53 protein-coding genes (2 of these 53 only partly in view) are annotated in these 56,027 nt (G+C 65.2%); 24 read left to right on the top strand and 29 right to left on the bottom strand.

Annotation, left to right across the window (positions count from 1 at the left end):
- Both lhgO (FHG09_RS09650) and FHG09_RS09645 read right to left on the bottom strand, forming a co-directional pair.
- On the bottom strand, positions 1-143 hold the 5' end (the start) of the coding sequence (lhgO, locus tag FHG09_RS09650) for an L-2-hydroxyglutarate oxidase (protein ID WP_227492672.1). Its footprint begins 1,153 nt before the window's first position; 143 of the gene's 1,296 nt are visible here — the first part of the coding sequence; the start codon lies at positions 141-143; its stop codon lies off the left edge, out of view.
- Positions 144-321: 178 nt separating this feature from the next.
- The gene (locus FHG09_RS09645; protein ID WP_152347436.1) at positions 322-1,032 is read right to left on the bottom strand and encodes a GntR family transcriptional regulator; all 711 of its coding nucleotides are present in this window, start codon (positions 1,030-1,032) and stop codon (positions 322-324) included.
- Between the two features lie 213 nt (positions 1,033-1,245).
- On the opposite strand from FHG09_RS09645, the gene FHG09_RS09640 reads away from it, so the two are divergent.
- Both FHG09_RS09640 and FHG09_RS09635 read left to right on the top strand, forming a co-directional pair.
- Positions 1,246-2,286 (top strand): Vms1/Ankzf1 family peptidyl-tRNA hydrolase, encoded by a 1,041-nt coding sequence (locus FHG09_RS09640; protein ID WP_152347435.1) that lies wholly within the window; start codon positions 1,246-1,248, stop codon positions 2,284-2,286.
- Positions 2,287-2,384: 98 nt separating this feature from the next.
- A complete protein-coding gene (locus FHG09_RS09635) occupies positions 2,385-3,935 on the top strand; it encodes an SDR family oxidoreductase (protein ID WP_152347434.1) in 1,551 nt (516 codons plus the stop codon).
- A gap of 23 nt (positions 3,936-3,958) precedes the next feature.
- Here FHG09_RS09635 and FHG09_RS09630 read toward each other — a convergent pair whose 3' ends face one another.
- The 5 genes from FHG09_RS09630 to FHG09_RS09610 form a co-directional block, all read right to left on the bottom strand.
- A complete protein-coding gene (locus tag FHG09_RS09630) occupies positions 3,959-4,825 on the bottom strand; it encodes an NAD-dependent dehydratase (RefSeq protein WP_152347433.1) in 867 nt (288 codons plus the stop codon).
- Complete coding sequence (locus FHG09_RS09625; protein ID WP_193627341.1) at positions 4,822-6,279, bottom strand: cryptochrome/photolyase family protein; 1,458 nt, start codon at positions 6,277-6,279, stop codon at positions 4,822-4,824. The genes FHG09_RS09630 and FHG09_RS09625 overlap by 4 nt, the downstream gene beginning before the upstream one ends.
- Before the next feature lie 13 nt (positions 6,280-6,292).
- Positions 6,293-6,871 carry a MarR family winged helix-turn-helix transcriptional regulator gene (locus FHG09_RS09620; protein WP_152347432.1) on the bottom strand — a complete coding sequence of 193 codons (579 nt, stop codon included), beginning with the start codon at positions 6,869-6,871 and terminating at the stop codon, positions 6,293-6,295.
- Positions 6,872-6,976: 105 nt separating this feature from the next.
- Positions 6,977-8,668 carry a DEAD/DEAH box helicase gene (locus FHG09_RS09615; protein WP_152347431.1) on the bottom strand — a complete coding sequence of 564 codons (1,692 nt, stop codon included), beginning with the start codon at positions 8,666-8,668 and terminating at the stop codon, positions 6,977-6,979.
- 162 nt (positions 8,669-8,830) lie between these two features.
- Positions 8,831-9,976: a phosphatase PAP2 family protein gene (locus tag FHG09_RS09610; RefSeq protein WP_227492671.1), complete on the bottom strand. Its 1,146-nt coding sequence runs from the start codon at positions 9,974-9,976 to the stop codon at positions 8,831-8,833.
- Between the two features lie 122 nt (positions 9,977-10,098).
- Between FHG09_RS09610 and FHG09_RS09605 the strand changes: the two genes are divergently transcribed.
- Entirely contained in the window at positions 10,099-11,184 is a 1,086-nt protein-coding gene (locus FHG09_RS09605; protein WP_152347430.1) for an AI-2E family transporter, read from the top strand.
- The gene (locus tag FHG09_RS09600) at positions 11,181-12,161 is read left to right on the top strand and encodes a YihY/virulence factor BrkB family protein (protein ID WP_152347429.1); all 981 of its coding nucleotides are present in this window, start codon (positions 11,181-11,183) and stop codon (positions 12,159-12,161) included. The genes FHG09_RS09605 and FHG09_RS09600 overlap by 4 nt, the downstream gene beginning before the upstream one ends.
- A gap of 12 nt (positions 12,162-12,173) precedes the next feature.
- Here the strand turns inward: FHG09_RS09600 and FHG09_RS09595 are convergent, their stop codons facing one another.
- Positions 12,174-13,247 carry an alpha/beta hydrolase fold domain-containing protein gene (locus FHG09_RS09595; RefSeq protein WP_227492670.1) on the bottom strand — a complete coding sequence of 358 codons (1,074 nt, stop codon included), beginning with the start codon at positions 13,245-13,247 and terminating at the stop codon, positions 12,174-12,176.
- Between the two features lie 47 nt (positions 13,248-13,294).
- Here FHG09_RS09595 and FHG09_RS20370 point away from each other — a divergent pair, with 47 nt between their 5' ends.
- The 4 genes from FHG09_RS20370 (at position 13,295) to FHG09_RS09575 (ending at position 17,473) form a co-directional block, all read left to right on the top strand.
- Positions 13,295-13,582, top strand: a complete 288-nt coding sequence (locus tag FHG09_RS20370; RefSeq protein WP_152347428.1) for a heme-binding protein — start codon at positions 13,295-13,297, stop codon at positions 13,580-13,582.
- Positions 13,579-14,721: a glutathione-independent formaldehyde dehydrogenase gene (locus tag FHG09_RS09585; protein ID WP_152347427.1), complete on the top strand. Its 1,143-nt coding sequence runs from the start codon at positions 13,579-13,581 to the stop codon at positions 14,719-14,721. The genes FHG09_RS20370 and FHG09_RS09585 overlap by 4 nt, the downstream gene beginning before the upstream one ends.
- 42 nt (positions 14,722-14,763) lie before the next feature.
- Positions 14,764-15,453, top strand: a complete 690-nt coding sequence (locus tag FHG09_RS09580) for a peptidyl-tRNA hydrolase (RefSeq protein WP_152347426.1) — start codon at positions 14,764-14,766, stop codon at positions 15,451-15,453.
- A gap of 217 nt (positions 15,454-15,670) precedes the next feature.
- Positions 15,671-17,473, top strand: coding sequence for a thiamine pyrophosphate-requiring protein (locus tag FHG09_RS09575; protein ID WP_152347425.1), 1,803 nt, complete (start codon positions 15,671-15,673; stop codon positions 17,471-17,473).
- 118 nt (positions 17,474-17,591) lie between these two features.
- On the opposite strand, the gene FHG09_RS09570 is transcribed toward FHG09_RS09575, so the two are convergent.
- Both FHG09_RS09570 and FHG09_RS09565 read right to left on the bottom strand, forming a co-directional pair.
- Positions 17,592-17,810 (bottom strand): hypothetical protein, encoded by a 219-nt coding sequence (locus FHG09_RS09570; RefSeq protein WP_227492668.1) that lies wholly within the window; start codon positions 17,808-17,810, stop codon positions 17,592-17,594.
- A gap of 64 nt (positions 17,811-17,874) precedes the next feature.
- The gene (locus FHG09_RS09565) at positions 17,875-18,417 is read right to left on the bottom strand and encodes an STM3941 family protein (protein ID WP_152347424.1); all 543 of its coding nucleotides are present in this window, start codon (positions 18,415-18,417) and stop codon (positions 17,875-17,877) included.
- Between the two features lie 118 nt (positions 18,418-18,535).
- Between FHG09_RS09565 and FHG09_RS09560 the strand changes: the two genes are divergently transcribed.
- On the top strand, positions 18,536-20,065 hold the full coding sequence (locus FHG09_RS09560; protein WP_152347423.1) for a deoxyguanosinetriphosphate triphosphohydrolase family protein: 1,530 nt from the start codon (positions 18,536-18,538) through the stop codon (positions 20,063-20,065).
- A 159-nt stretch (positions 20,066-20,224) separates the two neighbouring features.
- Here FHG09_RS09560 and FHG09_RS09555 read toward each other — a convergent pair whose 3' ends face one another.
- The gene (locus tag FHG09_RS09555) at positions 20,225-23,926 is read right to left on the bottom strand and encodes a choice-of-anchor G family protein (RefSeq protein WP_193627340.1); all 3,702 of its coding nucleotides are present in this window, start codon (positions 23,924-23,926) and stop codon (positions 20,225-20,227) included.
- Positions 23,927-24,449: 523 nt separating this feature from the next.
- Here FHG09_RS09555 and lhgO (FHG09_RS09550) point away from each other — a divergent pair.
- Positions 24,450-25,667 (top strand): L-2-hydroxyglutarate oxidase, encoded by a 1,218-nt coding sequence (gene lhgO / locus FHG09_RS09550; RefSeq protein ID WP_152347421.1) that lies wholly within the window; start codon positions 24,450-24,452, stop codon positions 25,665-25,667.
- A gap of 93 nt (positions 25,668-25,760) precedes the next feature.
- On the opposite strand, the gene FHG09_RS09545 is transcribed toward lhgO (FHG09_RS09550), so the two are convergent.
- Both FHG09_RS09545 and FHG09_RS09540 read right to left on the bottom strand, forming a co-directional pair.
- Positions 25,761-26,285, bottom strand: coding sequence for a Dps family protein (locus tag FHG09_RS09545; RefSeq protein ID WP_152347420.1), 525 nt, complete (start codon positions 26,283-26,285; stop codon positions 25,761-25,763).
- 85 nt (positions 26,286-26,370) lie between these two features.
- Positions 26,371-27,492: a hypothetical protein gene (locus FHG09_RS09540; protein ID WP_227492667.1), complete on the bottom strand. Its 1,122-nt coding sequence runs from the start codon at positions 27,490-27,492 to the stop codon at positions 26,371-26,373.
- A gap of 128 nt (positions 27,493-27,620) precedes the next feature.
- Here FHG09_RS09540 and galE point away from each other — a divergent pair, with 128 nt between their 5' ends.
- Together galE and FHG09_RS09530 are read left to right on the top strand one after the other, a co-directional pair.
- Complete coding sequence (gene galE, locus FHG09_RS09535) at positions 27,621-28,613, top strand: UDP-glucose 4-epimerase GalE (protein ID WP_152347419.1); 993 nt, start codon at positions 27,621-27,623, stop codon at positions 28,611-28,613.
- A gap of 86 nt (positions 28,614-28,699) precedes the next feature.
- Entirely contained in the window at positions 28,700-29,500 is an 801-nt protein-coding gene (locus FHG09_RS09530; RefSeq protein ID WP_264674067.1) for a DUF3626 domain-containing protein, read from the top strand.
- Between the two features lie 9 nt (positions 29,501-29,509).
- Here FHG09_RS09530 and FHG09_RS09525 read toward each other — a convergent pair whose 3' ends face one another.
- Positions 29,510-30,148 (bottom strand): YdhK family protein, encoded by a 639-nt coding sequence (locus tag FHG09_RS09525; RefSeq protein WP_227492666.1) that lies wholly within the window; start codon positions 30,146-30,148, stop codon positions 29,510-29,512.
- A gap of 176 nt (positions 30,149-30,324) precedes the next feature.
- Here FHG09_RS09525 and FHG09_RS09520 point away from each other — a divergent pair, with 176 nt between their 5' ends.
- Entirely contained in the window at positions 30,325-30,927 is a 603-nt protein-coding gene (locus FHG09_RS09520; protein ID WP_152347417.1) for a CueP family metal-binding protein, read from the top strand.
- Positions 30,928-30,979: 52 nt separating this feature from the next.
- Positions 30,980-32,125 (top strand): FAD-dependent oxidoreductase, encoded by a 1,146-nt coding sequence (locus tag FHG09_RS09515; protein ID WP_152347416.1) that lies wholly within the window; start codon positions 30,980-30,982, stop codon positions 32,123-32,125.
- A 64-nt stretch (positions 32,126-32,189) separates the two neighbouring features.
- Here FHG09_RS09515 and FHG09_RS09510 read toward each other — a convergent pair whose 3' ends face one another.
- Positions 32,190-32,942 carry a class I SAM-dependent methyltransferase gene (locus FHG09_RS09510; RefSeq protein ID WP_152347415.1) on the bottom strand — a complete coding sequence of 251 codons (753 nt, stop codon included), beginning with the start codon at positions 32,940-32,942 and terminating at the stop codon, positions 32,190-32,192.
- Between the two features lie 25 nt (positions 32,943-32,967).
- Positions 32,968-33,930: an alpha/beta fold hydrolase gene (locus FHG09_RS09505; RefSeq protein ID WP_152347414.1), complete on the bottom strand. Its 963-nt coding sequence runs from the start codon at positions 33,928-33,930 to the stop codon at positions 32,968-32,970.
- A 54-nt stretch (positions 33,931-33,984) separates the two neighbouring features.
- Here FHG09_RS09505 and FHG09_RS09500 point away from each other — a divergent pair, with 54 nt between their 5' ends.
- Both FHG09_RS09500 and FHG09_RS09495 read left to right on the top strand, forming a co-directional pair.
- A complete protein-coding gene (locus FHG09_RS09500; protein ID WP_152347413.1) occupies positions 33,985-34,347 on the top strand; it encodes a MerR family transcriptional regulator in 363 nt (120 codons plus the stop codon).
- Positions 34,348-34,496: 149 nt separating this feature from the next.
- Positions 34,497-36,299 (top strand): formate--tetrahydrofolate ligase, encoded by a 1,803-nt coding sequence (locus tag FHG09_RS09495; protein WP_152347412.1) that lies wholly within the window; start codon positions 34,497-34,499, stop codon positions 36,297-36,299.
- A 75-nt stretch (positions 36,300-36,374) separates the two neighbouring features.
- On the opposite strand, the gene FHG09_RS09490 is transcribed toward FHG09_RS09495, so the two are convergent.
- The gene (locus tag FHG09_RS09490) at positions 36,375-37,151 is read right to left on the bottom strand and encodes an NAD(P)-binding domain-containing protein (RefSeq protein ID WP_152347411.1); all 777 of its coding nucleotides are present in this window, start codon (positions 37,149-37,151) and stop codon (positions 36,375-36,377) included.
- 133 nt (positions 37,152-37,284) lie between these two features.
- Positions 37,285-37,800: a MarR family winged helix-turn-helix transcriptional regulator gene (locus FHG09_RS09485; RefSeq protein WP_152347410.1), complete on the bottom strand. Its 516-nt coding sequence runs from the start codon at positions 37,798-37,800 to the stop codon at positions 37,285-37,287.
- Between the two features lie 104 nt (positions 37,801-37,904).
- Between FHG09_RS09485 and FHG09_RS09480 the strand changes: the two genes are divergently transcribed.
- Complete coding sequence (locus FHG09_RS09480; RefSeq protein WP_152347409.1) at positions 37,905-38,690, top strand: SDR family NAD(P)-dependent oxidoreductase; 786 nt, start codon at positions 37,905-37,907, stop codon at positions 38,688-38,690.
- Between the two features lie 21 nt (positions 38,691-38,711).
- Here the strand turns inward: FHG09_RS09480 and FHG09_RS09475 are convergent, their stop codons facing one another.
- From FHG09_RS09475 to FHG09_RS09460, 4 genes are all read right to left on the bottom strand, one after another.
- Positions 38,712-39,344 carry a DNA-binding response regulator gene (locus FHG09_RS09475; protein ID WP_152347408.1) on the bottom strand — a complete coding sequence of 211 codons (633 nt, stop codon included), beginning with the start codon at positions 39,342-39,344 and terminating at the stop codon, positions 38,712-38,714.
- On the bottom strand, positions 39,341-40,468 hold the full coding sequence (locus FHG09_RS09470) for a sensor histidine kinase (protein ID WP_193627339.1): 1,128 nt from the start codon (positions 40,466-40,468) through the stop codon (positions 39,341-39,343). Before FHG09_RS09470 ends, FHG09_RS09475 begins: the two co-directional genes overlap by 4 nt.
- 20 nt (positions 40,469-40,488) lie before the next feature.
- Entirely contained in the window at positions 40,489-41,028 is a 540-nt protein-coding gene (locus FHG09_RS09465; protein ID WP_152347406.1) for a DUF6069 family protein, read from the bottom strand.
- Positions 41,029-41,242: 214 nt separating this feature from the next.
- Positions 41,243-41,839 (bottom strand): TetR/AcrR family transcriptional regulator, encoded by a 597-nt coding sequence (locus FHG09_RS09460; RefSeq protein ID WP_152347405.1) that lies wholly within the window; start codon positions 41,837-41,839, stop codon positions 41,243-41,245.
- A gap of 174 nt (positions 41,840-42,013) precedes the next feature.
- Between FHG09_RS09460 and FHG09_RS19810 the strand changes: the two genes are divergently transcribed.
- On the top strand, positions 42,014-42,184 hold the full coding sequence (locus FHG09_RS19810; RefSeq protein ID WP_193627338.1) for a hypothetical protein: 171 nt from the start codon (positions 42,014-42,016) through the stop codon (positions 42,182-42,184).
- A 16-nt stretch (positions 42,185-42,200) separates the two neighbouring features.
- Entirely contained in the window at positions 42,201-44,165 is a 1,965-nt protein-coding gene (locus FHG09_RS09455) for a BCCT family transporter (protein WP_227492665.1), read from the top strand.
- Between the two features lie 21 nt (positions 44,166-44,186).
- Here the strand turns inward: FHG09_RS09455 and FHG09_RS09450 are convergent, their stop codons facing one another.
- Positions 44,187-45,134, bottom strand: a complete 948-nt coding sequence (locus FHG09_RS09450; protein ID WP_152347403.1) for a GlxA family transcriptional regulator — start codon at positions 45,132-45,134, stop codon at positions 44,187-44,189.
- 233 nt (positions 45,135-45,367) lie between these two features.
- Here FHG09_RS09450 and FHG09_RS09445 point away from each other — a divergent pair, with 233 nt between their 5' ends.
- Entirely contained in the window at positions 45,368-46,015 is a 648-nt protein-coding gene (locus FHG09_RS09445; RefSeq protein ID WP_152347402.1) for an isochorismatase family protein, read from the top strand.
- A 158-nt stretch (positions 46,016-46,173) separates the two neighbouring features.
- Here FHG09_RS09445 and FHG09_RS09440 read toward each other — a convergent pair whose 3' ends face one another.
- On the bottom strand, positions 46,174-47,244 hold the full coding sequence (locus FHG09_RS09440) for an LLM class flavin-dependent oxidoreductase (protein WP_152347401.1): 1,071 nt from the start codon (positions 47,242-47,244) through the stop codon (positions 46,174-46,176).
- A 95-nt stretch (positions 47,245-47,339) separates the two neighbouring features.
- Here FHG09_RS09440 and FHG09_RS09435 point away from each other — a divergent pair, with 95 nt between their 5' ends.
- Complete coding sequence (locus tag FHG09_RS09435) at positions 47,340-47,924, top strand: CGNR zinc finger domain-containing protein (RefSeq protein WP_152347400.1); 585 nt, start codon at positions 47,340-47,342, stop codon at positions 47,922-47,924.
- A 94-nt stretch (positions 47,925-48,018) separates the two neighbouring features.
- Here FHG09_RS09435 and FHG09_RS09430 read toward each other — a convergent pair whose 3' ends face one another.
- From FHG09_RS09430 to FHG09_RS09420, 3 genes are all read right to left on the bottom strand, one after another.
- Positions 48,019-48,855 (bottom strand): MetQ/NlpA family ABC transporter substrate-binding protein, encoded by an 837-nt coding sequence (locus FHG09_RS09430; protein ID WP_152347399.1) that lies wholly within the window; start codon positions 48,853-48,855, stop codon positions 48,019-48,021.
- Between the two features lie 179 nt (positions 48,856-49,034).
- Positions 49,035-49,709: a methionine ABC transporter permease gene (locus FHG09_RS09425; protein WP_152347398.1), complete on the bottom strand. Its 675-nt coding sequence runs from the start codon at positions 49,707-49,709 to the stop codon at positions 49,035-49,037.
- Positions 49,706-50,677 (bottom strand): methionine ABC transporter ATP-binding protein, encoded by a 972-nt coding sequence (locus tag FHG09_RS09420; protein WP_152347397.1) that lies wholly within the window; start codon positions 50,675-50,677, stop codon positions 49,706-49,708. The genes FHG09_RS09425 and FHG09_RS09420 overlap by 4 nt, the downstream gene beginning before the upstream one ends.
- 384 nt (positions 50,678-51,061) lie before the next feature.
- Between FHG09_RS09420 and FHG09_RS09415 the strand changes: the two genes are divergently transcribed.
- The 3 genes from FHG09_RS09415 to FHG09_RS09405 are packed head-to-tail and all read left to right on the top strand — an operon-like array spanning position 51,062 to position 54,100.
- Complete coding sequence (locus FHG09_RS09415) at positions 51,062-52,138, top strand: glycosyltransferase (protein ID WP_152347396.1); 1,077 nt, start codon at positions 51,062-51,064, stop codon at positions 52,136-52,138.
- Complete coding sequence (locus tag FHG09_RS09410) at positions 52,135-53,574, top strand: hypothetical protein (RefSeq protein WP_152347395.1); 1,440 nt, start codon at positions 52,135-52,137, stop codon at positions 53,572-53,574. The genes FHG09_RS09415 and FHG09_RS09410 overlap by 4 nt, the downstream gene beginning before the upstream one ends.
- Positions 53,575-53,587: 13 nt before the next feature.
- The gene (locus FHG09_RS09405) at positions 53,588-54,100 is read left to right on the top strand and encodes a GtrA family protein (protein WP_152347394.1); all 513 of its coding nucleotides are present in this window, start codon (positions 53,588-53,590) and stop codon (positions 54,098-54,100) included.
- A 114-nt stretch (positions 54,101-54,214) separates the two neighbouring features.
- Here the strand turns inward: FHG09_RS09405 and FHG09_RS09400 are convergent, their stop codons facing one another.
- Both FHG09_RS09400 and FHG09_RS09395 read right to left on the bottom strand, forming a co-directional pair.
- Positions 54,215-55,498 (bottom strand): DUF6716 putative glycosyltransferase, encoded by a 1,284-nt coding sequence (locus FHG09_RS09400; protein ID WP_227492664.1) that lies wholly within the window; start codon positions 55,496-55,498, stop codon positions 54,215-54,217.
- A protein-coding gene (locus FHG09_RS09395; RefSeq protein WP_152347392.1) for a hypothetical protein crosses the window boundary here: on the bottom strand, positions 55,485-56,027 show its 3' portion. Its footprint extends 459 nt past the window's final position; 543 of the gene's 1,002 nt are visible here — the last part of the coding sequence; its start codon lies off the right edge, out of view; its stop codon occupies positions 55,485-55,487. Before FHG09_RS09395 ends, FHG09_RS09400 begins: the two co-directional genes overlap by 14 nt.

Raw genomic sequence — 56,027 nt, 5'->3', positions numbered from 1 at the left:
ACATGATCGGCCTTCTCGAAGACGGTCACCGAGGCGTCGGGAAAGCGCTGGGTGATCTCGCGAGCGACCGCGGCCCCGTTGATTCCGGCGCCGATTACGGCGAATGACCGTCCTGTGCGCTGATTGTGTTCTGTCATCTTCATTCCGTTCCTTTCGGAGCGGCGCAGTGAGAGCCGCACCACATGATCATCCTGTGTAGCTTAACAGCTTGCATGTAGCATGCAACTAGCATTTCAAGGATCCGAACTGTGCCCATTGCGGGAGAGCGTAGAGCGGACGTCCGGTCAGATCATAGGAGCGCCTGTACGGGTGGCGACATCTTCAAGCGGTGATCCAGGCGAGCCGAGTGTGCAGATCGCGTGCGCCGAACTCCGGCCGTCGTCGAGTCTCCTGGCTGATGAGGATCTCGGCGGTGTTGAAGATGTGACGACGCATCGCCGCTGCGGCCGCATCAGGCTCGCGCGCCATGATCGCTTCGAATATGTCGACATGATCGGAGAAGCACTCCTGGCACGAGCGCGAGGTCGGGACTGTGCCCACCCCGGTCTGGAGGACAATGTTGCGCTGTTCGTGCAGTACCTCCGCGGCACGGGCGTTGCCCGCCATCTCGAGCACCGCGGAATGGAAGTCGCGATCGGCTCGGAGCGTCGCCTCGGGGTCATCGGTTTCCGCCGCGATCCTGAACTGTGCGAAATGGTCGTCGAGGTTCTTCCGCGCCTCCGCGGCGTCGCTCAGCGCGGCCTTGCGGGCGAGGGGTACTTCGATGATCATCCGCAGTTCGAACCCGTCGATGAGCGAGTCGATGTCGGTTTCGAGGATGCGGATGCCGCGGTTCGGCTCGATGCTCACGAGTCCGAGGCGGGCGAGTTCAGCCGTGGCTTCTCGCACCGGGGTGCGGGAAACGCCGAGCCATTCTCCGAGTGCGGTGGCTGAGTGGAGGCTTCCGGAGGGCAGCTCGCCGTCGACGATGGCCTGACGCAGCCGTTCTGTGGTCTGTTGGGTCAGTGTCGGCCCACGGTTGACGATCGACATGCTTCGATTCTGCCACGTCAGTGCGGCGGTGCCGATCGGCGGGCGGCGGAGTCGGGTTTCACGGGAGCCCGGACAGCTAAAGGGACCGGCGAGGATTGTCAAGACTGTTTACAGAGGTCTCCGCACAATGCCAGGCTAAGAAGACCGCGCACAGCGCGGCGGGTCCCCGCGGGGTCCGGACAGACGAACACAGATGCTGAGGAGGAACAAGGGATGAACCACAGTCACTTGCGCACGGTCTACGAGAGCGGCGGTCCATATGCCACGGTCTACCTTGAGGGTCGTACTCCTTCAGCCGATGCCGAGACGCAGCTGCGCCTGCGCTGGTCGGAGCTGCGAGACCAGCTGTCCGAAAGCGGGGCAGGGGAGTCTCTCCTCGAGTCCATCGATGCGATCATCCTCGTCGATGAACCCACCGAGGTGCACACGGACGGTCGGACCATCGTTGCGAACTCACAAGGAGTTCTGCTGGACGAACACTGGGACGCGGCGCTGGGAGATGGCGACGCGGCGCACTACGGAGACGTCCCCGAGCTCGGAGCCTACCTCCGCCAGGAGTGCAGACAGTTCGACGTCGTTCTCGTCATCGCCGGGCAGGATGGTGCGGCCGTCCGTGAGCTGAGCGTGACTCCGGATCGCGAACGCACCGAGAACGAGTCGGTCCACGTGACCGGCGACAACGACGAAGACATCAACAAGCCGCGGCGAGGAGCGTACTCGCACAACCAGATCCGGCGCCGCGTCGACGAGATCATCAAAGCGAACGCCCGCAGCGTGTCCGACTTCGTCGATCGGCTCATCACGGAGAACGCGCCTGATGCGGTCGTGCTGGCAGGAGAAGTGCAGGGCAGAACTGTCGTCAAGGCCGAACTGTCCGTGAGGGCCGAAGAGCTGCTTCACGAGATCTCAGAAGGCGGCAACGACGATGACGGTGCCGAAGAGGCGATCGATGTGGCGGTGCGAACACTCGTGACCAGACTCGCCGGCGAGCGCGAGGCCGAGAACTCCGAACGGCTGGCCGAGAGCAAGGCCCACGACCGTGCGGTCGAAGGCCACGCCGAAGTCGCGAAGGCAGTCGAGCGCGGTGCGGTGGCGACCCTGCTGCTCGACGACGCCGAGGCAGCAGAAGGCGAAGCAGGCATCATCGCCCAAGCTGTGCTGTCCTCAGCAGAGATCGGGCTCAGTCATGAGCCGATGCCCGAAGGCATCGCTGCGATCCTCCGCTACGACGTCGGCGCTGCGCTGGCGGACTGAGACGCAACTATCTGCTGGTAGATAGTAACCAAAGAGTTAATAAACTGTGTAGGGTTGGTCCATGACAGCCGATCTCGGCAGGCCGGAAGGACCCTCTGATGAATCGCCCGACGAAACGCTCGACCCCGCACAACTCGAAGTCGCCCGGCGACGAAGTCATCCGACAGACCCGGACCCCGCGCCGCGTCCTCGTGCTCGGGGCGACCGGCTACATCGGCGGTCGCCTTGTGCCTCGCCTGCTGCAGGCCGGTCACGAGGTGCGGGCGGGGGTGCGGCGACCGGAGAAGCTCAAGCAGGTCCCATGGGCGGCTGACGTCGACGTGAGAACCGTCGACCTCGACACCGGTCGCGGTCTCGATGACAGCCTCGACGGCATCGATACGGCCTATTACCTGGTGCATTCCATGGGCTCCGGTGGGGACTTCGAGGCGGCCGAGGCCGAAGCGGCCAGGCGCTTCGCCAGCGCGGCCGCCTCTGCCGGCGTGCGCCGCATCGTCTACCTCGGAGGGCTTCATCCGGAGGGACGTGAGCTGTCGAAGCATATGCGCTCACGGGCGAACGTCGGCCGCATTCTGCTCGACTCCGAGGTCGACGCGATCGTCTTCAACGCCGGCATCATCATCGGCTCCGGCTCTGCTTCGTTCGAGATGGTTCGCCATCTCGCTCTGACCTTCAGGTGGATGCCGGCACCGGACTGGGTGGCCAACCGTGTCGAGCCGCTGTCGGTGCGTGACGCGCTCTACTATCTTCTCTCCGCCGCCGATGTGGAGGGGGCGGTCAACCGCTCCTTCGATATCGGTTCGCGCCAGATCCTCACCTATGCCGACGTGATGCGGGCCTTTGCCGCCGTCGCGGGGCTCAAGCCCCGTCATGTCATCGCACTGCCGCTTCCCGCGCCGACCCTGTCAGGCATCTGGGTCGGACTGGTCACTCCGCTGCCGTTCGCTCTCACACTGCCGCTCGTCCAGTCTCTGCAGGAGGATGCGGTGGCCTCGTCGCACGAGGTCGATGAGGTCATCCGGCCGCCCGAATCCGGTCTCATCGAATTCGGCGACGCCGTCCGGCTCGCATTGCGTCGTGAAGTCGAAGGCGCGGTGGATACGAACTGGGACGCCGACGCCGGTGGGCTCGACGAGGCGGCCCAGCCGCTGCCCAATGATCCGCAGTGGTCGGGCCGGCGCATCTTCACCGATGAACGGTCGACGACGATCGCAGGTCTCTCGACCGCCGAGGTGTGGCCCGTGGTCGAAGGCGTCGGCGGATCCAACGGATGGTACTCCTGGCCGCTGGCCTGGAGGGTTCGCGGGATCTGGGACAAAGCAGTCGGAGGCGCCGGCCTCAACCGGGGTCGACGGCTGCCGGACACCCTGCGCATCGGCGATCCCGTCGACTGGTGGAGAGTCGAACAGCTGGAGCGGAACTCTCGTCTGCTGCTGCGGGCCGAGATGAAGGTCTCCGGCCACGCCTGGCTCGAATTCACTCTGACAGACTCAGCCGGAGGCTGTGAGTATCACCAGACAGCGACGTTCATCCCCACCGGAGTGCGCGGTCGCATCTACTGGGCCCTCGTCGCCCCGTTTCATCGGTTCATCTTTCCCGCGATGGCGAAGAACATCGCCGCCGAGGCACGGCGTCGTATGCGACGGTGAATGATCCCCGGATCAGCGGGTGATCAGGGGCTTTCTGTCAGCATCGATGCGAAGCCGTCCCGATAGGTGGGGAAGCTGAGTTCGCCCACGAGCGAGCGGAAGCCACACCCGTCGATTCGTCTGCCGCCCGGCCTCTCGTTCTCGACATGGCCGGGAACGGAAACCCCGAGACGGTCGGCGATGAAGGCGGCGACATCCCCCAGCTGAGCAGGCAGGGAGTCGACAGCGTGGACCAGCCCCGGCGGTTCCGGGGTGAGGGCCAAGCACTCGAGGCCCCGAACGAGGTCGTCTCGGTGAACGCGGTTCGTCCACCGCTGATGATTGAGTTGCCGCCCGTGCCTGACGGTGTCGATCAGGCGGGTGCGGCCCGGACCGTAGATGCCTGCTGGACGCAGGATCGTGAGGGCGTCGAAGAGTTCCGCCGCCTCGGCTTCGACTGCGGCGATGACTTCACCGGGCCCGGGCGCTGGGGCGATCGGAGCGTCTTCGGTGATCACCTGCGTCGGATCCTCGGCGAGGACGCGCGTGGAGGAGACGAGCACGACTCGGCCCGGCTGTGACTCGAGCACGCGGGCAAGTCCCCTCAGCCCGTAGAGGTACGAGTGTTCGTATCCGGCCCGGGTCGGCTCGTCCGGGGTGAGAGTGATGACAACCGCGTCAAGATCGACCAAACGCGAATCGCTGCGGACAGGGACTTCTGCATCACTGCGGCCCGGAGCTCCGAGACGGGAGAGGTCCATGCTGATGGTCTCGAATACATCGGGAAGATCGGCGACACGGCGGCGCAGCCCGATCACGTCGTGCCCCTGGTCGACCAGCCGCAGGCCCAGCCGCGTGCCCAGGTCTCCGCATCCGGCCAGAAGAATCCTCCGGGGTGTCGACGTGCTCATTCCGCCTCGCTCTTCATGCGGTCATAGGCAGCTAACGCCGCCTGACGCGACGTTCTGAGATCGACGATCGGCTCGTGGTCTCGCTCTGCCGGAGCGAGGCCGCCCGGGCCGTGTCCCAGCCACCGGTTGACGTACTCTCCATCTGGGTCGAAGCGCTCGCGCTGGCGTTCGGGATTGAAGATCCGGAAATACGGTGCCGCATCGGCTCCGCAGCCGGCCACCCATTGCCACGACACCGGGTTGTTGGCTTCATCGGCGTCGACGAGCGTGTCCCAGAACCACTGTTCGCCGTGCCACCAGTGGACGAGCAGATTCTTCGTCAGGAAGCTCGCCGTGGCCATCCGCACCCGATTGTGCATCCACCCGGTCTGCCACAGCTGAGCCATGCCGGCATCGACGAGTGGGATCCCGGTCGTGCCATCTTGCCAATGCTCGAGCGCCTCGGGGTCGTCCTCGTAGGGGAAGCGTGCGAATTCCGGTCGCATCGGCTCGGTCTCGATGTTCGGCAGGTGGTAGGTCAGGTGCCAGGAGAACTCTCGCCAGTAGAGCTGTCGGATCCATGCGTGCCGATCGTCTTCGCTCACCTCCGGTACGTCCAGTGCAGTGGCCAGCAGCTGCCGCGGGGAGAGTTCGCCGAAGCGCAGTCGCGGCGACAGGCCCGACGTGCTGTCGGGGTCGGCCGGGACATCGTGCGACTCGGCGTAGTCGTCGATGGCCTCGCTCAGTTCCTGCAGTCTCCGGAGAGCCTCCCGGCATCCGGGGTTCCAGTGCTCGGCCACGGTCGTGCGCCACCATTGCGGAGTCCGAGCCGAAGCGAAATCGCCGGAGCCCGTATCGGTCCCGTCGAGCAGACCGAGACCGTCGAGGCTGCGCACCCAGTGGTGCCCGTCCAGGGATTTCCGTCGAGCTTCGGACAGAGGCTTCTGTTCGGCAGGCGGCGGGAGGACGTCGCCGACCGTGCGATCGCGGACGGCTTTGAAGAACGGAGTGAAGACCTTGTAGAAGTCTCCGCCCTGCGGGCTGATCGTCCAGGGTTCGACGAGAAGCGCACCGCAATGGGAGTGCGCCGGACACCCGGCATCGGTCAGCCGCGTCTTGATCAGCGCGTCGAGGTCACGGGAGGCCGGTGCGTAGCGGCGCGACCAGCGGACGGCATTGACCTTCAGGTCCGCGGCGGCTCGGGGGACGATGTCCGCGGCAGAGCCGGCGGCGAAGATCAGCGGGATCCCGAGCTCCGCGAGTTCTGACTCCAGGGCGAGCAGAGACTCGTGTGCCCACCAGCGGGCGGCTCCGCCCAGCGGTCGGGGGCCCAGTCCGTCGTCGTCGCGGCACTCTCTGATCCAGAGGCCGATGACCTGACCGTCGGCGCGGGCGGCCGTCAGTGCCTCGTGGTCGTCGACGCGCAGGTCGTCGCGGAACCAGACGAGGGTCAGGTGCTCACGGTCGTGGCTCACCGGCAAGCTCCGTTCACAGCTGCTTCGCCCAGTCGGCGTTGCTCAGCGACAGCTCCTCGGCCATGCCGTCGAGGAAGCGGATGACGGCATCGCGTTCGCGGCTGGTGAGGTGGGCGGCGGCATGGATTCGTCTGGCCTGGGCGCGTCCCACGGTCTCTCGCGCCGAGCGCGCGGTCTCCGCGGTGACGTCGATGGCGTATGCCCGACGATCGCTGGGGTGCAGCTTCCTGATGACATGTCCCTCCCGCTCCAGGCGATTGATCAGCTTCGTCACCGAGGCCGCCGACATGACCATGTGGGCAGACAGCATCTTCGGGGTCACAACCGCGTTCTGCCGCTTCGCTGCGATGAGATAGTGCAGCGCACGCATGTCCTGTTCGCTGAGCTTCATGAATCTGCGCGAAGCCTCGGAGAGGGTGCGCTCGGCCTCGCGCAGTCGGGCAAGCGCGTTCATGAGCTGAGCGATCTGCTCGCGGTCGGCGTTCGACAGGTCGGAGGAGTCGATGAGGTCGCCGGGAAAGCTGTTCTGCGATCCGGTGTACATGTTCTCTGTGATCGGGTCGTGAGCGCCCGCGGCCTCCGATGGCTCCATGCCGCAATCCTACTGATTCCCGCCCCTCGAGCGTAGAAGAATAACTCTCCGCATATAGTACACCAAAGTGTAGTATATGCGGAGAGTTATTACATCGTGAGGATGTCAGCTGCTGGTCGAGTAGACCTGCTGCGAACCTCCGGTGCGGACGCGATTGCGGCGACGGGTCTCAGGGCTCGTGCCACGGGAGTCTGCGGTGCGGCGGCCGGCCGACTGGCCGGTGCGCGCACCTGAGGTCTGATTGCCCGAGCGGCCTCCCCGGCCGGTCTCGCGGCGGCGACTGCCTTCGCCGCTGCGGCTGTTCCGACCAGTGCGACCGGACTCGCTGTTGCGCGAATTCGTGCGAGTGCTCTCCCCGGCGCCGTCGCGGCCAGCGCTTCCACCGCGGCCGCCGCGACCGCCTCGGCGACGGCGTGAGGAACGACCACCGGACTTCGCCGGTTCGGTCTTCTTCCGCGGCTGGATGGGTTCCTTCGGCTGCGGTGCGACGTACTCGGCGATCTTACCGACGAGTACGGTCACCTCGGGGGAGTCGGCGGTGACCTTCTTCGGGGTCGCCTTGATGGCGGCCTTGCGCAGCAGGACCTGGGTGTCCTTGCGCTCATCGGGCGTCATCACGGTGACGACATCGCCGGCGCTGCCGGCCCGCGCGGTGCGACCGGAACGGTGCAGGTAGGCCTTGTGTTCGGTCGGGGGATCGACATGGACGACGAGCTCGACGGAATCGACGTGGACGCCGCGGGCGGCGATGTCCGTGGCCACGAGCACCTTCGCATCACCATCGGTGAACGCGGCGAGGTTGCGGTCGCGCGCCCCCTGGGACAGGTTGCCGTGCAGATCGACGGCGGGGATGCCGGCGGCGGTGAGCTGTCGGGCGAAGCGCTTGGCCCGGTGCTTCGTGCGGGTGAAGAGAATGCGGCGACCCGTGCCGGAGGCGAGTTTGTGAACCAGCGCGTTCTTCTCGTCGACCGAGACCTCGAACACGTGGTGGGTCATGGCCGAGACGTGGGAGGTCGCCTCGTCGACGGAGTGGAGGACCTCGTTATGGAGGAAGCGACGGACGAGCTTGTCGACGTCGTTGTCCAAGGTGGCGGAGAAGAACATCCGCTGTCCCTCGGTCGGGGTCTGCTTGAGGATGCGGGTGACTCCGGGAAGGAAGCCGAGGTCGGCCATGTGGTCGGCCTCGTCGAGGATGGTGACCTCGATGTGCTCGAGCGTGAGGATGTCCTGCTGCAGCAGGTCCTCGAGGCGGCCGGGGCAGGCCACGACGATGTCGACGCCGGCGTTGAGCGCGGTCTCCTGTCGGCGCTGCTTGACGCCGCCGAAGATCGTCGTCGTCCTCAAGCCCACGGCCTTTGCCAGCGGGTCGATGACCTCGGTGATCTGGGTGGCGAGCTCACGAGTGGGAGCGAGGACGAGTCCGCGCGGATGGCGACGCTTCTGTGAACCCTTGCCGGACTCAGCCAGACGAGCCACGAGGGGAATGGAGAAAGCCAGGGTCTTGCCGGACCCGGTCTTGCCGCGACCGAGCACATCACGACCGGCCAAGGTGTCGGGCAGAGTGTCCTGCTGGATCGGGAAAGCAGAGGTCTTGCCTTCACGATCAAGGGAGTCGACGAGTTTCGCCGGAACACCGAGGTCGGCGAACGACGTCGGTGCGGGGGTGGCCTTCTTGGCGCGGTTGTCGGTGCTGCGGGTGTTGGTGTGTGTCTGTGACGTGGTGATGGGATGGCCCTTCGACGTGCCGGAGGGCGTGCCTGTGCCGTGAATAGGTGGCTGGCAGCCGCTTCCGGTCATGGAATGAGCGCTGTCGGCGCTCTCGATCGCCGAGAGAAAACGGCTTCGGAAACATGCGCGGGTATCTCACCCAGCTGCAGTGACGAGGCGTCCTGACGACGCAGGGAACCCGAGAACGGGTTCGCAAGTGGTTCCAGTATACATCGGAGGCGCCCCTCGGTTCTAAGCCGGTCGTTCGAGGTGAACGGCGGCCGGCTCTTGTGAGGGGCGAGCGTCGGGGTCGGTCACGGGGGCGGGGCCCGTCAGAGGGCCGGGGTTGACGGTGGGGTCGGCGGCACCGAGGTCGGGGTCGACGGCGAGTCCCGCCGGACGCTGCCGTGCCCGGTATTGCCCCGTGGCCCATGCCCCCAGCGCCACCGAGGCCCAGCCGATGCCGAGGCCCGCGATGTCGTCGAGGATGTAATGCCACCCGAAGTAGAGGGTGGCCAGGATGGTGATGGCGAAGAAGATCCAGGCGATCGCTCGGACGGCCGGCCTCTGATTCGTCCGCGTCATGAACAGGGCTGCGGCGAAGGTCACAGAGACGTGGAGTGATGCGAACGCCGCCACACCCTGAATGGAGTCGCTGCCCAGGGGATTGCTGAGATAGTCGAGACGGGTCGTCATCAGAGAGTCCTGGAGTTGACTGACTCCGGTGTCGGGCAGTGCCTGGTAGGCCTCGGGGTTGCTGAACGCCGGTCCGACCGAGGGCAGGAGGTAGTAGCTGACGGTCCCGAGAACCCAGTTGAGAGACAGGGTCGTCGCATACCAGGCGCCGATGGCATGGTTGCGGCTGAGGACGAGGAACGCACCGAGGCTGATCGGAATGAGCGGAAGATAGGCGAGGTAGGCAATCGAGAGCACATTCGCCATGATGTGGGTGCCGAGCAGTTCGTGGAGCACCACCGCTGGGTTATGGCCCCCGACGAGCCAGGAGTCGAGGTGGAGCAGCTGCCGGTCATAGAGAGTGCCTTCACGATAGACCGGCAGCACACTCTTGAGATTGCGGTAGGCGACGTAGCAGACGTAGAAGCTGAGCAGCCCGGTGCCGATGCACAGCAGACGGTGCGTGTTCCACTCCTTCTTGACGGTGTCGATGACAGCGGCGGGCAGGTTCCGCCACCCGCTGCGTCTCACCGCCTCCACGATCAGCCCGACGCCGATGAACCCGAGAGCCAGCAGGGGCAGACGGATGTATGAGGGTCCGAGGAAACCGTCGGGGTCCCGCAGCGGGAGATCGAGATAGAGGGACGAGACCACGGCGGCCGCTCCGACGAGCAGGGAGAGCGCCATGGCAAACGTGTAGGGCCAACGTCGCATTCTGGTCATCGGAACACCGTACTGATCCAGCTTTAGTGCTTCTTCGGATTTCCCTCGGAGCCGGCTGACCGCAAACGGGCCAGAACAGAACGGTCCACCCACTGTGTGCCTCGCGGCATTAGTGTTGGGCCATGACAGAAGGTCCATTGAACCCGACTCCGAATCGCGATGACCCGATTCCCGAGGGACTCAAACTCGGTGCCCGCTTCACCGGATATCTGCTGGTGATCATCGCGGGGATCACAGTTGCGATCTTCGTCGCTCTGCAGGTCGCCCAGATAGTCATCCCGTTCCTGGCCGGACTCGTCCTCTCTGCCCTCCTGGTCCCCATGTCGACGTTCCTGCAACGGCATCGGTGGCCCAAATGGCTGGCGGTGGTCACCGTCTGGGTGGTCGTCCTCGGCCTGCTGGCCGGACTCGTCCTCCTCATCACCTTCCAAATCAGAAGTGAGATACCTGAGATCCAAAAGCAGGTGGCGACGACCCTGGACGCGGCGAAGCAGTTCTTGGCCATGCAGCCGTTCGGAATCACCGAAGCCAAACTCAATGGTCTCGTCGACTCCTCGGGGAAGTGGCTGCAGGACAACGCAGAAGGTCTCGGCTCCGGGGCCGCCGAAGTGGGCACGACGGCGGCTCATATCGTCGAAGGCGTCCTCATCATCCTGTTCGTCACCCTCTTCGCGCTCATCGACGGACGGGGTATCTGGACCTGGGTCGTCAACATCTGGCCGAAGAAGGCGCATGCGCGGATCTCCGCGGCCGGCGAGGCCGGGTGGAAGACGCTGACGGACTTCATTCGGATCCAGCTTGTCGTCGCGGCCAGCGATGCGATCGGGATCGGAGTGGGCGCACTGATCCTCGGGGTCCCATTGGCGGTGCCGATCGCGATAGTGGTCTTCCTCGGGGCCTTCGTGCCGTTCGTCGGAGCGATCGTGGGCGGCGCGGTCGCGGTGGGCTTGGCGCTGCTCTTCAACGGCTGGGTGCACGGCCTGATCATGCTCGGGATCGTCATCGTCGTTCAGCAGCTCGAAAGCCACGTCCTGCAGCCGTGGCTGACAGGACCCACAGTGAAGATCCATCCCCTGGCGGTGATCCTCGGGGTGACAGCGGGAGCAGCGGTCGCGGGCGTCGCCGGGGCTTTCTTCTCCGTGCCGGTGATCGCGACTCTCAACTCGATGATCCACGCGGCCAAGGACTACAGAGTGGGAATGCAATGAGACGGGCCTCGCCACGGCTGAATCGAGTGCGGATCGTCAAGGGCGCTCTTCGGCGTCTGCTCGAAGACGAGTGTCTCGACAGAGCGGCCGGCCTGGGCTTCTACGCTCTGCTCTCTGCGGCACCGGCCATCCTCGCCATGGTCTCGCTGCTCGGCGTGATCGGGGAGGCCGAGTCGACCACGAAGGCGGTGCTCTCCCTGGTCCACGGAGTCTCGGCCGAGGCGGCCGCGGCGATCCGCCCGTTCATCGTCGAACTCACCGAGTCGTCCGCGGCCGGAGCCACCCTCATCGGCAGCCTGCTGCTGGCGATCTGGTCGTCGTCGAAATACGTCGGCGCGTTCGGTCGTGCCCTGAACGCCGTCTACCGGGTCGAGGAGACCCGACCCTATTGGAAGTTCAAGCCGCTCATGCTGCTGATGACCGTGGTGACGCTTCTCGTCCTGGCCGCTCTGGGGCTGCTGCTCGTGCTGTCCGGGCCCATCGCCGAAACGCTCGGCGAGCTCATCGGAATGGGCGCGACTGCCCTGCTGATCTGGAACGTGGTCAGATGGCCGGTCTTCGTCTTCTTCGTCATGCTGCTCATCGCTCTGCTCTACTACGTGACCCCGAACGTCAGGCAGCCGAAGTTCCGGTGGGTCAGCCTCGGCGCGTTCGTGGCTCTGCTCGTGCTGCTTGCCGTGTCGGCCTGCTTCGTTCTCTACATCAACAACTTCAGCAGCTACAACGTCACCTATGGCTCGATCGGGGGAGTGATCGTCGGCCTCGCCTGGGTATGGATGGTCAACCTCTCGCTGCTCCTCGGCGCCGAGTTCGACGCCGAGATCGAACGCGAGCGTCAGCGGCAGTCCGACGGTGCCGCAGACGAGCTGTTCCGACGTCCGACGAGTGCCGGTCAGCCGAACGGAGACAGTCGCCGGCGCACTGCTGACAGCAGTCACAGCGGCCCGGGGCCCAGGAACCAGGTCCCGGGCCGCTGACCGCCTGTCCTCTTACCTCTGTGCCCGTCGGCGGAGGCGTTTCGCTGCGAAGCCAGCCGCGCTGGCCAGCACCTCGTTGGTTTCATCGACGAGGCGGCCGAAGTGGAGGAAGGAGTGGAGCACATGCGGGTACTCCTCGAACTCGACATCGTTGCCTGCCCGTTGCAGCGTCCTGGTCAAGGCGCGGCTGTCATCACGCAGCGGGTCGAGCCCGGCGGCCGCGACGAACACCGGAGGCAGACCGGACAGATCAGCGGTGAGATGGGATGCGAACGGCGACTGTTCGTCCTCGGGGACGGCGAAGTAATCGTCCCTGAAGTTGTTGAGGTCGTTGGCGCCCATGCCGTCCCACTCCCCGCCGAAGAGTCTTCGGCTGGCGGAGTCGACCAGTCCGTGACTGCCGTAGACGGAGATGAGAGCGCGCAGGGACGAGAAGGACGAGGGCAGTGCTCCGATGGCGGCGGGCTCGTCGCGCAGCAGCAGGGCGGTGCCCAGAGTCAGTCCGGCCCCGGCCGAGTCGCCGGCGACGGCCAAGCGGGCACCGTCGATGCCGAAGTCGTCGCCGTGCACGGCCAGGTGGTCGATGATGCCCGCGCATTCGTGGAGTGCCTGCGGGAACTTCACCTCGGGGGAGAGCGAATAGTCCACACCGATGACGGCACTTCCGCTCGCCTCGGCGAGCACCCGCATGATCCGGTCATGGGTGTCGAGATCGCCGACGGTGAACCCGCCTCCGTGGAGGAACACGATCCCGGGCAGAACCGCCTCGGCGAGGGGCCGGTCAATACGGATCGGAACGTCGACGCCGGCGGCGCGGATGTGCCCGTCATCGGTGCGGTCCATCGTGGGGCCGCCTTCGTTCCAGTAGGAGCGTTCGGCACAGTATTCGGCACGTTTCGCCGTCAGACGTGCCGTCTCGGCATCCATGTCGTCCTTCACTGCCCGCTGTCCTGCTTGGGCACATTCGGCGGCGCGGGCGGCCTGGAGGTCGAGCACGGCCCGCATCTGGTCAGACATTCCGGCGAGGATGTCTGCGGGAATCGCAGTGCATGTCGCTCCAGCGGCTGCCTCCCCGACGAATTTCATAGACCCCTCCGTCACGACTTCAACTCTCTCGAATGCCTTGAGCAGGCGTGCCGTTCACAGTGTTCGTGTCGACGACTGCCCCTGCCGCAGCGTGCATCTCACTGCTGATTACACCCTACCCGCAGGATCCTTCGCGGTGGGAGAAGATCGGGTGCCCGGGCAGCCGGCTGAGGGGGCTTCCGTCCGACCGGGAGGCAGGTCCACAATGGCGTTCAGGCGGTATTCCGTTCGCACTGCCCGACGGCGGGGTCGCCGGGGCCGTAGGAGTGAGCGGACCAACCGTCGACAACGACGAAGCCGTCGCTGAGGCGGCCACGGAGGTGAATGTCCGATGAAGGCAGTCGTCTACAAGGGACCGCGCGAGGTCGCGGTCGAAGACGTCGAAGACGCGAAGATCCAGGATCCGACAGATGTGCTCGTGCGCATCACCACCGCAGCGATCTGCGGTTCGGATCTGCACATGTACGAAGGGCGCACGGATGCTCAGCCGGGAATCACTTTCGGGCATGAGAACATGGGCATCGTCGAGGAGGTCGGCTCGGGTGTGGCCACGGTGAAGAAGGGCGACCGCGTCGTTCTGCCATTCAATGTGGCCTGCGGGTTCTGCGACAACTGCCGTGCCGGAAAGTCGGCGTTCTGCCTGACGGTCAACGAGCCGGGAACCGCCGGTGGCGCCTACGGCTACGTCGGCATGGGACCCTACGGCGGCGGTCAGGCCGAATATCTGCGTGTGCCGTTCGCTGATTTCAACTGTGTGCCGCTGCCGCCGGGAGACGAGCACGAGAAGGAATTCTCACTGCTCGCCGATATCTTCCCCACCGGCTACCATGCGACGGAGCTGGCGGGAGTGCGACCCGGTGAGACCGTCGCCGTCTACGGTGCTGGACCGGTGGGCATGATGGCCGCCTACTCTGCCCTTCTCAAGGGGGCGAGCCGGGTCTTCTCGGTCGATCACGTGCCCAGCCGCCTGGACCTCGTCAAGAGCATCGGAGCTGAGCCGATCAACTTCGACGACGGCGACCCGGTCGAAAGGATCACCGACGCCCTCGGCGACTATGGGGTCGATCGCGGAATCGACGCCGTGGGCTATCAGGCGACGGCGGCCGACGGTGAGGAGCAGCCGGCCACAGTGCTCAACCAGCTCGTCGGCACGGTCCGTCACACCGGCGGCATCGGCGTCGTCGGTCTGTACCTGCCCTCGGATCCGGGCGCTCCTGACGAGCATTCGGCAAAGGGCGAGCTGCTGGTCAAGATCGGCCGGCTGTTTGAGAAGGGGCAGTCGATCGGCACCGGACAGGCCGATGCCAAGCGTTATGCACATCAGCTGCGCGATCTCATCATCGCAGGACGGGCGGAGCCGGGCTTCGTCGTCTCTCAGGAGCTGCCGCTGTCCGATGCTCCGGATGCATACGCGAAATTCGACAAACGCGAAGAAGGCTATTCGAAGGTTCTGCTGCACCCCGGCCGGGGCTGATATCGATACAGGACCCGGTGATGCACGGCTAGGATCGACTCTATGACCGAGCACATGCGCCGACACGAAACCGACCACGAAGTCCCATGGTCACTGCCGATCGTCGTGCGCCGGTCGAAGACCGCCATCGCCCGCCACATCGATGTCCTCGAGGCCACCGCTCGAGCCGTCGTGGCATTCCTCGACGACCCGCGTGCCCAGGAGGGCGGTGAGTGGCACGACGCCGTCGAGGACTGGCGCGACGGAGCCATCCGCAAGGTCGTGCGCCGCGGTGATGGGAAGAAGCTCGACGACGCCCGTGCCCTCGGCTGTGTGGGTGTGACCCACGGCGGCACGGATGATTTCGCCCCCGCTGAGGCGTTCGTGTTCGAACCCGGCCCCGTCGAACCGCTGCCGCACGAGCTGAAGAAGCTGCAGGTGGGCGGCACCGAGTTCCCCGATGAGGGTGGATCCTCGGTCCCCGCCGCCGAGGCGGTCGTGACGATCGAGCTGTCACCCGAGCTGACGCTGACGACCGGGAAGGCCGCCGCCCAATGCGGACACGCCGCGCAGCTGGCGTTCGAGCAGATGCCCGACGACGTGAGGAACCGCTGGAGAGAGTCCGGATTCAGTCTGCGCGTGCAGACTGCGACGAAGGCCGCGTGGGTGGCGAACGAGCAGCAGGTCAGCGTCGTCGACGCCGGGTTCACCGAAGTCGACGGACCCACGGAGACCGTGCGCGCCTCATGGTGAGGCTGCAGCTGCCGAGACGATGATCTCTCGCGACGTGCCTTCGCCGATTCCCGCCCGTCCTGACGCCGCGGCGATGGTCAGTGAGGCCTGGAAGTCGGCGCGTCTAGGTCTTGACAGGTGCAGTGGCGAGGACAAGCCTGGAGGGCCAGGCTGGGCCACCTGACATCAGGTGGGCTGCGGCACATCCGAGACCTGAGACTTTCTGAGGAGAACCCACATGGCGACGTCCGTCAGCGACTTCATCATCGATCGACTCATCGCCTGGGATCTGCACCACTGGTACGGATACCCCGGCGACGGCATCGGCGGCTTCGACGGAGCCATGGGACGAGCGCAGGACGAGGGCAAGGACTTCACCTATGTGCGCCCCACCCATGAGGAGGAAGCCTCGTTCATGGCCACCGCGCACGCGAAGTTCACCGGAGACGTGGGCGTGTGCGTGTCGACTTCGGGCCCCGGAGCCATCCACCTCATGAACGGCCTCTACGACGCCAAAGGCGACAACGCGCCCGTTGTCGCCATCGTCGGCCAACAGGCGCGGGTGTCGCTGAACTCTGAATTCCAACAGGAGATCAACCTCGAACGCCTCTTCGCCGACGCGGCCGTGTTCGTGCAGACCGTGACCACCCCGATGCACGCCCAGCTCGTCGTCGACAAAGCCGTGCGCATGGCCAAGGCCTACCGCGGACCGGCCGTCGTCGTCCTCCCCGCCGACGTGCAGACCATGGACATGGAAGAACCCGCGGTCGAGCATTTCGTCTCCCGCACCGGCATCGGCTACGCCGAGGACCGCCTGCGACCCGACGACGACGCGCTCGCCCGCGCGGCCGAAGTCCTCAACAGCGGACAGAAGGTCGCCATGCTCGTCGGGCAGGGCGCGATCGGGGCGACCGATGAGGTCATCAGCGTCGCCGAGCGCCTCGGTGCCGGTGTCATCACCACCCTCCTGGGCAAGCAGGTGGTGCCGGGAGACGTCGGATACCACACTCAGCAGCTGGGACTGCTGGGATCGCGGCCGAGCTACGACATGATGCAGAAATGCGACACCCTGCTCATGGTCGGCACGAACTACCCCTATGGCGAGTTCTTGCCGCCGACCGGGCAGGCCCGGGCCGTGCAGATCGATCTCTCTCCGCGTCACCTGGGCATCCGCTATCCCACCGAAGTCAACCTGTGGGGAGATGCGAAGACCACTCTGGCGGCCCTGCAGCCGCTCCTGACCCAGCATGAGACCGAGTGGCAGGAGAAGATCGCCGAGGAGAACCGGGACTGGACGAAGGAGAACACGCGGGTCGCGCAGACCGAAGCCGATCCGATCAACCCCCGCCGCGTCTTCGTCTCTCTCAACGAACGTCTGCCCGAGAACGCGATCATCACCTGCGACGCCGGGAGCACGGCCGACTGGTACGGCTTCCACATCGAACTGGGACCGAACCAGATGGGCAACCTCTCGGGTCGGATGGCCTCGATGCTCGCCGCGATGCCCTATGCGCTGGCCGGCAAGTTCGCGCATCCCGATCGCCCGGTGGTGTGCACCATCGGCGACGGAGCCTTCCAGATGATGGGCATGAACGGTCTGCTCACCGTCAAACGCCACTGGCGGGAATGGTCGAACTCCACCTTCGTCGTCCTCGTCATCAACAACGGCGACCTCAACCAGGTGTCCTGGGAGATGCGGGAGGCCGGGGACCCCAGGTGGGACACGGCCCAGCTGGTCGAGTCGATGGACTACGCGGGCTACGCGGAGCTGCTCGGACTCAGAGGTATCGCCGTCGACGACCCGGAGGACATAGACGCGGCCTTCGACCAGGCATTCGCCGCCGACCGGCCGGTCGTCCTCGACGTCCGCTGCGACCGCAACACGCCGCCGCTGCCGGCCCACATCGCCTTCGCACAGGCCAAAGGCCTAGCGGAATCGCTGCTGGGCGGGGACCCTGAGCTCGGGCAGGTGGTCAAGCAGAGCTCTCGCGCCACCGCCGCACGGCTGTTCGCGCGCATGGGTCTGACTTCGGATGACTGATGACGGCTCGTCGAGCTGCTCCATCACGCGGTGCAGCAGGCCTCCTGAACCACGACCGCGGACACCGGTGATCCGGTGTCCGCGGTCGCAGTTGCGCTGAGTGAGCGCTGGTTCGGGTTCAGCCCTCGGATGTCTCGTCGAGGTCTGCGAGCTCTTCTTCGGTCAGCGGCCGCGTCTTCGTGCCGTTGCCGAATTCGTCGAGGTAGATGATGTGTTTGACCATCTCGCCGGTCTCTTCGTCCTCGACTTCGATGATGTCGCCAGGTTGGGTCGCTGGCTGGTAGAAATCCTCATTGACTCCGGTCATCGTGACCACCTCCTGTTGGGCTTCTGACATTACGCCACTGTGATGTGACTCTCAAGCATCCCGTTCGGGGGTGGAGGTGCGGCCGTCGAGCCTCTCAGGCCGTTGCGCGTGCCTGTCGTTCCTCCTCGAGCCACAGGCACAGAGCGGCCTTGTTCGCAGCGAGTCCGTTCGGCGCCCAGAGCACCTTCCGCGAGTGACCTTCATCGTCGGTCATCTGAGCGACACCGAGGCCGGCCGCCGACTGGCGATCCGCCTCGGCGTCGGTGATGTCGAACTCGATGAAGACGTTGCTGTTCTGCTTGGCACCGTGGATGTCGAGGATCTGCGACCACGGGATGAGCCCGGCCTTGGCGGTCTTCATCTCCACCCCGGCAGGAGTGACCGTCAACGCCGGCCGGCCCGCGAAGAGGCGGCGGATCATCACGACGACGCCCCAGAGGAAGAAGACGACGGCGACCCAGCCGACGATGGCCCAGATCAGGCTTCCGCCCAGCCCCATCGCCAGACCGACGAGGACGAAGATCACCGAGGCGATGAGAAGCAGCACCGTCTTCCCCTTGGAGAATCCGAAGGACACGGCATCGCCGTTGTTGAGCGCGGCCGCCCAGTTTTCGATGGACTGCTGCTGGGTGCTCATGCTGGGAGGTTCTCCTGAGATCATTGGGCGCCGGTTTCGGCTGAACGCCTCAGCCTAACGCGACCTCGCCCGCAGACTGATCCCGGTCTCGGAGGACAGGACTCGGTAGTCTGGTGAGATGGAACGACTCAAGCTGCATACCGAGGGCGGTCGCGATCGCAACGTCGCCGAGGAGGCCCGTCCCGGAGAGGACGAGTTCCGCGTCGATATCGAACGGATCCGATTCTCCCCGTTCTTCTCCCGCCTGGCCTCGGTCACCCAGGTCATCCCGCAGGCCGGGTCCGGCACCGTCATCCACAACCGGCTGACGCATTCGCTCAAGGTCTCCGCGGTGGCCCGGTCGATCGCGATCACGTTGAACTATTCCGACGAACGCACGCGTGAACTCGTGGACCGCCTCGGCGGGTGTGATCCGGTGGTCGTGCAGGCGGCAGCGGCCGCCCACGATCTGGGGCATCCGCCGTTCGGCCACCTCGGCGAGAAGGAGCTCGACCGGGTGTCGCGGCAGGTGCTGCGCCTCGATGACGGATTCGAGGGCAATGCGCAGACGTTTCGGATCCTCACCGCGCTCGACAGCTGTGAGGCCACGGCGCGCGGTCTCAACCTCACGCGGGCAGTGCGGGCCGCGGTGCTGAAGTATCCGTGGGAGCGCGGGGAGTGGAGCGGGGATCAGGCTCCGTCGGCGGAGCGGATGCCGCGCGGTGTCGGCAACGAGGTGGGTGAGGGAGCGATGAAGTTCTCTGCCTATGTCACCGAGGTCGATGAGATGGCCGATGTGCTGTCGGTGTTCCCGGCGATCGGGCGCTATCAGCAGACGCTCGAATGTGCGGTCATGGATGTCGCCGACGATATCGCCTATGCGGTGCATGACCTCGACGATTTCTACCGGTCGAATGTGCTGCAGTACACGGCTGTGTCGGCCGAACTCGGGCGATGGCTGCGTGACTGCCGGGAGTTGGCTGCGCTCGATTCCGCGGAGTTGGATCGGCGACGGCCCGGGCATGCGCTCGAAGCGATTCGGCGGCACATCGGGGAGAAGGATCCGTGGATCGCATCGGAGGCGGCGTTCCGTGCCTCGGTGGAGCGGGTCAATCGGGATCTGGTCGAAGGGCTGCTCGGGGTCCCCTACGACGGGGGACTGGAGGCGGATCGGGCGGTCACCGGGTTCACGCGGCGGTGGATCGACCGACTGCAGGCGTCCATCGTCGTCGACCCGGAGCCGCATATCCGTAGCGGTCATGTGCGACTGAGTCAGGAGGCTTGGCACGATGTCGTGGTGCTGAAGTTCGTGCATTCGCGGTTCGTGCTCGAACGGTCTGACCTGGCCGTGTACCAGCGTGGGCAGACGAGGATCATCGCGTCCCTGGTCGAGGGGTTCCATGAGTGGCTGCTCGACCCGGATGAGGCGACGCGGATTCCGCGCCGCCTCGTTGATTCCGTTGAGGCGGCCACGCAGGAGTATTCGGACCTCTATGCGCGCAATCCTGCGGCGCTGGGGGAGGAGGGCGCGGCGGCGGTCGTGCGCCGGGGCCGGGCGCGGGCGGTCGTGGACTATATCGCCGCGTTCACCGATGCGCAGGCGATGTCGGTCAATGCTCTGATCACCGGTGCTTCGGAAGAGCCGTGGGAGGCCGGGCGCGGGTTGTAGAACTTGCTGGCTGAGCCGCGCTGGTGAATGACGAACGGCGGGATCGAAGATCTCTCTTCGATCCCGCCGTTTGCGGTGTTCAGCGTTCGCTGCTCAGCTGGTGGGTCGGGCCGGACTCAGCGTTCGGGTTTGTGCCCGAACGCTGAGCTCCGGTGGACCTCAGTGCTTGCCGGCGCGGTAGCGGCGGGTTGCCCACACCGCTGCGGCACCGCCGGCGAGGAGCAGTGCGGCGAATCCGACCATGGCCGGGATGCCATCGGCACCCGTCCGCGGCAGGTCTCCGCCATCGCTGCTGCCCGAGGCGTTGGTGCTCGAACCGGCCGAGGCATTGGCCGCGGATCCGGCGTTGGCCGACGATCCGGCGTTGGCCGATGCGGACTCGTCCGAATCAGCCGATGCCTCATTTGCATCGTCTGCCGACGAAGCGTTGGCTTCGTCGCCGTCGGCCGAGGCGTTCGCCTCTGCGCCTTCAGCGGCTGCGTCAGCCTCTGCACCGTCTGCCGCTGCCGCAGCGGAAGCCTCGGAGGAGGAGTCCGCCGTCGATGCGGCCGAAGCGGCGGCACCGGCGTTGGCGTTGGCTGCGGCCGATGCCTGTGCGTTCGTCGCATCCTCGTTGTCGGCGTTCGCGGCGACGTTGGCTGCCTGCTGTGCCGAGGCGTTCGGGTCCGAGGTCGCGTCCGCCGAGGTCTCCGAGGAGGCCTCTTCGTTGGCGGCGGACTCGGCGGCTGCTTCGGCGTTCTCGTTCGCTGCTGCCGATGCCGTGTTGTTGNCGGCGTTCTCGTTCGCTGCTGCCGATGCCGTGTTGTTGGCATCGTTGTCGGCTGCTGCCTGAGCGGCTGCCTCGGCGACCGCGTTGCCGTTGTCATCGGCATTGGCCGAAGCCGAGGCCGAAGCGGCAGCGTTCACATTGGCGTCAGCTTCGTCAGCTGCATCGGGATCAGCAGCTGCGTTAGCTGCGGCTCCGTCGTCGTTGCCGTCAGCATCGGCCGCGGCCTGAGCCGAGGCTTCAGACGAAGAATCAGCGTTGGCTGCTGCCGAAGCTGCTGCAGATGCGTTGGCATTCTGAGCAGCAGTGGTGTCAGCGTTGGCCGAATCATTATCGTTGCTGTCGGCGGTTGCGGTAGCAGCAGTCTGAGCAGCTGCATTGGTCTCCGTGGTCGCGTCCGTCGAAGCCTGTGCGGTGGCTTCTTCGTTTGCGGCGGAGGCTGCTGCTGCCTCGGCGTTCTCGTCGGCTGCGGCCGATGCCGTGTTGTTGGCATCTTCATCAGCGGCTGCCTGAGCAGCTGCCTGGGCGGCAGGATCGGCATCCACGTCGGCTTGAGCGGATGCGGCGGCCGAGGCCGTAGCATTCGCATTCGCCGTGGTGTCGTTGCTGGCATCCGCGATCACGGAATCATCGGCGTCGGCTGCGGCGGCTGCCGAGGCCTCGGACGAAGAGTCAGCGGTCGCTGCCGCGCTGGCCGCAGCCGAAGCGTTGGCGTTGGTTGCCGACGAGCCTTCAGCGTTCGTCGAACTCGAGTTGTCGGCGTTGGCAGCAGCGTTGGCTGCCTGCTGTGCCGAGGCGTTCGGGTCCGAAGAGACATCCGCAGTCGTATCGGTGGAAGCTTCCTCGTTGGCTGCTGCCTGAGCGGCCGCTTCGGCCGTTGCATCGGCAGCTGCGGTTTCCGTGGAATTCGCATCGTTGTCGGCTGCTGCCTGAGCAGCTGCCTGAGCGGCGGGATCGCCATCGACGTCTGCGTCGGCAGATGCCGATGCCGAAGCCGCTGCGTTCACGTTTGCATCTGCCTCAGCTGCAGTGTCTGCATCCTGCGTAGCAGTGCTTTCTTGACCGCCATCGGCATTCGCTGCGGCATTTACCGAAGCTGTCGCCGAGGAATCGGCATTCGAGGCTACAGCTGCGGCCGCCGCCGGGTTGGCGTTGGCTGCAGCGGACGAGTCTGCGTTCGTGTTGCTCGAGTTGTCGGCGTTGGCCGCTGCCTGGGAAGCGGTCGTCGACGATGCGTTCGGGTCAGTTGTCGCATCGCTCGACGCGGTCGTCGAAGCGTCAGCAGTAGCAGCCTTCTCTGCTGCGGCTTCAGCAGTGGCGTCAGCCTCGGCAGAAGCTGTCGTCGACTCATCGGCCATGGCTGCGGCCTCCGAAGCTGCCTGAGCTGCCTCGTTGCCATCGTCATCGGCCGTCGCCGACGCTGCTGCCGAAGCGGCGGCGTTGGTGTTCGTATCGTCATCGCCGGGCTCATCGGGAGCATCGGCGGTTGCGCGAACCGAGGACGAAGCGAGGTTGATGTCGACAGCGTCAGCTGTAGGAAGCAGTTCCAGACTCAGCGCGTTGACCGTAAATCCTGGTCCGTTATCACCGGGTACCTCGCTAGTCTCTGGTGCCCGAGCTGCGGCATTTGGATTTGGCGACTGCTCGTTGATGACTATGTTCACCACATTTTCGTTGACCGCTTTGAAAACGCCGTTCAATCCGGTGACAACTGGGTCGACAAAAGTCTTCACCGTGGATTCGAGGCTCGGACCGGCGAGATCGAGGAGCCCACCGATCTCACTGCCGACGTCCTTGATGAGCGGAAGTGCCAACTCATTCGCGAGTTGGTTGATGTCGATGCCCAATGTGCGGAGGAGGGCCGTCAGGAGCGATCCCACCAGCCCGTCGGCCGTGATCTTGAGTGTCGGTGCTGAATCATCGGTCCCGACGAGTTGACCGAGCGTGCCGTCGACGTCGATGTTTACGCCGACTGCACTGAGGTTGGCAACTTTCAAATTCGCTTCGAGATCCATTGTGACCTTGGTGCTGTTGAACGCAGTCGCGAGACTGTCGGTCACCTTGCCAGCGACCTTGCCCAACGCATTGGACACGGCCGCAGTAATCGCGTTGATCACATCGTCGTTGAGCAGCTCAGTATTGGGATCGAGGCCGTTCAGTCCTTTTGATCCAGCAGCTTTCTCGATATCGACTGCAACAGTGCCGTCTTTGAGATTGATCGAAACGATCTTATTGTCATCGACCAAAGGTTCGGCAATGATTTTGTCGCTGATGCCGTCGAGTGCTGCGTCGAGGCCGCTGACAGCGATCGTTCCGCTCTTGACATCTACGTTCAAAAGGTTGCCGGCAACGTCAGTGCCGAAATCGATATTGCTCAAGAGCGAAGTCGCGGTGCCGTCTTCACCCAGCACATCGTCGACGGTCGTCCCAACATCACCGATGGTGTCATCGAGACCTGTGGATATATCCCCGAGGAGCGGACTCGAGAGGTTCATCTTTGCGTCGGCAAGAACATACTTCGAGTCGTAAGTCTTGCCATCGGTCGACTCTGCCGTTGAACCCAGTGCTCCGAGCTCGAGGGAGAGATCATCGACTATGTCGTCGGTGAGTGCATCGACATTGACCTGATCGAGGAGGTCAGTGAGATTGAGCTTCGCGTTGCCGAATTCGCCGGGGTTATCGGGGTCGAGATTGAGCGCCCCGTCTGTTCCGAGTGCGCCGGCACTGGCCTTGGCACCTTCGTACGAAGGTGCGTGCCCGTAGGCGTTCAATGCGCCGGCATCACCTAGGTCGAGCAGCCCAGCCCCGCTCGGTCCGCTGACCAGAGGTAGCGAAACGCCTTCGCCCAGATCGACCCTGAGCGCATTCAGGGCTTCGATGTCCAGCGGAGTGCTCACGGCATCAGAGTTCGCAGGCGAACTGCTGTAGGCCGAGGCCACGTCGGCGAGCTGTCCGCCGAGGAGCTCGGACTGTATCAGCTGACCCCAGGCTTCGGCGTCTTGCTGCGGCCCGTCATCGGGTCGGCCGGCGGCAGCCGCCGGGGACACTGTCATTGCAGTCAGCGCGAGCGCCGAGGCGGCGGCGACTGTGCCCACTGCAAACTTTCGACCGGTTCCGGGCCGGCCTCTCAGTATTCTCATGGTTCTCCACATCGTTCGGATCCTGATCATTTCCAAGCACGGCCTGGACGGAAACGGGCAGTTTCCTGGCAGATCCCTCACAACATTACGGAGTAATGAAAAAGTAATCAGTGAATCACAAGAAAAGTTACCTCGTCGTTATAGTTACGCTCAGGTAGATCCGAGAGGCCGTTGTGGTTTTCTGTCGAGGTCGGCATCGTGCGTGCCTCAGCCAATAAACGCCCAGGCGGTGGGCTTATGGACTCTATGCGAATCTTACGGCTCAAATAATGTCACGGCCATAGTCGAGTCATTGAAACAGCACCCTATTGTCACGGATTGAGGTACAGAGGTCTGGGCCCGAGGTCGACCTGTGACCAATCGGTGACCCGCAAGGTCACGACTTCCGTGGTGTGGACGGGTCACGCCTGGCACCGTGCCAGCGTCTACAGTCGACTCAACCGGCAGGAACGACGGAGATCGACGAAAGAGTTGAGGCATGGCGAAGACAACCCGGTGGGCCGTCATCGGAGCAGGCATCATCGGAGCCGCGGTCGCCCGCGAGATCCTGGCCCGCCACGACCGTGCCGACGTCACTCTCTTCGAGAAGGAAGACCGCCCGGCAGCCCACCAGACAGGTCACAACTCCGGAGTGGTCCACGCCGGCCTCTATTACGAACCCGGCAGTCTCAAGGCCACGCTGTGCCGCCGCGGCGTCGACCTCATCCGCGACTTCGCCCAGGAACACGAAGTCGCCTATGACGAATGCGGCAAGGTCGTTGTCGCCACCGACGACATCGAAGTCGACCGCCTCCACTCCATTTACGACCGCGCCCGAGCCAACGGCGTCCCCGACATCGCTCTGCTCGAGCGCGATGGCCTGCGCGAAATCGAACCGAATGCCGAAGGCCTCGCAGCACTTCACTCACCCCACACCGCGATCATCGACTACTCCGGACTCACCGACGCCCTCGTCTCCGACTCCCGCGCCCACGGCGGCCGCGTGCGCTTCTCCACACCGGTGAAGTCCGTCTACCACCGAGGCGGCCCCACCGCCCGTGACACTGCCATCGTCCGCACTCCGGTCGATGCCCAGGAATTCGACCGCGTCATCGTCTGTGCCGGGCTCCAATCCGACCGCCTCGCCGCCCGCTCCGGACAGGCCCGCACACCGACCGTGGTGCCCTTCTTCGGCCAATACTTCATCCTCGATGCCGCACACAGCGATGCCGTCAACGGACTCATCTACCCCGTACCCGACCCGAATTATCCCTTCCTCGGCGTCCACGTGACCCGGCGCATCGACGGCGGACTGATGATCGGGCCCAACGCCTTCCTCTCCTTCTCCCGCGAAGGCTACCGAGGCCTCGGTCTCAACATCCCCGATTCCCTGGCCGTGGCCGCCGACCCCGGATTCTGGCGCTTCGCCGCCGGCAATATGGCCACCGCTGCGCGTGAACTTCCGGGGGTGCTCTCCATCGAGAGATTCGTCGCGGAGGCGGCTCGCTACGTCCCCTCCCTCGCCGGAGCAGGCGGCCACCGCGCCACTCGCGGAATCCGCGCCCAGGCGATGAACCGGGACGGAACACTCGTCGATGATTTCGTCATCGATCGTGCGGGAGCCACGATGTTCGTCAGGAACGCGCCGTCCCCGGGAGCCACCTCGGCGCTGGCCATTGCCGAACACCTCGTCGGCATCATCGACGGCCGACGATGACGGTTCCGGGCGTCGACGACGAAGGGCCGCCTACCCGACCGTGAGGACGGGGAGGCGGCCCGAAGATCAGAGTGGCTGCTCAGCCGCAGCGACTCACTTGGGTGTGCGGGTCTCTGCGCTGATGAACCAGGCCTGCTGCTCGAGTTGAGCGATGTAGCTGTGGAAGATGTCGGCGGTCGTCGGATCCGCCGAGTCGACCTCGTCGTGGCAGTCACGCATCGAGGCCACGGTCGCTTCGATCGACGCGACCATGTGGTCGATCGCATCATGGGTGCTGATCTCGCCGTTCGGGAACTCCGGCAATCCGGTCTGTTCGGCGATCACCGCGGGGCGGCCGTCAGGTGAGGCGTGGAGGGCGCGCATACGCTCGGCGATCTCATCGCTGCCGGCACGAGCAACGTCTGTGACCTCGTCGAGGTTGAGGTGGAGGTCACGGAAGTTCGTGCCTACGATATTCCAATGCGCCTGCTTGGCGGTGAGGCTCAGGGCGATAAAGTCGACCAGAACCGTCTGGAGGTTCTTGGTCAGGGCGTCGGAGGCGATGAAGCCGTGTTCGGCGTTCTCGCGAGTGGTCTTCTCTGAGCCGTGGGGGTCGGGAACTGTCACTGACTGTGTCATGATTCTTGCTCCTATCTCTCCGGTTTCGCGTTGATCCGGAGTCTGTGGCCACCATAACGCCGCCCTGACCGGGACGGAACCCCCGTCAGGTTGTACCGGTCTCGTCGTCCTGGGCGATGTAGACGCGGGAGCGCAGTCGTTGGGCGTGAGTGAGGTTCTTGAGGTCGATGTCGCTGTCGAAGCTCGAGCCGAGTGCGCCGGCGACGACGCCCATCGCTGCGCTCAGCCACGCGATGTCGAGGTAGTTCGTCAGGCGGGCTTCGGGTCGGTGGATCGTCTGCGCCATGAACTCGGGGTCGATGACGATGAGCCCACCGGCGAGGATGCCGATGACCAGCAGGGCATAGAGACCCGTCACACAGATGATGAGTGTGAGCACGGTGGACAGGTTGTAGTAGAAGACGACCTGAGCCAGGCGCTCATTGACAGGACGGTCCCAGAGGCGATTGATCGTGATCAGCCAACCGACCATGACAGCGATGGCGATAGCTCCGATCGAGATGAGCCGGGCGGTTGAGAGGTGGTGTGACATCTGCCAGATGGAGCTGTAGAAGATGCCGAACGCCCCTGTGGCAGCGGCCGCGGCCATGGCGCGTGAGAGTCTGCGGGACATCCGCAGCGGCTCATTGGCCATGGTCATGCCCAGGACGAGGCGAGTTCCGCCGGTGAAGGTGTGAGCATGGAGGGTGCGACGTCCCGACTCGGATCGGCTCGACCACCGGCCCCAGCGTGGGAGACGGTGCGTCTTCGTCGGCAGATGCCCGTCGGGCAGGAGCTGATTGACGCAGCTCATATAGATCTTCAGCAGCCGGCGCTTCGTCGTCAGCGCGCCGAGGGTCGGGCAGGAGATCACGGCGATGTTGCGCGACGGCAGCACCTCGGCGATGAGCGGTTTGCCCTGTGTGTGGCGCGGAATGTCTGTGAGCATGATGACGAGGTCCGCTGCGGGATAGCGGTCGACGATCGCGTCGAGAGTCGACAGCTCCAGCCGATGGTCTGCCTGGACGCGGAGCGCCTCGGTGCAGACGTCGACGGTCACCTCCGACTCGAAATCCTGCCGGAGGAGTTCGGCGAACCCGTCCTTCAGCGCGGCCACTCGGCGGCTCGGGGGACCGGGATCGCAGATGAGGAGGATGTGCATTTTCCCACTGTGGCAGGGGCCGGCGCCCATGGCCAGGGCGGCGGCGAATTCCGACGCTTTCCCCACGGCACATTCAGGCCGGGTCGATGCCTGTGCAGCGAACACGTATTCTGATATCGAAGATGTTCTGATGTCGAAGAATCGACGGATGATCTGAAATCAACGAGTCGGCGAGACGAAGGAGGACGCGGCCAATGGCAGTTCTGGTGACCGGAGGGGCAGGCTACATCGGTTCGCACGTGGTGCGGCTGCTCACCGAACGCGGAGACGATGTGCTCGTCGTCGACGACTTCTCCACCGGCATCGACGCCCGCGTCGAAGGCCTGCCAGTGGTCAACCTCGACCTGGCCGCAGCCGATGCCGAGGAACGCCTGGTGTCCGCGATCAAGGACCACGGCGTCGACTCGATCATCCATTTCGCCGCGAAGAAGCAGGTCGGCGAATCCGTCGAGGAACCGGTCATGTACTACCGGCAGAACATCGGTGCACTGACGAACATCCTCGCCGCCGTAGAGCGCTCAGGCATCGAATCGCTCGTCTTCTCCTCGTCGGCCGCGACCTACGGCATGCCCGATGTCGACATGGTCGCCGAGGACCTCGACTGCCGCCCCATCAACCCCTACGGCCAGACGAAGCTCATCGGCGAGTGGATGATCGACAACCAGATCACCGCCTCCACGATGCGGGGAACCACGTTCAATGCCGTGAAGCTGCGCTACTTCAACGTTGCCGGCGCCGGCTGGCCGGACCTCGCCGACACAGCCGTCATGAACCTCATCCCGATCGTGCTCGGGCGGTTGAAGGACGGCAAGGCACCGATCATCTTCGGCGACGACTACGCCACCCCGGATGGCACGTGCATCCGCGACTACGTCCACGTCAAGGACCTCGCCGAGGCCCATATCGCCGCCCTGGACTACATGAAGGCCGGCGGGACGACGGAGACCGTGTTCAACGTCGGCACCGGAACCGGCGCCTCGGTCAAGGAAGTCATCGACACCATCGCCGAGGTGACCGGCCGTGACATCATCCCTGAAATGGGCGAGCGTCGTGCGGGTGACCCGCCGGCGCTGGTCGCCGACGTCTCCCGGATCTCGGCCCTGCTGAGCTGGAAGGCAGAGTTCGGTCTCGAGGAGATCGTCCGCAGCGCCGTCGAGGCCGCGGGGATGCTGCCCGACCAGGAATGATGAACCAGCCGGACCCATCCGCAACAGCACTTCAGTGGGTCCGAGCACGCTCCGCGCCAGGGCAGGAGCTGCCGGCCGAGGCGCGTGTGGCACTGCATTTCCATCCCGGTGCTGATGCTTCGGGAGCCGGAGTGCTCGCGTCGATTCTCGACCGCGGGCAGTATGTGTCCCAATTCGTCACTGGCACGAGCAATGGGGGCCTGACCGCCGTTCCAGGTGGCAACCGATGGCATTGGGAGCAGCGGATATTCGGCGGAGCCTATGACCATGTGGACGTGCAGCAACGACCGGTCTATGGGGCACTTGACCTCGACGGCGACCCCTATGGGCCGGCACCGCGGTTCGGATCGGCCTACCTGCGTCTTCGTCCGGAGATCCTTGCGCGAGCGACGTTCGCCTACCCGGACAGCACCTTCGAGCCGGAGCTCTTCGGAGTTGCTGACCGGATGAGCCTCATCGCCGACTATCGTCGTGACGAGCGGGCGATCGACCAGCCTGCTGCTCAGGGATGCGGGATCGTCCGCGACCGTCTCGATCACTACATCGAGGCTCATGTCCACGGTGGGGTGAAGGTGCCCGAAGACGTCGAAGTGCTGGTGATCGATCCCAGCTTCGACGATCATGCGGTGCTGGAGACGGCGGACCGCTGCGGTCTCGCCGTCGAGACTCATCCGGGCTATGTCGCCGAGGTCTCCGAAATCGCCGCGCATCCGGAGTATCGGGGCCAGGACGTGGTCGAGCTTGCGCAGCGGATCGCCGAGGTTGTGGGGAACTCAGCGCAGCTGAGACCCATCCATGTCGCACGCGCCCGACGGGCGTGGGATCTCGACGGGCAGCAGATCAAGAAGGTCTGGCACTGCCTCGCGCGATTCGGACGGACCTGGTGAGACCACGCCTCACTTCGCGGACTTCATCTCGCTTTCGACGACCCATTTGTGGTTCGTCATCTCCATCTCATCGGTTGTGATGTCGACCATGTAGACGGTTTCGTCGGTCGCTGAGTCGATCGTCGCCTCGGCGCCCTTCATACCGGGCATGTGGTCGGCATTGACGGTGGCCTTCGCCCCCTTCTTCAACGGTGCCGATCCCGGGTCCTCGAGCTCTTCGTGGACGACCCATCTGTGATCTTTGACCGGATCCCCGCCATCTGTCGGTGTGTAGCTGATCGAGTAGGTCGTCGTGTCGAAGGCACCGGAGACAGTTGCCTCAGCTCCCTTCATTCCCGGCATGTGATCAGCTGAGAGGACGACGGTGTCGCCGACGGCGAATTCGGGATCGCCGGCCTTCGCAATTCCCTCCGGTGGCGCACCGCCATCGGCTGCGTGCCCTTCGTGGCCGCCCGGTTCGTGGTCGGAATCGCTGTTGCTCATGTCTTCGTGATCGGATCCGCCGCCTTCATGGGAGGCAGTTTCACCGGGAGTGCCGTCACCGCTGGTTCCCTGGGCGTCGTCGCTGCCGGTCGAACAGCCTGCCAGCGCCAGCCCGATCGCTGTGGCGACTGCCGTGAGGCGGACGGTCGGTGTGAACTTCTTCAAAGGTGGTCTCCTGATTCTGTGAGACTGTCGCGTCTGGTTCTCACGGCGGAGGATGAGGGCCTTTCGGGCCACCCATCCGGTGGACCCGCCTTCACCACCGTATACCCCAGAAGGGTATGCTTGCCAAGATGACATAAGTGCTCTGCACCCGTAGTGACGTGGGGAGATAGAAGAAGATGAAGCGATTTGCGTTGGGAGCGGCCGCGCTCGCTCTGTTGCTGACCGGCTGTTCCGCTCCCGAGGCGACTGGTGGCTCGTCCACGGATTCCGGCCAGTCTGCGGGCGTGCAGCCGGGGTCGGCGAAGGAGCTGCTGGCGGATCTCGATCTGGCCGCAGACGACGTCACGGAAGTCATCGACCACCTCGACCGCCTCCCAGCGGACGAACGGCCCACCGACCTCATGGCCTCGGTACAGACCGACGAACTCGTCCTCACCGACGGTCAGCAGGAAGCGACGATGGCCCTGCCGCAAGGCAAGAGCTACGTGTCCATCGCCCCGTTCGTCGATGAGACACACGACTGCTACTATCACAGCCTCACAACCTGCCTCGGCGAGATGAGCGGGGAGGACGTGGACGTAATGATCACCGACTCTGAGACTGGAGAAGCGGTGGTCGACGAATCGACGACGACCTTCGACAACGGATTCGTCGGGTTCTGGGTGCCATCCGACATCAGCGGCACCATCCGAATCACCGCCGAAGGCAAGACAGGTTCGACCGAATTCTCGACGAAGAGCGACGGACCCACCTGCGTGACAGACCTCCAACTGCAGTAAGCGCGAGAAGTAGGAGACCGACCGCTGTCACTCACTCAACAGGAGAACTGTCATGTCCCACCACATCGTCATCGGAGCAGGGTTGGCCGGTGCCGCAGCCGCGTATTCCCTGAGCGCGCGCGGCGAGGACGTCACTATGCTCGAACGGCACACTCCGGCCAACGACCGGGGGAGCTCCCACGGTTCGGCCCGCATCTTCCGCTATGCCTATCCCGATCGTCTCTATACCGAACTCGTCGTGCGCGCCCGTGGACTATGGGACGGTCTCGAAGCCGAATCGGGAACCGAGCTGATCACCCGGACGGGAGCCGTCGACTTCGGCGATGCCCGGCATACGAGCCTGCTCGCCGAGATCTTCGAGGAGGTCGGAGTCGAGCACGAGGTCCTCGACCCGGCACGGGCTGCTGAACGGTGGCCGCAGTTCGTCTTCGACACCGAGGTCCTGTGGCACCCCGACGCCGGCGTCATCGACGCCGAGACCACGGTGAATGTGATGCTCGACCGTGCCGAGTCCACCGGTCATGCCCGGGTCCTCACGGATTGGACGGTCACCGAGGTGGCTCGACGCTCCGCGGGCGGCTTCCGTGTCGCCTCGGCGACGGGGGCCGTCGTCGAAGGCGACCGCGTCATCGTCGCTGCCGGCGGATGGCTGCCCGACCTCCTCGGCGATCTGGGGCTTCCGGAAGGGTTCCTTGGTGCACTGCCGCGGTTCGAAGTGCGGCAGGAGCAGGCGTTCCACATGCCCTACCGCGACGCCGACGAGGATGGGCGGCCGAGCGCACCCTGGCCGACGTTCATCCACAAGTCGGACGACATGTTCACCTACGGACTGCCCGGCGGACGGGATGCCGGTTTCGCCGGGCAGAAGTTCGCGCAATTCAACGGTGGGAAGGTGATCGGTTCCGCGCTTGACCAGGACGGACAGATCACCGAGGAGATGCGGACCCGGATGATCGACTACGCGAAGCGGAATCTGCCGGGACTCATTCCGGAACCGTACGCGGAGACCACCTGCCTGTTCACGAACACCACGGACGAGGACTTCGTCATCGACGAGGTCGACGGTCTCGTCATCGTCTCCGCCTGTTCGGGGCACGGGGCGAAGTTCGCGCCGCTGCTCGGTGAGTTCGCAGCCGACCTCGCCACCGGTGCAGGCGGCGTGCCGGAACGGTTCCGGGTGGGGCGCTCGAGCCGTTGACGCGGCTGAGTCGCGGCACGCACCGGGCGCCGCCGGTAGCGGATCGTCTGCGGGCGCGACCGGATCAGCGGCGCTTCGAAGCGATAATGAGGTGCCGTGTCGAATGGGCGATGAACGGCTCACCACGACGCATCCGCGCGTCGAGGTCGCGCAGCTGCGGCAGAAAGTCCGCGACCGCGAAATCGGACACCCACCACGGGCACTTGCGCAGGATCCACACGATCGCGCCGACGTCGTAGAACTCCATGCGGCACCGTGCGGTGCACAACGTTTCGACCGTGAGTCCGGCCGCCTCGGCGGCGTCTGATTCGGTCAGTGGATGCCGTGCTCGTCGATTCTCGGGCAGCGGGCCGAGGAAGAACTCGATGAGCTCGAAGGCCGAGGCCGCACCGACATGCTGGGCGAGGTAGGTGCCGCCGGGGATGAGCACACGGGCGATCTCCGACCATGCGGGACTCACGGGATGTCGCGAGGTGACGAGGTCGAAGCTGCCGTTGGCGAAGGTCAATCGGTGCGGGTCGGCCTCGACGACGTCGACCCCGCGTGGACCGAGCCGGTGACGGGCCACGGCGATATTCGGACGGTGCGACTCGGTCACCGCCATGCGCGGAGGCAGCACCGGCGCCTCGTCGACGACTTCACCGCCGCCGGAGTCGATGTCGAGGGCCGCGGTCGCCGTCGACAGCCGCCTGGCCAGCAGCGTCGAGTATCGCCACGGAGGCCGCTCCTCGGTGGCGCGCCCATCGAGCCAGTCGAACCCCCAGCCGGTGACATCGGCGGACTGGGCCTCGGTGACGAGCTCGTCGAAAGTGCGCATACCGTCATCTTCGCGCACGCGGCTCTCAGGCGTCGAGCCACGCGGTGACGTCGCCGAGGAGGTCGCTCGGTGCTTCGAGCGGGACGAGATGGCCGGAGTGCGGGAAACGTGTCACGTCAGGGCGGTCGGGGAGCGCCTCGGCGAGACGATCGGCCTGATCAGCAGGAATCCACGGATCGTCCTCGCCCCAGCCGATGCGGACCGGGCAGCGCACCTCGCCGAGGCGGTCGACGATGGGTGCCGTGTGCTCGGGGAGCAGTGCGGCGATCTGGCGGTAGAAAGCCGCCTGACCGGTGTCGGTGCACCAGGGCGAACTGAGTACGGCGAGCCATTCCGCGCTGAGATTCGAGGCGCCGACGGCCGGCGGTGATTCGTCGGGCGTCGTGCCTGCCGCTCCGGCGATGTACTCGCGGACAAGTGCGTGGTGAAGACGAGGTGGGAGGGCGGCGAAGACCGCTTCGTTCTCGGCGACGAGGCGGAAGAACGGCGAGCCCCACGGGTCGAGAGTGACGATGTCGAGCAGATACAGCGATGCGAAATCGCAGCCCTCGAGCAGATGCGCGCCGAGCGCGACCGCGCCGCCGATGTCGTGGGCGATGACGTGCGGATTCGAGATCTCCCAAGAGTCGATGAGCTCAGCCAGACGGCGACGTTGGGTGATGAGATCAACGGCGGGGGCCGCCTCGGCGAGGGGAGGGTTGGTGGGGCGCAGCGGCGGGTCCGCGCTGCCGGGAATCGACGCGCCGAAGCCTGGCATGTCCCACAGGCGGACGCGGTGATGTCGGGCGAGCTCGCGGGCAAGCGGCAGCCACATCCGCGCTGACCACGGGGTTCCGTGGCAGATGATGACTTCGCCGAGGCGGTCCTGGCGGTGGCTGTCCGGGCCGGTGCGTTCACGGTGGGGCGGTTCGAGGGTCGTGGTGGCCACCTCGGCGCCGTCGCTTAAGGTGATGCGGTCGGTGATGGTGCGGATTTCCGGTTTGTTCATGAACCGAAGGTAGAACTTCAGGTCAACCTGAAGTCCAGGTGTCATCATGGACTGATGAAGATCGGAGATGCTGCGGCACGGTTGGGAATGGCTGCGCATGTGCTCAGGCATTGGGAGGATGAGGGCGTCGTCGTGCCTGACCGGACCGCGAGCGGGCACCGGGACTATTCGGCCGAACATCTGAGCCGGTGCCGGATCGTGCTGTCGTGTCAGAGCGTAGGTATGAGCCTCGCCGAGATCCGGGCGATTCTGCATCGTGGGGAGACCGGGCGTGCCTCGGTGATCGCTGCTCGACTGTCGGCGATTCGAGCCCAGCGGGCCTCGCTCGACTCGGCGGAGAAGTTCCTTCTCCACGTCCGCGAATGTCGACACGACCTCATGACCCGGTGTCCGGAGTGTTCGGAGTATGCGGGGTGAGGTGGACCGCGCTGGGACTGTATGTGGAGTAATGGGGCGGGGCCGCCTCGGCGAAGGAGATGTTGCGGTGGACGGAACTCAGTGCACATTGCGCGAATTCTCGGGTCGGTGATGGTCACAAAATCTCGCAGAACGGGCATGATGGCCTTATGACCACAGATATGGATATTGCGCTCAGCGCCGAGCTCGATCCCATCGTCGACATCGCCGCTGGGCTGGGTCTCGACGCGCAGGACATCATTCCTCACGGATGGACGAAGGCGAAGGTGCCCATCGACGTCCTCGACCAGGCGGCGGCCAGCGCCACCGACGGCAGGCTCATCCTCGTCACAGCTATGAGCCCGACCCCGGCCGGCGAGGGCAAGACCACGACGAGCATCGGCCTGGCCGACGGACTCAACGAACTCGCCCGATCGAAGCCCGAGGTCGGACGGGCCGTGCTGGCACTCCGGGAGCCGAGCATGGGCCCGGTCTTCGGGATGAAGGGCGGGGCGGCCGGCGGCGGATACGCCCAGGTCGTGCCGATGGAGGACATCAACCTCCACTTCACCGGGGACTTCGCGGCCATCGCAGCGGCGAACAACCTCGCCGCAACCATGCTCGACAACCACATCCACTTCGGCAACGACCTCGACGTCGACCCGCGGCGCATCCACATCCGCCGCGTCGTCGACCTCAACGACCGAGCGCTGCGCGGAGTCGTCGTCGGACTCGGGGGACTCAACGGGGGAGTGCCCCGCGAAGACGCCTTCGACATCGTCGTCGCCAGCGAGGTCATGGCCGTGTTCTGCCTGGCCACCTCGTTGTCCGACCTCAAGGAACGCCTGGGACGGATCGTGCTCGCCCACAGCCGTGGACGCGAACCCATCACCGTGGCCGATATCGGGGCAGCCGGTGCCATGACCGCGCTGCTGCGCAACGCCCTGGCGCCGAACCTCGTCCAGACGTTGGAGCATTCGCCGGCGTTCATCCACGGCGGACCGTTCGCCAACATCGCCCACGGCTGCAACAGCCTGCTGGCGACCAAGGCCGGGCTGGCGCTGGGGGACTGGGTGGTGACCGAAGCCGGATTCGGTGCCGACCTCGGGGCCGAGAAGTTCCTCGACATCAAATGCCGCACCGCCGGCATCTGGCCCTCGGCCGTGGTAGTCGTCGCAACGCTGCGGGCGCTGAAGTACCACGGGGGCGTTGACGTGGCCGACGTCAACTCTACTGATGTGTCGGCGGTGCTTGACGGGATGAGCAACCTCGAGCTGCACTGTAGGAACCTGCGCGAGATCTACGGGCTGACCCCGGTCGTGTGCTTCAACCGGTTCCCCACGGACACCGACGAAGAGATGGCCGCGGCGATCTCGCATCTCGACGGGCTCGGCGTTGCCGCTGTCGAGTCCACGCACTGGGCCGACGGCGGCAAGGGTGCGCTCGCCCTGGCCGAAGCGGTCGTCGAGGCCGTGGGTGGTGGCGATGGTACGGGTGGTGGCGATGGTACGGCCGGACCCGCCGTCGGCGATGGTTCGGTCTTCGTCGCCGGCACCGCCTCCGGGGATGCCGAGGCCCCTGTCGTCGATCCCGCGTCGCGTGCGCGTTACAGCTACGATCTCGGTCTGCCGCTGGAGGACAAGATCCGGACCATCGCGCAGCGGATCTACCAGGCGAAAGACGTCGATCTGCCGGCCAAGGTCAAGCGGAAGCTGCGTCAGTTCACCGATGAGGGCTACAGCGCTGCACCCGTGTGCATCGCGAAGACCCAGTACTCGCTGTCCACGGACGCGAGTCTGCGCGGGGCGCCGACCGACCACATCATCGAGGTCAAGGACGTGCGCCTCTCAGCCGGCGCCGGATTCGTCGTCGTCATCGCCGGTGACATCATGACGATGCCCGGCCTGCCGCGCGAACCCTCAGCATTGAAGATCGATGTCACGGAGGACGGAAACATCACCGGCCTCTTCTGACCACCAATTACTACCCGACGGTGGCCCAGCAACCTCGCGCGAGGTTGCTGGGCCGCCGTCAGGTAGTTCCGAGGCCTAGTCGGACTTCGTGACGCGGGCGAATACGGCGTCGAGGGCTGAGGCGAGGGCGGTGCGGTTGGCCTCGTTCATCCACTCCTGGTTGAGCATCTCGTTGAGTCCTCCCGGCGTCTCGTGGGCTGCGACGAGGTCGTTGATGGGCTCTGTCGTCTCGGCGAGAGTGGTTCCGAGGCCGACGAACTGGCCGCGGATGAAATGATCGGCGTCGACCTGGTCCCAGCCGCGGTCGACGAGCCATGTGGTGATCGTCTGCAGGAACGCGAAGTGCGCCGACATCGTCGCCGTCACTGCCGAGAGCGTGGAGAACATCGTCTCATCCGCCGCAGTCACCGATCCGCCGAGGTGGCCCAGCAGTTCCTCGACCGCGTCATTGGCCGGGTACATGGCGGTGACTCCCTTGCGCTCGCGGACCGCGGGCAGTGGGATGATCCGCACGATCGTGGGCGAGTGCGGCAGGTGTGCGGCGAGGTGCTCCGTGGCGACGCCGGCGACGGCGCTGACCAGGGTCGTCTCGGACGGAATATCGAGATCGTCCAGGACTGCCTCGGTCTGCTGCGGCAGCACCGCGAGGACGACGAGGTCGCTGCTGTCGACGACGTCCTGATTGCTCTCGCAGATAGTGGCGGACTCGATGGACTCGGCGAGGTGCTGTGCGCGCTCGGCATTGCGCGGGGACAGGAAGAATCGGAAGTCAGACTTCGCCTCGCAATCGGCAAGGCCTTCCACTATCGCCGAGGCGATCTCTCCGACTCCGATGCAACCGATGCGTGTCATGTTCTCCTCCTTGAGAGACTCACTCTGAGACGGTGGCAGGTGTATTCTTCTCATCGCATTGTGTCATCGATTTTGTGTCATCGATTCGTACGGTCAGAGCTGAGGTCTGAGTTCCGGGCAGAAGGTCTGTGTGCTAAGGGTGCCAGCTGCCCTCTTCCCTGATCGCCGAGGTGATGCGCCGACTGGCCCTGCCGAGCGCATGAGCCTGGGCCGGGGTCAAGGAACCGAAGACCATCCGTCGTACGAATGCCACGTGCCCCGGAGTCGCCGCACGCATGGCAGCGCGACCGGAACCGGTGAGGGAAGCGATCGTCGTGCGGCCGTCATCGGGGTTCGGGCGTCGGGTCACCCAATCCTTGGCTTCGAGTCGAGCGACAGCCCGTGAGAGACGGGACAGGGTGCTGTTCGCGAAGCCGGCGAGTTCCTTCATCGCCAAGGTCTCTTCTTTCGCTCGAGAGAGTGCGAAGAGGATCCCGTACTCGAAATGGCTGATCTGCGAATCGCGTTGCATCTGCGCATCGAGTGCGGCCGGAAGCCACTCCAGCAAGGTCGCGATCGAGGACCACGTCTCGAGCTCGTCCGCGGTGAAAGCGGACGGATCAGAGTCTGAAGGGTTTCGATCTGCGGTACGACTGTCGGCTCTGTCCATGCAGTGCAGTCTAGCTGATTACTTGCCTGAGAAACTCATTCATTCTAGTGTTGACTTTCCTGAGCAAGTAAAACCTGGATGAGACACGACAAGGCAGGAAGCACATGGATCTTCAACTGACAGACACAACCGTCTTCATCTCGGGCTCGACACAAGGAATCGGCTTCGCGATCGCCTCCCTGTGCGCGCACGAAGGGGCGACGGTCATCATCAACGGCCGCCACGAAGAGGGTGTCGAAACGGCTGTTGCACGTCTGCGTGAACAGAATCCGGCCGCCTCGGTGAGGGGAATCGCAGCCGACTTCGCCGACGCCGGGCAGGTCGACGAACTGCTCGACCGCCTCGGCGTCGTGGACGTGCTCATCAACAATGTCGGTCTCTTCGACGTGACGACGTTCACCGAGATCGACGACGGGGAGTGGACGCGTTACTTCGAGATCAACCTGATGAGCGCCGTTCGCCTGTCACGGCGTCTGCTCCCGCAGATGCTCGAGAACGGATGGGGCCGCATCATCTTCATCGGCACGGAATCGGCCGTCGACGTGCCCGGGGACATGATCCACTACGGCGCGACGAAGGCCGCGGCACTGGCGTTGAGCAGCGGCCTGGCGAAGCTCACTCGCGGCACCGAGGTGACCGTGAATACCGTGCTCGGCGGACCGACATATTCGGACGGAGTCGCCGCCACCGTCGAGCAGATCGCCGCCGCACAATCGATGTCCGCCGCGGGTCTGCGGGACTCACTCGTTCGCGAGTCCTCACTGTTGCAGCGCTTCATCGAACCCGGCGAGATCGCCAACCTCGTCGCTTTTCTGGCCAGTCCGCTGTCTGCGGCGACGAACGGCGCGGCCCTGCGCGCAGACGGAGGAGTGCTGCCGACCGTGGTGTGAGGGAGGCAGAAGCGGTCGGTCTCAAATCCAGCCTTCGCTGCGGGCGTTTCTCAGCGCTTCGGCGCGATTGCGGGCCCCGAGCTTGCCGATCGCGCTCGACAGGTAGTTGCGGACGGTGCTCGGAGACAGATGCAGCGCCTCGGCCGCATCGACTATGGGGACACCGTCATCAGTCGCAAGGAGTACCTGGCTCTCTCGTTCCGTGAGCGGATTCTCCCCTGAACTCAGTGCCTGGGCCGCCAACAGCGGGTCGATGACCATCTCTCCCTGAGCGACTCGCCGGATCGACTCGGCGAGAGTCTCGACGGGATCGTCTTTGACGAGGAAGCCTTTCGCCCCGGCGTCCATCGCGCGCCTCAGATAGCCCGCTCGACCGAAGGTCGTGACGATGATGACCTCGGGCTCAGCCGTGTCAGTCTTGTCTGCGATGGCGTCGGTCGCATGGTTCAGCTCTTCGAGCGCCTCGAGCCCATTCATCCCCGGCAGCTCGATGTCGAGGAGAACCACATCCGCCTCGAGCCTGTGGACCAGTTCGGAGACTTCGTCACCGCGTCCTGCCTCACCGATGACCGTGATGTCGTCTTCGAGGTCGAGCAGGCTGATGAGGGCCGAGCGCATGAGAGTCTGGTCCTCGACGACGGCGATCCTGATCATTCCGGTTCTCCTGCACTCGGTGCGTGAACGGTGAGGGTGAAACCACGCGGGCCCGATCGGGTATGCACGTGACAGCCCAGACGTTCTGCCCTCTCTCGCACCCCGATCAGGCCCGAGCCCGCCGGATTCGTGCCCAGCCCGAGCCCGTCGTCGGAGATTTCGAGTGCTGCGGTCGCCTCGTCGACGGTGATTCTCATCGTGCATCGGGACGCGTGGGCGTGGCGGAGAATATTCGTCGCCGCTTCTCGGACAGCCCAGGCGAAGAGCGTGTCGGTGGGACCATCAAGCCGCGGCAGCGGGGTTGTCGTCTCGACCTCGACTCCGGCGTCCTCAAGGGTCTCGATCGCGTGGGACAGCTCGTCGGCGAAACGCATTTGCCGGTACCCGGCGACCGCCTGTCTGACATCGGCCAGGGCCGTGCGTCCGATGTCTTCGATCTCCTGAGCATGCTTGACGGCGACAGCGGAATCACCCTCGGCGAAGCGACGAATGGCCTCGGCCTTGACCACGATCACCGAGAGGGTATGACCGAGGAGGTCATGAAGGTCTCTCGAGAACCGCTGGCGTTCTTCGACCACCGCGAGCCCAGCCAAGCGGCGGCGAGTGGCGCGCAGGTCGTCGGTCGTAGCCGTGAGACAGCGGATCAGATAGGTGCTGGCGCCGGCCATGACGGTGGCGAAGCCGAACTGCAGAGCACTGCTGAGCGACATCGTGGCGACCCCTTCAGCGAAGGAACCGCTGACGGCCAGGCCCATCACGATCCCGAGTGCCGCGCGGAGTCGGATAGCTGTCGCGGCCGCGATGGCGAGCAGCGGATAGAGGAAGCCTTGGCCTCCGGGAGACACGATGAACTGGATGACGACGAGCGCCATGAGCCCGGTCGCGCAGAGTTCTCCCACTCGCTGCGGCAGGCCGCGGTGGGCGACGAGGATCGTGACGACATAGAGGGCCGCGATCGCCAGATGGATCGCCAGCGTCACGGCCTTGCCGTCGAGAACAGCTGTCAGAATCGGGGACAGCATGAGGACCGGCAGCCAGATCAGCGCGAACCCCGGCCCGCGGGTTCGGGCGACCCACCGTGTGACTTCGTCGTCGCAGTCGGTCGAAATGGATTGCTTCGTCATTGTCGCCTCCGGTTCGTACATTACTCGGACTGCGCCGTCGACGGGTCTGAATCCAAGGCTGCGGCGTCGTGGTCGAAGATGCTGCCCGGGCTGCTCGGGACGACGCGCCGCATGCCGAGGATCATCGTGACACCGACGACCAGATGCATCAGCTCCAGTGCGACCACGGCTGAGCCCGTGGCTCCTGACAGCGGCGGACCGGCCATCGACAGGCCGAGGACGACGCAGGCGGTGATGGTCCACATGGCCGTTCCGCCGCGGAAGCGCCTCATGATGGTGTAGGACAGGCCGGCTGCGCACCCGCTGCCCAGGGACACGAGCGCGACAGCCGCAGGAGAGACGGCCACGCCGCCGGCGACCAGGGCGACGCCCGCGACCGGAACGGCGATCACCCACACCGCCAGTGCCGCAAAGACTGCGCCGAGAGTCACAGCGGCAACGCGGGCCGCAGTGTTCTGAAGGGGAGCCGTCTTCGGTTCGACCGGTGACTTGTGCCCTGTGGTCCGAATGGGATCGGCTGTGGATGGTGGTGCTGGGTCCTGTTTGGTGCGACGGTTCATCACGGCCGCCTCCTCGCTTGAAGTGTCGTTGCTCTCTGACACCGTCGACGCTACTGAGGCCGGAGGCAGCGCTGTAGGGAGAACGATCCCGAGTGCGAAGTGACAAATGTCCTCGAACCCCCTCCCCAAACAACCCGACGGCGGCCCAGCAACCTCGCGCGAGGTTGCTGGGCCGCCGTCAGGTAGCAGGGAGAGGGGTGCGGGCATGGATGGGTCAGCGGGCTTGCGCCGGTGAGTCGGATTCGATGAGGACCCGGGCGGCAGCGCGCGCTTCGGCCACGGCTCCGGGCTGGCCTGTGATCGAACGCAGCACTGTGGCTCCTTCGAGCAGGGCGAGCAGCTGCGTGCCGAGGGACTCGGGCTGCTCGAGTCCGGCCGCTTCTGCCAGGTTCACGAAGAGGGTTCGCAGCCACACCTTCTCATCGTGGATGACTGCGTGAGCGGGGTGGTCGGGGAAGCCGAGGAGCTCTCCATGCGCATGGACGAAAGCGCAGCCTTTGGTGCTGTGCGCGTCCATCCACGAATCCAGTGCGTCGAACACGGAGAGTATCTGGGTCTTGGGGTCCCGGTCGCGCATCTCATGTTCGATCCACGCCCGGTAGTGCTGATCGCGTTCGTTGAGGTAGGCGGTGACGAGAGCGGCCTTGGATCCGAACTGGTCATATAGGGTCTTCTTCGTCACACCCGCCTCGGCGGCGAGCGTATCGACCCCGACTGCGCTGATGCCGCGTTCATAGAAGATCCGACCAGCTGTTGTGAGGATCGCTCGTGCCGCTGGGGTGCGAGTCTCGATTTGCCAGTCCGTAACCATACAAGTCAGTATAGTCCAGGTAAACAGATCGGTATAAAACTCACTGTTCGAACGCATATGAGCGCTCGTCGGCCGCGTCAGGCGGTGCCGGCGAGCGCTCAGCAGTGAGCTACGGCGTGAAGCGCGTCCGACGCGCGGAGCGCAGGGAGGGTGGGACAGACGATGTGGAGTTCTTTGAAACGCACACTGCGCGACTTCACGTGGGGCGTCGATGCGGCTCACGCTGTCTGGCACGGCGTGCCCGTCAAGCCGCGGAGACGAAAACGCGACGAGTCGGCGGCGCGGGCCGCTGAAGCCGCGGGCGACGCCGACAGGCGTGCACCTCGGCGCGACATCGAACAATGACCAGACAAGGAGAGTTTTGAGAACCACTCAGACGAGAGCCGCTTCACCGGATGACAGCGGACCCAGCACGGCCGAGCCGCCGAGGATGAAGCGAGCTGTCTTCATTCCGGCCGTCGTGATCATCCTCATCGCCTTGGCCGCGGCCACCTGGATCGGGGCGGTCTACGGAGAAGAAGCCACGCAGACCTTCAGGAACATCCGCGATTGGATCGGAACGACGGTCGGTTGGTGGTACATCCTCGTCGTCACCTGCTGTCTGATCTTCGCCTTCTGGGCGGCGTTCTCCAAGATCGGTCGGGTCCGTCTCGGTCGTGACGACGAGCGGCCCGAGTTCTCTCGGATGTCATGGTTCGCCATGCTGTTCTCTGCAGGCATGGGCATCGGCCTCGTGTTCAACGGTGTGGCCGAGCCTCTCACTCACCTCGTGGCGCCGCCGGAAGTCATCGGCGATGAGGCGAGCAGTCCGGCTGCCGCGAAAGTCGCGGTCGGCGAGGCCATGTTCCACTGGGGTCTGCACGCGTGGGGAATCTACGCCATCGTCGGTCTCGGACTGGCCTATATGACCTACCGTTACGGTCGTCCGCTGTCGGTCCGGTGGCTGCTCGAGCCGCTGATGGGCCGTCGACTCATCGAGTCCTGGGTGGGGCATGTCATCGACACCGTCGCCATCATCGGCACCGTCTTCGGTGTCGCCACCTCGTTGGGGATGGGAGTCCTGCAGATCCAGGCCGGACTGGCACACCTGGGGTGGATCGAACCGTCGAATCTGTTCGTCATCATCCTCGTCGTCGGCATCACCGCGATCGGCACTCTCTCTGTCGTGTCGGGTGTGGACAAGGGGATCCGTTGGCTGTCGAACACGAATATGGGAATGGCAGGCCTCCTCGGACTGGCCGTGCTCATCATCGGCCCCACGATCTTCCTGCTGCGCTCGATGGTGCAGAACATCGGCGAATACACCCAGATGATCCCGCAGCTGGCCTTCGTCACCGGAGCCGGGGCCGAAGACGGATGGACTCTGGCCTGGACTCTGTTCAATCAGGCCTGGTTCCTGTCGTGGGCGCCCTTCGTCGGGATGTTCATCGCACGCATCTCTCGTGGACGCACGATCCGCGAGTTCATCCTCGGGGTGCTGCTTGCGCCCACGGCGGTCTCGCTCGTGTGGTTGACGATCTTCGGCAACAGCGGCCTGTTCTACCAGCTCAAGAACTCCGATCTGGTCGGTGAGGACGGCGTCGTCAACACAGATACGACGCTGTTCCAGCTGTTCGGCGAACTGCCGATCGGATCGGGAATGGTCACCGTGCTCAGCCTGATCGCGATCATCGTCATCATGCTCTTCTTCATCACCTCGGCCGACTCGTGTTCGCTCGTCGTCGATGTCCTCAGCCACGGCGGTCGCAGCGAGACTCCGCGGCGCACCCGCGTGTTCTGGGCCGTGCTCGTCGGACTCAGCGGAGGTGTCCTCCTGATCGCCGGGGGAGAGGGAGCGCTGACCGTGCTCCAGGTGAGCTCCTTGGCCGGAGCGGCTCCCCTGTCAATCGTCTACGCCTTGGCCATGGTCGCGTTGTGGAAGGTCTTCCGATACGAGGTGGCGGTCATGCCCCGGTACGTCAAGATCTCGACGCAGAGCACTGCCGCGAACACGCCGGTCGAGGCGGATGGGGCATCCGACCCGAACCTGCGCGATCTCGTCCAGGCACAGAGAGCCACGGCGGCTGAAACCGGACAGAGGCGAGGAGCCTCCGTCTCCCTGGCCGGCTTGGCTCCGGGAACCGGTCACGGAGATCGCAGGGACCAGATCTCGGATACGACCTCCGTTGTCGCTATCCAGGACCTCGATCCCGAGACTCTCACGCGCGACCAAGGAACTCTGCAGGTCGACGAGGACGCGGCGATGCAGGACCCCCTCGGCGACGAGGTCTTCGACACCCCGGAGTTCAGCGCCTCGGCGGCGGGGGAGATGCGTGAGCAGGACTGATGGGCTGCGCGACGGCCTGGCTCAGGTCAGGGCGTCGAAACGTCGACGGTAGTCGGTCGGTGTCGTGAGAAACGCCTCGGCGAAGTTCTGGCGGAAGGTCGTCGCACTGCCGAAGCCGCAGTCGGCGGCGATGCGGTCGATCGGGTGATCGGTCGTTTCGAGCAGTCGCCGAGCTTCGTCGAGGCGGCGGGTGCGCACCCAGACGGCGGGTGTGGTGCCCGTCGAGTCCTTGAAGAGGCGGACGAAAGATCGGGAACTCATATGCGCCTCGCGGGCAAGCCGTTCGACGGGAAGAGGCTCATCGAGTCGTTCGAGGGCCCACGTGAGGATCTTCGCGATCGGATCGTCTCCCGTCCTGCCGGGCAGGGGGCGCTGAATGTACTGCGCCTGCCCGCCGTCGCGATGAGGGGCGATGACGAGGCTGCGGGCGACTTCGTTCGCGGCCGAGGCGCCGAGCCTGGCTCTGACGAGATGGAGGCAGGCGTCGAGCCCCGAAGCCGTCCCCGCTGAGGTGAACACATCGTCATCGTCGATGTAGAGGACCGACTCATCGACGCGCAGGTCGCTGTGGCGGTCTGCCAGCAGGTCGAAGGCCCGCCAGTGAGTGACGACCCTGCGGTCGGTGAGGAGACCCGCATCGGCGATGGGAAATGTTCCGAGGCACAGGCCCGCCACCGTCGCGCCGCGTGCGTGCTCTCGTACGAGCAGCTCCTGAAGTGCCGACCCCGCCGGCCTCCCGTCGTCATGCCAGGACGGGATGAGGACGATATCGGCATCTGAGGCGACGTGCGGGGTTCCTACCCCGCTGATGTCGTATCCCTCGGCTGTCCGTACCGGTGTACCGTCACTGGAGAAGATCACCGTCTGCCAATCGGCGAGGCCGAGACGTGTCACTTCGTCGAAGACCATCTGCGGCACCGAGAGGTGGAACATCGTGATGCCGTCGAAGGCGAAGATGGCGATCTTCATAATCGTGACTCCTCATGGTTGCTCGCGAGAGTGCCTGCCGGGCCTCGGCAATGGGTGGGCTCGACTCCCCATCGCCGAGGCGGTGGACGGTATCCGATGGCTCCGTCACGGAATGGCGTGAATCCATCGTTAATAGGTCATTCTGCCACTGGTGAGTGGACGTCGCCTCGGCGACAGTGGAAGGAGTCGCATATCCGTGCGACGACATGGATTCCGATACCAGGAGAATGACAATGACCGATCCACAGCGTGCCCTCGTCCTCGTCGATGTCCAGCAGGACTACTTCGGCGGCAGTCCTTTGGAGATTCAGTATCCGAACCGAGAGGACTCTCTGGCGAAGATCACCGAGGCCATCGATGCCGCGGCCGCAGCGGACATCCCCGTCATCATGGTCCAGCACACGATGGGCAGCGGCGCACCGGTGTTCAACCCGGACAGCTCCGGTTTCGCCGTCCGCCCCGAGGTCGAGGAGCGCAAACGCGATGAGTGGAAGAGCGTGGTCAAGGAGTTCGGCTCCGTCTACGCCGACACCGATGTGGCGCAGTGGCTGCGCGAGCGGAACGTGGACACCGTGACCTTGGTCGGTTACATGACGAACAACTGCATCCTCGCCTCGTCGGTCGAAGCCGAAGGGCTCGGATTCAGCACCGAGGTCCTCAGCGATGCGACGGGCGCGATCAATATCGCCAATGCAGCCGGATTCGCCGACGCGAAGACGGTGCACACAACGTTGATGACAGTGCTCAACTCGAACTTCGCGGCTGTGGCCACGACGAGCGACTGGATCGCAGCGCTCGGATCCGGGGAGGCCCTGCCCAAGAGCGACCTGGGAAGCTCGGCGATCGCCGGTTCGCAGGAAGCGGCGGGCAGCGTGGCCTGAGCCGGCCGATCCGCGCTTCGGCGCTCGCGCAGGGGCCTCCCGCAGACGGTCTGCCGTCAGCGGGAGGCCCCTGCTGTGTTCTGTCTGCCGGGTCGGGTGTGGCCGGGCTCAGGCGCCCGCCGCAGGGCTCGGCCGGGCTCAGTCGCCTGCCACCGCGCTCAGTCGGCGGATCCCATCGTGTAGTGGTCGGCGATGAGTTCGATGGTGCTGGCGTGGACCTGTCGAGAGCCGCCCATCGTCACCAGCATGATCTCGTCGACCTCGGTGCGTTCGTGCAGCTGTTCGAGTCCGGCAGCGACCTGCGGGGCGGTGCCGTTGAGGAACCGACGGGTGTAGAGGTCGAGGATCTGCTGCTCCTGCAGTGTGGCGGGATAGGAGGCGACCTCCTCCGGCGGCAGCAGGCTGTAGGACTGGCGTTTGAACATCCGCAGCATCGCCATCGCCGCCGTGCGCGCCTGTCTCTGCGCCTCCTCGGCGTCATCGTGGGCCACGACGCCGAGGCTGACGAGTGTATAGGGCTCGTCGAGTGCCTCCGAGGGCTGGAAGTTCTCGCGATAGATCCGGAAGGCCGATTCGACGTCGGCGTCCCCGAACTGCAGCGCGAAGGCGTAGGGGCGACCGAGGTGGGCGGCCAGCTGCGCGGAGTACGGGGAGGAGCCCAGGATCCACGTCTGCGGACCGGAGCTCCTGGCCGGCACGCGGTTCTCCCTGTTCTGCCAGGGCCCCGGCACGGCATGGACGTTCTCATAGGGGTGGCCGGTGGGGAAGTCATCGGCGAGGAATCTCAGCAGTTCGTCGACCTGAGACGGGAAATGGTCATTGGCGTCATGACCGCGACGCAATGCGGCGGCTGTGCCCGGATCGGTCCCAGGGGCGCGGCCGAGCCCCAGATCTATGCGCCCGGGGGCCAACGCTTCGAGCATGCCGAACTGTTCGGCGATGATGAGTGGGGCGTGATTGGGCAGCATGATGCCGCCGGCGCCGAGCCGGATCGTTGACGTCGCCGCGGTCAGCCTCGCCAGCATCAGCTGCGGTGACGAGGTGGCCGCCCCGGGCATCGCGTGGTGTTCGGACATCCAGAAGCGGTGATAGCCGCGATCCTCCGACCGTTCGGCCAGATCGATGACACCGTCGAAGGCCTCAGTGATGTCCTGGCCGACGGCGGTATGGGCGTTGTCGAGCACCGAAAGAGCGAAGGGCGCGGTGCCCGAAGTGAGAGCGGAAGACATGAACTCCTCAATTATCACGGTAAATAAGATACGTAAACGTGATGTCAAGACTATCAGAGTTCTCATGGGCAAGGGAATGAGATACCATGAGAAGCATGTCGACCATTCCCCTTCCGCCTGCCCCGGGCAGCGATGTGTATGTCAGCCTCGCGTTGGCCGACAGTGTTGTCTCACTTCCGGGCGAACACCGCGCGGATGAGCTCGTCGATCCGATGGCCGCCACCAGGTGGCTGGTCGACCACGGGCTCGTCCCGACCGGGACCGCTCTTCTCGAGTACTGTCAGCAGCGACTCACCGTTCTGCGCGGCCATCTGCGAGAGCTCTTCGCCGCCGCGGTCGAGGGCCGGGCACCGGAGGCGGATGCGGTGGACGCGCTCAACTCCGCCCTGCGACAGGCCCCCAGCGCGGAGATGCTTGAGTACACGCCGGAGCTCGGTTTCCATCGGGGGGCAGCACACCCGCTCACCCAGCTGGTCGAACACGCCTTGGCTCGCATCAGCGAGGATGCGGCCGCCCTCCTCACCGGCGAGGGCGCATCACTGCTCGACACCTGTCAGGCACCCTCCTGCGACAGATTCTTCGTGCGCACCCACGCGCGCCGCCGATGGTGCTCGACCCGGTGCGGTGATCGCGTGCGGGCCGCCCGCGCATATGAGAAGAAGCGAGCTGCGGCTTCCTGAGAAGGGCCGCCCGGCGACCCCTCCCCAAACAACCCGACGGCGGCCCAGATACCTCGCGCGAGGTTGCTGGGCCGCCGTCGGGTAGTAATTGGGGTCAGAAGCTGGGGAGGACGGAGCCGTCGGCCCACTTCTTCTCGATGAACTTCTTCACCTCGGGGGAGTGGAGCAGCTCGTCGAGCTTCTTGATGTTCTCGTCGTCCTTGTTCGCCGTGCGCACGGCGAGGAAGTTGCCGTAGGGGTTGCCGTCGGCCTTCTCCAACAGTATGCCGTCCTTGGCCGGGCTCAGTCCGGCCTCGAGGGCGTTGTTGCCGTTGATCACCGATGCGTCGACATCTTCGAGTGTTCGGGCCAGCTGCGCGGCGTCGGCCTCGACGAACTCCACGTTCTTCGGGTTGTCCTCGACATCGGAGAGCTTCGCGTCGACCGCGTCCACTCCGTCCTTGAGAGTGATGAGCTTCGCGCCTTCGAGCATCTTCAGCGCACGACCCTGGTTCGAGGGATCGTTGTTGATGCCGATCTTCGCGTTCTTCGGGATGTCACCCACATCCTTGATGTCCTTCGAGAACAGCGCGAAGGGCTCGAGGTTGATCGGCTCGAAGCCGGTGATCTCGTAGCCCTGGCCCTCGACCTCGGAGTCGAGGTAGGGCTTGTGCTGGAAGTAGTTCGCGTCGATGTCGCCGTCGTTGAGTGCCTTGTTCGGCAGGGTGTAGTCCGTGTACTCGGTGACCTCGATGTCGAGGCCGGCGTCCTCGGCGAGGTTCTCATCCACGTAGCGCAGGATGTCGCCCTGCGGTACCGGGGTCGCACCCACGGTGAGCTTGGTGACGTCGCCGTCCTTCTCGCCGACGGAATCCGTGCCGCCGCCGACGAGCCCGCAGCCCGAGAGCAGCAGAGTCGCGCCGGCCGCGATCGCGATGAGCTTGGTCTTCATGGTTCTCCTTGATGTGTGTCGTGTGCTGTGCAAAGGGATGGGCAGTGGTGGCCGTCAAGTGGGTTCAGATTGCCGGATTCGTCGCCGATTCGGACAATCTGTCCCCACTTAACTCAGAGATCCGCCGTCGCGACGGGCGCCGCCGCTGGGCCGGACGTGATCGCCCTCGCCGAGGCGGCTCAGCGGTGGTCGACCGCGCGGGCCAGCCGGTCGCCGACGAACTGGATGATCGTGACGATGAGGACGAGGACGATGATGCAGGCGATCATCGTGTCCGCTTGGTAGCGCTGGTAGCCGTAGGAGATCGCGAGCGCACCCAGACCGCCGCCGCCCACGGCTCCGGCCATCGCGGTGTAGGAGACCAAGGTCACCGAGGTGACGGTGGCGGCACCGATGAGACCGGGCAGTGCCTCGGGCACGTAGACCTGCCGGGTGACCTGGCCGTTCGACGCCCCCATCATCAATGCCGCCTCGATCTTGCCTTCGGAGACCTCACGCAGGGAGTTCTCGACCAGTCGGGCGTAGAAGGGGATCGCCCCGATCGTCAGCGACACCACGGTCGCCTGCCAGCCCAGCGCCGAGCCGACGACGAAGCGGGCGAAGGGGATGAGGGCGATGATGAGGATGATGAAGGGGATCGAGCGAGTGATGTCGACGATGAAGGACAGCATCCGGTAGACGACCGGGTTCGAATTCAGCCCGCCCTTCGACGCGGTGAACAGCCAGATGCCCAAAGGCAGTCCGAAGAGCACGGCGAGTCCGGTCGACCAGGCCGTCATGAGCAGGGTCTCGATGGTGGCCGGCCACATCTGATCGGTGATCGCCGGGTTGTCGAACCAGGTGGGATCGTTCATCGGGCAGCCTCCTCCGCGTAGATTCCATCGGCTTTCAGGGCGGTGATGAGCCCCTTCGCCTGTTCGGCCGAGTCCACGGAGAAGCGCAGTCGACCGACCTGGCGGTCCTCGATCGTCTCCACGGCCCCTGCGAGGATCGCCTCGGCGCTCGCTCCGGCATTCCGCGCGGCGGTGAGCACCGTGGGCAGATCGGTGCCCGCCAGGGACACCTCGACGAGGCGGCCCGCCCCGTCGTCGATGCTGACCGGGGGCAGGGGGACGAGATCCTTGGCCAACACCGATCCGGGCTCGGCGATGACCTCGGCGAGTTTCCCGGTCTTGGCCACGCGGCCGTCGGCGAGCAGCGTCACGGAGTCGCAGATTTCGCGGATGACGGACATCTCGTGGGTGATGATGAGGACGGTGATGCCCAAACGGTCGCGCAGGGAGCGGATGAGACTGAGGATCTGATCCGTCGTCGTCGAATCCAGCGCCGAGGTGGGCTCGTCGCACAGCAGCACCTTCGGTTCGGCGGCAAGAGCCCGGGCGATGCCGACGCGCTGCTTCTGGCCACCCGAGAGCTGAGAGGGATAGCTGTCGACCCGGTCGCCGAGGCCGACGAACTCAAGGAGCTCACGAGCCTTGGTCAGGCGTTCGGCCTTCGACACTCCGGCGATCCTGAGCGGGTGGGCGACGTTCTTCAGCGCCGTGCTCGAGTCGAGGAGATTGACGTGCTGGAAGACCATGCCGATGCTGCGGCGGGCCTCGCGCAGACCGGATCCGGACTGGCTCGTGAGGTCGACGCCGTCGATCGACACGGTGCCGGAGGTGGGCTTGTCGAGTCCGGTCAGGCAGCGGATGAGTGTGGACTTCCCGGCCCCGGAACGGCCGACGATGCCGTGGATCTCACCGGCAGGGACCGAAAGGTCGATCTCCTCCAGGGCGACGGTGCCTCCGAACACCTTCCGCAGTGCGCGCAGTTCGATCACAGGCGCCTCCTCGTGTGGTTGACGAATGCCGCGCACGGTGGTGGACGGCAGAAGAATGGGGATGGGTCGGCCTACGGTCCAGTAGGGCCGACGATTCAGGATGACAAGGAATCGTGTTCTCCTCACAGGCAGATGTCATAAAAAGACGCATTGACGCGGTTTAGTGATGAAGGACATAGCCGTGCGCGATGCAGTCCGCCCGCATCGGCCCCGCTCAGAGGAAGACGCCTTGTAATTTTCTTCGTCGTAACCCGCTGTCCATGTCGATGGCACAGGCCGTCCATGTCGAGCGAATAGACCAGGAAGATCAAGAGAACTGGTCCGAATGCCCGCAAGCCCCACGGATGGCCAGGGCGCTCGGGCACGCACCACGATGGGATGGGCATGTACGAAGAATCGGCGAGAATCGCGGCGATCGTTCCCTGCCACAACGAAGAGATCACCGTTGCCAAGGTCGTCGGCGACCTCAAGGCCGCTGTTCCGGGGATCACGGTCTACGTCTACGACAACTGCTCACACGATCGCACCTCGCAGCGCGCCGCCGAGGCCGGTGCCATCGTGCGCAAGGAGAACATTCCCGGCAAGGGCAACGTCGTCCGCCGAGCCTTCGCCGACATCGACGCCGACATCTACGTGATGATCGACGGCGACGACACCTACGAGGCGGCTCACCTGCCCGAGATGATCGACACCCTGATCTCCGGCCCGTACGACCACGTGCTCGGGGTCCGCCAGGACAATCAGGAGACGACGTCGTATCGTCCCGGCCACGAAGCCGGGAACAAGATGTTCAACCGGCTGACCGGGTGGCTCTTCGGCTCGCAGGTGACCGACATGCTCTCGGGCTACCGCGTCTTCTCCCGCCGCTTCGTCAAATCGTTCCCCGCGATCAGCCGCCGGTTCGAGATCGAAACCGAGCTGACCGTGCACACGATGTCCCTGCGCCTTCCCACCACCGAGGTGGCCGTGGACTTCCGTGACCGACCCGACGGAAGCGAGTCGAAGCTCTCGACCTTCAAAGACGGGTTCCGCATCCTCGGGCTGATCTCCGCCCTCGTCCGACACGAACGACCCCGTTTGTTCTACGGCACGCTCACCGCCGTGCTCGCCGCGCTGTCGCTGATCTTCGGTCTGCCGGTGGTGTGGGAGTTCTGGCAGACCGGGCTCGTGCCCCGGTTCCCGACGGCGATCCTCGCCACCGCGCTCATGGGGCTGGCGTTCCTGCTCGGCAGCGTCGGCCTGACCTTGGACGGTCTGCGTCGGGCCAGGCGTGAGACCTCACGGCTGGCCTATCTCGGTTTGCCCGCCGTCTGCGATTCGGCAGCGGAGACTTCCTGGGGCGACTCCGCGCGGAAGGCCGACGGTGGTGTGGCCGACTCCGGCATCGACTCATTGCTGTCGGAGACCGCGAACACCGACTATCGGACCCGATCCCGAGTGAGGACCACGCTCGCTTCATGAGTCGTCCGACCGTCCTCGGGTGGTTGAGGTCCCCTCTGGCGTGGGATCTTCTGCTCGCTCTCGTCACCGTCGTCTGGTCGTTCGTCTTCATCCGGCTGTTCCTCCCCGGGCGGATCAATGTCGACATCGGCAATCAGTACCAACAGGCGATCGGGCAGGCCCCGTTCACGGACTGGCACCCTCCCGTGATGAGCATCGTCTGGAGACTGCTCATCGACCTCACCGGCCGACCGGGCAGCCTGTTCGTCCTCCAGGTGGTTCTGCTCGCCGCTGCCGCTCTCATCATCGGTGTGATCATCAATCGCAGCGGTGCACCGCGGTGGATCTCACTGTTGGGCCCCGTCACCATGGCGACGCCCTGGGCGCTTTCACAGCTGACGACGTTGTGGAAAGACACCCAGATGGCGGCGGCACTGATGCTGGCCGTGGCACTGCTGGTCATCACCCGGCTGGTGCCGAAGGCATGGCTGCTGTGGCTTCCTGCGATCCTCCTGCTCGTCTACGCGGTCGGCCTGCGCAAGAACGCCGTGTTCGCGCTCATTCCCATCGCCGTCTACGGGGCGTTCTGCCTGCGCGGACCGTTGCGCGGCGGGCTGCGCACGGTCATGGAGCGAGCGCCGAGGTGGGGCTTGGCCGGACTGTCCGTGCTCGTCATCGGCGTCGTCGGGTTCGGCAGCGTTGCCACCGAGGCGGTCATCGAGTCGCGCGTCGAGGTCGCGCACAACGGTCAGATCTCCCAGATCTTCCTCGACGATGTCATGTTCTCCGTCCCCGATGCGGAACTCCGGGCCGCGGACGCGCCGGCCGAGCTCAAAGATCACATCAGTTCGGCCCGCGACACATGTCTGGAGAAGGGCGAGATCTGGGATGCCTATTGGAACTGCTACGGCAGAGGAGACACCGGGCGCGCATTCAGCCCGTTGGAGTACCAGGACGAGCTGAAGGACCTGTGGCTGAACGAGGTGATCACCCACCCGGTCCGCTACATCGAGTATCGCTCGGCAGTGTTCTCGTCCTACTTCTTCTCCTCGAAGCTCGAATACTGGGAAGCGGATTGGAACGGCGAGGCCGAGAATGTCGGCTACGAGACCGGCAGCGTCAAAGCTGACTACATCTTCCGTCCGTACGTCGAGGACTTCGCTCTGGCGACGTTCCCGATGCTTTTCAAACCATGGTTCTGGAGCCTCGTCGCCGCTGTGATGCTCGGTCTCGCGTACCGAGAGCACAAGCGGGACGGGACCGGACCTGCGCCTTCCTTCTGGCCGGAGATCACGGTGCTCTCGACGTCGTCGCTGTGCTACGTGTTCGGATACTTCCCGATCGTTCCGGCCAATCACTTCCGATACACGTACTGGCCGGCGCTGGCCGTCACCGTCGCCTTCGTCCTCTGGCTCGCCCAGCGCGGCATCCAGCGAGTCCGAAACCTGGAGCCATAGACTGGTGCCAGTTATGAAAGAGTCATTCTCGGACCGTCTTCGGCGCCTCGCGGTGGAAGCCTTCAAGTTCCTCACCGTCGGCGGGCTCGGCTATATCGTCGACGTCGGGCTGTCCAACGTGCTGGCCTACGGGCTCGGTCCGATCCCCGCCCTCCTCGAGGGCAGCCCCATCAAGTCGAAGATCATCTCGACGATCCTCGCGATGATCGTCGTGTGGATCGGCAACAGGCTCTGGACCTATGGGGACCGGACCACGCACTCGAATATGCGCGGGATCGTCCTCTTCGTCGCCGTCAACCTCGCCGGCATGGTCATCTCGGTCATCCCGCTCGGTGTGACCTGGTACCTGCTCGACATGCGCGACCAGCTCTCCTACAACATCTCGACGAATGTCATCGGCATCGGCCTGGCCATGCTCTTCCGCTTCTACGCCTACCGCACCTGGGTATTCAAAGACGAAGCACCCGACACCGAGGTGGTCGTGCCCTTGGACGAGCCGAGCCGCGTCCCCGACGACCGGGACTGAGACTTTCTGCGGAATCATGGTTGCAGACGGATGGTTTCCGGCGAGAGAAGTATCCGGAGTCGACCTGTTCTCGGGGCTCTGGGTGCCTGGGCTCTGGGGCGCCGACAGCGGAGTTCAGCGGGTGCGGCGCAGCTTGCGATAGGCGCTGACGACGGGGGCCGGGGTGACGGTGCGCAGCTCGGCGCGAAGCAGCATCCGCTTCTGCTTGAGCAGCGCCGCCCGACGGTTGGGCAGCTGACCGGCCCGAGCCCGGGTGGCCAACAGCCCGAGGTCGCGGCGCAGCTGCCCATCGTCCAGATGGAAGTAGTTCTCAGCCAACCACTCCGGGTCCGGGAACCCGATGGATCCGGCGGCGACCTCGGCGAGACTGCCGGTGGCACCGGAGTCTTCGAAGACCTCGTTGAGCAGCTCAGCATTGAAACCGAAGTCCGAGATGAGCAGCGTCGGCACACCCCGGTCGATGGACTCCAGCGCCGCCGTCGAGGAGACGGTGACAAGGGCCGAATCGTCTGGGAGGAAGTTGCTGAGCGGACCATAGCCCAACTCGACGCGTGCGGCACCGGGGACGCTTCGGGTGCGGAAGTCCTCGAGGATCTCGAAGTAGGAATGCTGTTCGTGATGGGTCTCGAACTCACCGGGGCGCGATCGCATCTTGATGACCGCTGTCGAATCCGGGTGCCGGTCGGCGAATTCGGCCAGGGCCGCGATGATCGCCTCACGGTCGGCTCGCTGTGCCGGGACCTTCGCCTGCGGAGCGAACACGAGGGTGCGTGGGACCGCCTCGGTGGTGGACTTCGTCAGCTGCGGAATACGCTTCGAACGCAGCATCGGCAGGCGCGCCAACATCACTTCGCACGGGACCTGGGACCGTGCGCTCGCCTCGGTGTAGGCGGCCACCTCGGCGGAGGAGTGGGCGATGAAGGCATCCATCAGCCGGCGATAATTCATCCCCTTGCCGCTGGCCGGCAGGCCCATTCCGGGCAGGCCCGAGACCAATGCGGGCCGGTCGGTGCGGGTGTGTGCGGTGAGGAAGACCTGGGCGACGATCGGACCGGTGGCGGCACCGAGGACGATGTCGGGGGAGTGGTCGGCGATGACCTGCGCGAGGTCGGAACGCGAGATGACGGGGACCTCGCGATGTTCCCAGTCGGTGCCGGCGACGGCGCTGGCGATCTGCTCGGCGGTCGGCAGGATGGGATTGTCGATGAGGAACACGCGCCCCTCGACATCCGGCAGGCTGGACAGCAGCTGGGTCGCCCATTTGAGGTAGGACTCGCTGTCGGAGACCGAGAGGATGCGGACGGGAGCAAGCCCGGCCGATCGCCGAGGCGGGGCGTCGGAGTGTGACGGCAGCATCGGCCCGCTGCAGCGGGGATCTCCGGGTTCAGGAATCGTCATCTGCCTTGACCGACTGGGCGTTGAGGGACTGTCGCAGACTATCGGGTGAGGCCCCGGTCCACCACCTTGCGGGGATCTCGGTGACGTCGATGGTCACGTCGGGATTGAGCACGGCCAGGGACACGGCCGCGGTCGACGGCAGGCTGCGGATCGTCGAGTTCGCCGGCAGATTGATCAGCCGCAGTTCGATCGGCAGGCCGAGGTGCTTGATCCGCACCCGCTCGTCACGCCCGAGGTCGGTGAGGAACTCCTCGGTCTCACGCCGGTGCGGATAGTAGGTGATCGATCCGTGGGTGTCGATGATGTCGTCGACCCAGGCCCGGTAGGCGAAGGCGTCGATGAGTCCGTCGGCGGCCAGGGACGAACCGATGACCGGATTGTCCCGTGGGTGGCTGCCGCCGGTGGGCAGGGTCTGGAGGTGCTCGAACCGGTGACGGGTGATCTCGCCGCCGGATCTGAGGAACGCCTTGCGCAGCGGCTTCGCCACCGGCAGAGCCGTGTGCCAACGCAGCTTTCCCACCGTCGCCAG

This window comes from Brevibacterium sp. CFH 10365 (assembly GCF_009299785.1).
GTDB classification, from domain to species: Bacteria; Actinomycetota; Actinomycetes; order Actinomycetales; family Brevibacteriaceae; genus Brevibacterium; species Brevibacterium limosum.
This window is presented reverse-complemented; position numbering and strand designations above follow the sequence as displayed.

What these genes read in the sequence shown, in the direction of transcription:
- galE (WP_152347419.1), top strand. Translation starts at nt 27,621, where the DNA reads ATGGCAGTTCTGGTGACCGGAGGGGCAGGCTACATCGGTTCGCACGTG.
- FHG09_RS09430 (WP_152347399.1), bottom strand. Translation starts at nt 48,855, where the DNA reads ATGAAGACCAAGCTCATCGCGATCGCGGCCGGCGCGACTCTGCTGCTC.
- FHG09_RS09610 (WP_227492671.1), bottom strand. Translation starts at nt 9,976, where the DNA reads ATGACCAGAATGCGACGTTGGCCCTACACGTTTGCCATGGCGCTCTCC.
- FHG09_RS09600 (WP_152347429.1), top strand. Translation starts at nt 11,181, where the DNA reads ATGAGACGGGCCTCGCCACGGCTGAATCGAGTGCGGATCGTCAAGGGC.
- FHG09_RS09580 (WP_152347426.1), top strand. Translation starts at nt 14,764, where the DNA reads ATGACCGAGCACATGCGCCGACACGAAACCGACCACGAAGTCCCATGG.
- FHG09_RS09505 (WP_152347414.1), bottom strand. Translation starts at nt 33,930, where the DNA reads ATGAACAAACCGGAAATCCGCACCATCACCGACCGCATCACCTTAAGC.
- FHG09_RS09515 (WP_152347416.1), top strand. Translation starts at nt 30,980, where the DNA reads ATGTCCCACCACATCGTCATCGGAGCAGGGTTGGCCGGTGCCGCAGCC.
- FHG09_RS09595 (WP_227492670.1), bottom strand. Translation starts at nt 13,247, where the DNA reads ATGAAATTCGTCGGGGAGGCAGCCGCTGGAGCGACATGCACTGCGATT.
- FHG09_RS09620 (WP_152347432.1), bottom strand. Translation starts at nt 6,871, where the DNA reads ATGGAGCCATCGGAGGCCGCGGGCGCTCACGACCCGATCACAGAGAAC.
- FHG09_RS09475 (WP_152347408.1), bottom strand. Translation starts at nt 39,344, where the DNA reads ATGATCAGGATCGCCGTCGTCGAGGACCAGACTCTCATGCGCTCGGCC.
- FHG09_RS09575 (WP_152347425.1), top strand. Translation starts at nt 15,671, where the DNA reads ATGGCGACGTCCGTCAGCGACTTCATCATCGATCGACTCATCGCCTGG.
- FHG09_RS09640 (WP_152347435.1), top strand. Translation starts at nt 1,246, where the DNA reads ATGAACCACAGTCACTTGCGCACGGTCTACGAGAGCGGCGGTCCATAT.
- FHG09_RS09495 (WP_152347412.1), top strand. Translation starts at nt 34,497, where the DNA reads ATGACCACAGATATGGATATTGCGCTCAGCGCCGAGCTCGATCCCATC.
- FHG09_RS09445 (WP_152347402.1), top strand. Translation starts at nt 45,368, where the DNA reads ATGACCGATCCACAGCGTGCCCTCGTCCTCGTCGATGTCCAGCAGGAC.
- FHG09_RS09560 (WP_152347423.1), top strand. Translation starts at nt 18,536, where the DNA reads ATGGAACGACTCAAGCTGCATACCGAGGGCGGTCGCGATCGCAACGTC.
- FHG09_RS09470 (WP_193627339.1), bottom strand. Translation starts at nt 40,468, where the DNA reads ATGACGAAGCAATCCATTTCGACCGACTGCGACGACGAAGTCACACGG.
- FHG09_RS09405 (WP_152347394.1), top strand. Translation starts at nt 53,588, where the DNA reads ATGAAAGAGTCATTCTCGGACCGTCTTCGGCGCCTCGCGGTGGAAGCC.
- FHG09_RS09425 (WP_152347398.1), bottom strand. Translation starts at nt 49,709, where the DNA reads ATGAACGATCCCACCTGGTTCGACAACCCGGCGATCACCGATCAGATG.
- FHG09_RS09450 (WP_152347403.1), bottom strand. Translation starts at nt 45,134, where the DNA reads ATGAAGATCGCCATCTTCGCCTTCGACGGCATCACGATGTTCCACCTC.
- FHG09_RS09415 (WP_152347396.1), top strand. Translation starts at nt 51,062, where the DNA reads ATGTACGAAGAATCGGCGAGAATCGCGGCGATCGTTCCCTGCCACAAC.
- FHG09_RS09480 (WP_152347409.1), top strand. Translation starts at nt 37,905, where the DNA reads ATGGATCTTCAACTGACAGACACAACCGTCTTCATCTCGGGCTCGACA.
- FHG09_RS09410 (WP_152347395.1), top strand. Translation starts at nt 52,135, where the DNA reads ATGAGTCGTCCGACCGTCCTCGGGTGGTTGAGGTCCCCTCTGGCGTGG.
- lhgO (WP_152347421.1), top strand. Translation starts at nt 24,450, where the DNA reads ATGGCGAAGACAACCCGGTGGGCCGTCATCGGAGCAGGCATCATCGGA.
- FHG09_RS09570 (WP_227492668.1), bottom strand. Translation starts at nt 17,810, where the DNA reads ATGTCAGAAGCCCAACAGGAGGTGGTCACGATGACCGGAGTCAATGAG.
- FHG09_RS09490 (WP_152347411.1), bottom strand. Translation starts at nt 37,151, where the DNA reads ATGACACGCATCGGTTGCATCGGAGTCGGAGAGATCGCCTCGGCGATA.
- FHG09_RS09585 (WP_152347427.1), top strand. Translation starts at nt 13,579, where the DNA reads ATGAAGGCAGTCGTCTACAAGGGACCGCGCGAGGTCGCGGTCGAAGAC.
- FHG09_RS09485 (WP_152347410.1), bottom strand. Translation starts at nt 37,800, where the DNA reads ATGGACAGAGCCGACAGTCGTACCGCAGATCGAAACCCTTCAGACTCT.
- FHG09_RS09465 (WP_152347406.1), bottom strand. Translation starts at nt 41,028, where the DNA reads ATGAACCGTCGCACCAAACAGGACCCAGCACCACCATCCACAGCCGAT.
- FHG09_RS09630 (WP_152347433.1), bottom strand. Translation starts at nt 4,825, where the DNA reads ATGAGCACGTCGACACCCCGGAGGATTCTTCTGGCCGGATGCGGAGAC.
- FHG09_RS09460 (WP_152347405.1), bottom strand. Translation starts at nt 41,839, where the DNA reads ATGGTTACGGACTGGCAAATCGAGACTCGCACCCCAGCGGCACGAGCG.
- FHG09_RS09605 (WP_152347430.1), top strand. Translation starts at nt 10,099, where the DNA reads ATGACAGAAGGTCCATTGAACCCGACTCCGAATCGCGATGACCCGATT.
- FHG09_RS09645 (WP_152347436.1), bottom strand. Translation starts at nt 1,032, where the DNA reads ATGTCGATCGTCAACCGTGGGCCGACACTGACCCAACAGACCACAGAA.
- FHG09_RS09615 (WP_152347431.1), bottom strand. Translation starts at nt 8,668, where the DNA reads ATGACCGGAAGCGGCTGCCAGCCACCTATTCACGGCACAGGCACGCCC.
- FHG09_RS09435 (WP_152347400.1), top strand. Translation starts at nt 47,340, where the DNA reads ATGTCGACCATTCCCCTTCCGCCTGCCCCGGGCAGCGATGTGTATGTC.
- FHG09_RS09510 (WP_152347415.1), bottom strand. Translation starts at nt 32,942, where the DNA reads ATGCGCACTTTCGACGAGCTCGTCACCGAGGCCCAGTCCGCCGATGTC.
- FHG09_RS09545 (WP_152347420.1), bottom strand. Translation starts at nt 26,285, where the DNA reads ATGACACAGTCAGTGACAGTTCCCGACCCCCACGGCTCAGAGAAGACC.
- FHG09_RS09520 (WP_152347417.1), top strand. Translation starts at nt 30,325, where the DNA reads ATGAAGCGATTTGCGTTGGGAGCGGCCGCGCTCGCTCTGTTGCTGACC.
- FHG09_RS09400 (WP_227492664.1), bottom strand. Translation starts at nt 55,498, where the DNA reads ATGACGATTCCTGAACCCGGAGATCCCCGCTGCAGCGGGCCGATGCTG.
- FHG09_RS09500 (WP_152347413.1), top strand. Translation starts at nt 33,985, where the DNA reads ATGAAGATCGGAGATGCTGCGGCACGGTTGGGAATGGCTGCGCATGTG.
- FHG09_RS09565 (WP_152347424.1), bottom strand. Translation starts at nt 18,417, where the DNA reads ATGAGCACCCAGCAGCAGTCCATCGAAAACTGGGCGGCCGCGCTCAAC.
- FHG09_RS09635 (WP_152347434.1), top strand. Translation starts at nt 2,385, where the DNA reads ATGAATCGCCCGACGAAACGCTCGACCCCGCACAACTCGAAGTCGCCC.
- FHG09_RS09440 (WP_152347401.1), bottom strand. Translation starts at nt 47,244, where the DNA reads ATGTCTTCCGCTCTCACTTCGGGCACCGCGCCCTTCGCTCTTTCGGTG.